The organism is Streptomyces sp. NPDC030296 (assembly GCF_055572815.1).
On the sequence record NZ_JBVICQ010000001.1, the window covers coordinates 92462 to 149412 of the forward strand.

Here is a 56951-nt window from a genome sequence, read left to right on the forward strand (position 1 = left end):
GGTGCGGGTCTTGCCGGTGCCGACATCCCACAGCCGTACGGTCGTGTCGTAACCGCCGGTGGCGAGGGTGCGACCGTCGGAACTGAACGCCACCGACAGCACCTCGCCGGTGTGCCCTTTCAGGGTGGTGCGGGTCTTGCCGGTGCCGACATCCCACAGCCGTACGGTCGTGTCGTAACCGCCGGTGGCGAGGGTGCGACCGTCGGAACTGAACGCCACCGAATACACCTCGCCGGCGTGCCCTCTCAGGGTGGTGCGGGCCTTGCCGGTCGCGATGTCCCACAACCGTATGGTCGCATCGGTGCTGGCGGTGGCGAGGGTGCGGCCGTCGGGGCTGAAGGCCACGGACCACACCTTGTCGGTGTGCCCTCTCAGGGTGGTGCGGGTCTTGCCGGTCGCGATGTCCCACAACCGTATGGTCGCGTCGTTGCCGGCGGTGGCGAGGGTGCGGCCGTCGGGGCTGAAGGCCAGCCAATTCACATCGTCGGTGTGTCCGGTCAGACGTCGGTGCAGGGGGAGGGCCGCTGCGTTCCGCAGGCTTTCGATGGACTCGGGGGTGTGACTGGTGCGGTAGGCCTGGACGGCCAGCAGCGAGGCGAGTTCAGGGTTTGTGCGGAGAAGCGTGTCGGACTGGGTGGCGAGTTGCCGGGACTGCGCTGATTGCCGTTGGGTGATTGCTGTCCGCCACTGCCAGAAGGCGCCCCCTGCGGCGAGGAGTGCGAGTACGAGCAGGCCGGCCAGGACCGTGTTGAGGCGCCTGCTACGTCGGATGACGGCTTGTTGGCGCTGTTTGCTGGCGGTGAGGAAGGCCGTGATGTCGCCTGGCAGGTGACGTCGCCGTGACCACTCGAGGCCTTCCGCGAGTGCTGTTCCCCCGAGAAGATCTCCCGTGTCGGTTGTGGCTGCCCAGCGGGCCTGTTGTCCGCGGGTGCGGTTGAGCCATTCCTGGAAATGGTGATCCTGGCTGATCCACTCGCGCAGTGTGCCCCAGTCACGGATGAGCGCGTCATGGATGAGTTCGGCCACCGGCTCGCCGGGAGGGGCGTCTGGGCGTTGTGGGTCTCGCAGCGTCTGGGTGGTGATGATGCGATGGCGTGTGAGGGCGGCCATGACGGTGTCGACGTCACCGTCGGGTGCGTCGTCCGGAGCCGCTGCCAGGTCTCGCAGTTCGTTGAGGGGGACATGCGCGCGGACGGCCGGTATGCGGTGGCTAGGGTCGGCGGGGTGCACCAGCGAGGTCAGGATGCGCCGTGCGGTGAGCTGTTGGCCGGGGGACAGCTCGTTGAGGGCGCTGTCGCACCAGGTGGTCAGGCTTCCGCTGACCGCTCCGATGCGGCGGTAGGCCTCGTGGGTGAGGTATCCGTCCTGACGACGGAGCCACAGCTGGCTGAGCGTCAGTTCCAGCAGGGGCAGCACGGTCACGGGTGCTTCTCCGGCTGTCGCTGCCTCCGGAGTGGTGGCCAGGACGTCGGTGATGATCTGTTCCGGCAGTCCCGGTTGGAAATGGAGTCCCACGTCCTGTGCGGGCAGGACGATGATGTCGTGCAAGTCCTGCCGGGTAAGGATGCCCGGTACGTTGAGGAGCCCGGGCATCGCCATTTCCAGCAACCTGGGTGCCAGAGCGGCCAGTTGGGGGTAGAAGTCGTCGCGCATGACCAGGATCACGCTGAGTTCGGCGGGCGAGTTGACTGCTGCAGCGATCTGGTCGGCGACGGCTGTGCGGTTCCGCCGGCGGCCATTGGCGGCTTGGGTGAAGAGTTCTTCGAACTGGTCGACGATCAGCAGGAGGCGCTCGTGGGTGGGGTCGGCTGCTAGGCGACGCGTGACCGCCTCGGCTATCCCTTCGGTGATGGCCCCGGGCAGCCCCGCCCGCTCGATCTCCGCCGACAAGTCCTGCCTCGGCCGGGCGAGCACCGGCAACCACCGGTCGCTGCCCGGCAGCTCCCCTGCGGCCAGCGCACGCAGCACACCGGCCTGGATCAGAGACGACTTGCCCGACCCGGAGGGCCCGAGCAGCAGCGTGAGGGGCCGCTGGCGGGCCAGGTTCGACACGACCTGTCGTACCGCGTCCCGCCGGCCTTGGAACCATCGGGCCTGGTTTTCGGTGAACGACTCCAGCCCCCGGTAGGGGCACAGCGCCTGCTCGGCAAGTTCCGGCAGGATCTCCCGCAAGACCTGCGTCGGCGTGACGTACGCGATGCCCTGACCTCGTACGTACTCGTCGGGAGCGGTGATCTCGGTGAGCATGCCGATGACCAGGCCGGTCACCTCGTCGAGGACCGGCCCGCCGCTGAACCCGGTGGTGAGGTCGTTGGCGGCCGTCAACTGCAGGTGCGGGCCCCTGCCGCCGACAGCTGGCAGCAGATCTCCGGCCACACCGAATCCGAAGTGTCCGTCGGGCGGGGCCTGAGCGGGAAACCCGAATGAGCGCACATGGTGGCCCCGACAGCCCGCCGCGGAGCCCAACAGCAACGATCTCATGCTTGCCGACGTACCGCTCAGGTGAAGGACGGCCACGTCCTCGTCCTCGGGAGCGCGCCACAGCCCCGTCACGACATGCCCCTCGGCCCGGAAGCTCTCCGCTATGTGGGGAAAGACCACTCCCACTCGTTGCCCGGGCCCGCCTCCCGCCGCCCGGACGACGTGCGCACAGGTGACCAGGACACCCTCGGCCACCAAGAAACCGGCTCCCGCCACTTTCCTTCCCGGCCCGAGGATCTGTGCCACGGCAGCGGGCAAATCCGATACTGCAGGGTCGTCCGACACGTTACCGACGTCTTCCACCGGATCAGCCCGGATTCTCGTGGGGGAGAGGCTGACCGAGTCCTTCCTTCACCCATGACAAGGTCACCTTCAGATGGCCACTGGCCTGGCTCTTGGTGATCACGGCCCCGGCCTCGGCCGCGAGGTCGACACCGAACTCGACCGAGATGTTGTCGGGGTGAGCCTTGCGCAGCTGGTCGAGTGTGGCGTGCGCCGCCTTGGCGACCGGCTCCAGAGCCACCTGCAGAGTCCCCGGTAGCTCATGAATGGCATCGCCGATACGACCGGCCTTCACCGGCCCTTCCAACGCACCCGCTGGCTCCTCGACCAGAACCCAGCCCCCGCCTTCCAACGGAATCCGAGTCAGAGGTGTCAAAACGCCTCCTCCGCCTATCGTGCTCACCTCAGGCGTCGACGAGCGGGGTGCCGTCGACGCCGATGCCGCTCCCCGTCGCCCCGTGGGTGAGGCCGCCGAGCGCCGTGAACGGAACTGCGGCGTTGTCTTAACGCCTGGAGCTTTGATCGATGGTCGTCGACGTCTCGCTTCGGCGTCCTGGCCAGGATCCCCGCACATGGCAGGGGCCGCATCTCGGAGCAGGCAGTTGAGGTGAGCTGCCAGCGCCCACGGGAGGGGAGCACCGCAGGCCCGGCTGCGCTACCTGATCAAGGGCTTCGTCACCCGTCTCGAGGTGATCCTCCGGCTCGAACTTCCTGATGCGGCCACGAACGGCAGGGGTGTCCCGGCGGCCGAGCACAACGCTCAGCCCGAGCAGGCCATGAAGCAGGAAGCACGCCCGCATCGAACTCGAGCAGGCCGTGAGCACCGCACAGCGGAAGATCATGCATGACGTCGTTGACGCCGACTGCGGTGGTGATGACTTTGAACACCACGACGGACCGTACAACTCGTCTCCACAAACCACGGCCGATTCCCCACGCCCCCCACGGAGCGGCGGAGTCGTCCTACTGGTCGCGCACGCCAAAACCCCTACTCCACCGGCCATAAGCTGCTGCCCGACATGGCAGCGGATGCGTATACGAACGGCCGGATGCATATGAGCGTCCCAGGGGGCTTCACGGTCACGCGCCGCGCAGGAGGATGTATGACGGCAGTGGCAGCCACAGGGCGTCCTGCGCTTTTTCAAGATCACCCCGAAGGGGCGACACCAGCCCCTTCGTCGCCCGTGCGGTGCGTTCTTCCGAAATCGCCCTCATGAGCGCTCACCTGCATAAATGATCAAAGGAGTGCGGCCACTGGGCCTGGCCGGATGGCCCATCTGTCCGTATGTGGGTTGCAGCCCTGACGGTCCGTCGGTTTCCTCATAAGCGGAGCACAACAAGACGCCGCGCACTCCGGCCGGCCACTGCTTCTCGGAGGAACTTCATGCGTATCAAGTGGGCAGGCGCCGGCATCGGCATCGGTTTCGTTCTCGGTATTGTCGGCCTCTCGAGCCCGGCCGCGGCAGCCGCGAACGGCCCCACCGGTGATCCGAGTATGCACATCAGCCCGCGCCACGCCGCCCCAGGCTCCACCGTCACAGTCAGCACCAGAGCCTGTGGCTCGGAGACCTACGGGAAGGGCGAGTCTGAGGCAGGAGGCAAGTTTCACCTCCTGCCAGGCGACCGGGAGGGTGTACTGACCGGCGAATTCAAGGTCCCGGGCGGCACCGAGACCGGCGGTTACACCGTCACCCTGAAGTGCCCGCCGCGCGTCAAGATCACGGGCACATACTGGGTCGGCCCCGGCAACCCCAGCGGCGCGATCGACGCTGGTTTCGGGGCGGCGAACGACAAGGGCACGCAACTTGCCCTCGGCGCGGTGCTGCTCGCCGGAGCCGCCGCCGGCGGCGTGATCAAGATGCGCCGCTCCCCGACCGGTGCCCGCGTTTGACGCTCTGCCCTGCCGGCCCAGCTCTCATGCCCGTGTCCGGGGGCTGGGGGGATCATCGCGAAGCGGAGGCTCCACAGCGATGGAATCGAGGTACGAGCCCTGCGGCCCTTCCCCCTCGTCCACCCCGTCCGCCAAATTTCTCGCCTACGTTCTACTGGCGGGCATGGTGCTGGTGATCACGGCGCTCCGGGGCGAACGGCCTCCGCAACCTTCGGCCGCGCAGTCCTTCTCCTCCTCCGCGCCACCCGGGAACAGCAGCACCGTCTCGACCCGGTATCCCTCTGTGCCGCCCCTGCCCCCGTCGGCTCCAGTCCGGCTGCGAATTCCCGCCATCGGCGTGAATGCCCCAATGACGGAACTGAGCCTCGACGACACAGGAGCACTGCGCCCACCATCGGCCAGTATGCCCGGCTTTGCCGGGTGGTATGGCGCCGGTACACCTCCTGGCTCAATCGGCACAGCCGTCACTACGGGACACGTGGACACGCCGCAAGGCCCCGGAGTCTTCCACCGCCTCGGAGAACTAGCCAAGGGCGACACCATCGAGATCATCAGGTCAGACCGGCGGACAGCCGTCTTCACGGTCGACGCTGTGGAGCTCTACGACAAGAAGGCGTTTCCGGATGAGAAGGTTTACGGCAGCTCCCACCGGCCCGAACTCCGCGTCATCACCTGTGGGGGTCCATACGCCGAAGAAACCGGCTACCAGGGAAATGTCGTGGTCTTTGCGACGCTGACCGCGGCGTAGAACGATGGCAGTGCCGCTGAGCAGGCCGAGATTCGTCCTCGCCTGCCTCCGACTCCGGGAACGCCTTCGCGTTGAGCTCGCGCATCGCGCGGGTCTGCCGCCGCACCGCGTGGGCGTGCTCGGTATCGCACGGGTGCAGGATGCGCAGGTCAGCGGTCATCATGCGGCGGCCGACCGGGCGGGTGCAGTCGTCGACACCGCCTGCAAGAGCTGTTCGTCCAGGCCGGGCCAGTGAGGTCGGCTGCGCAGGTCTAGGAGAGGTGGCGGCTTGTCAGGCGTGGTCGTGGAGAGTGACTTGGCAGCCCTCGGGGTCGGCAAAGGTGAATCCCGGTGGCTGCCGGCAAGAAGGTCAGCAAGGGCACCCGTCACAGGTGAAGGCCACATCCGCCACCGCCTTCACCCCCGCAGCGGACGCTCGGCCTCGACCGGCACCACGTCGCCGCCCTGTCGGAGATGTTCCATGCCATCACCGACGATTGGCGGGCGGCGGGATGTGGGGAGACCGACCAGGCCTTCCTCCAGTTCGTCCAGAGCGCGCCGGGCCGCGGCGATGCGCTCGCGCAGCTCCTGTTCGGGGGCGTGCTGTGTCCCCGTGTGCTCGTCTTGTTCACGTTGAGGACGGCGCGGCCGAGGGAGCCGAAGTGTTCGGGGTCGTGGTCGGCGAAGAAGACCCAGCCGACCATGGCGTAGACGTACAGGAGCCGGGCGCCGACGAGGAGGAAGCTGAAGGTGCCGGGGAGGCTGCGGCCCACGGCGACCATGAAGACGCGGAGTTGGGGCAGGAAGCGGGCCATGCGCAGCAGCCGCAGGACGGTGCGGTTCTCGCGGACGACGGGCAGGAACGCGGAGACCACGACGGCCGGGTCGAACAGGTTCCACGGGTCGCGGAAGAAGTCGCGGGGGCGGTCGGCGTGCGCGCAGGCCCGCAGGAGTATCTCGGCCGTGAAGGCGGCCAGGCAGATGTACTCGGCAAGGCGTAACCACGCGCCCCAACCCGTCACCAGCGCGCTGTACGTCTCCACGCCCAGCAGTGCCGCGTTGGCGAGGATCAGGGCGAACACGGTGACGCCGAACCAGCGGGCCTCCGTGACGGCGCGGGCCCGTTCGGCGAGCGCCCGGCGGAGGGGGCGGGGCGCCGGTCCGTGGTCGTACGGTCGTGCGGGTCGCTCGCGCAGCGCGACGTCCCGCCGCCCCGAGGTGGGGCGGCGGGTCCAGCACTGTCGATGTGCGTCGGTCGGGGGTCGGCCGCGCCGTACGAGGCTGGCCGTCGGCCATGGCCGCGACGCCATGGCACGTCAGTGGCGATCGGATGGGGACCGCCGAGTGGACGGGTGTTGCCCGTCCCCTCGTACAAGGTTGTGCCCCTCGTGGTCAGACCGCTCGCGGTTGCAGGTAACGGGCCAGCAGGTCGTCCAGGCTGACCAGGCCGGTGAGTCGACCGGTGTCGTCGCGGACGACGGCGAGTGAGGCGCACTGCCGGCGGAGTGCGTCGATCGCGTCGGCCACCGTGGCGTTGTCCGCCAGCTCCGGTACGGGCCGGGCGAGGGCGCGAGCCGTGACGGCACGGCCTCGGGTGCGGGCGACCAGGCGGTCGCGGGCGTGGACCGAACCGAGGATGACGCCGTCGGCGCGGACCAGGAGCCGCGTGCGGTCGTGGTCGGCGGCGGCGCGGAGGATGGCCTCGGCGTCGGCGTCCGCGTCGACCGCGGTGATCTCGGCGGCCGGAATCGCGAGGTAGCTCACCGGGGTCTCGGGTTCCGTCAGCGAGCGGGTGATCAGCTCGGAGTCGGCCTCGTTTGATCAGGCCGAGGCGCTGCGACTCCTCGACGAGATGCGTGAGCCGTTCCGGTTGTGGACGGAGGTCAGCTCGTCGCGCGGGGTGACCTGGCACAGCCGCACCAGCGCGTTGCTGATCCGGTTGAGCAGCCCGATCAGCGGTCGTACGGCCTTGACCACGGCCCGGAAGGGCGGGGACAGCGGCATCGCCGAGCGTTCGGGGTGGGCGATGGCCCAGGACTTGGGTGCCATCTCCCCCAGCACCATGTGCAGGAACACCACCACGATCATGGCCACGGCGAACGCGATGCCGTAGCCGACCGCGCTCGGCAGGCCCAGTTCGTGCAGCAGCGGGTCGAGTTCGTGCGAGATCGCGGGCTTGGACACCGAGCCCAGACCCAGCGTGCACACGGTGATACCGAGCTGGGCGCCCTCGCCCGCTCCGCAGGCAGTCCGCCCGCATCCTCAAAGCCGAGGCCCGTGCCATGAAGAACGACGAGACCCAGGCAGACCCGGCATCCCAGGTCGTCCAGGGCGAGACCACCGACGCAGCCGACAGCACTGCCTCCGGCACGGACCAGCGGTCCACCGGGGCTTCCGAACGCCCCGGTGGCACGGCGGGAACACCCGAGCAAGGCAGCAGGCCGTAGACCGACGCCGGGCTACTCTGGTCGCGCGCAGCATCCGGGCGAGACCAGCGGGGCCACCGCGGAGAACCCGGGCTCGGCCTGACCGGACGGGCCGGGGAACCTGCCGCGACCGTCCGGTGATCGCGGTGTGGAAGGACTAGAACCGCCGGTAACCGCGCCGGTCCGGCCCGCAGGCTCCTGACGGCCTCGGTCCGCTGCGGTCCGGGCCGACCCCGGTCGCGGAAGGCCACTCGGCGCATTTTTCTTGCCGCTCCGGCACCAGAAAACCAGCTGACCAAAGGGCCTGCCGTCCGAAGACGCAACGATCGCGAGGCCACCGGAGGGAAGCGTGGCTAACGTCTGGATCCTGAGGCAGGGCGAGAAGGTACGCAAGGGCGAGAGGACAGCCAGGCTGATCCGTGCGGACGCCATCACATGTGTCACCACGACCATCGGTACTATCCGTCAGCGCTCGTCGACCATGAGCTCGGTCGCCGGAACGGAGCAGCAAAGCAGAACCTGCTCGTCACGGGGTTCGACGAGCGGGTCGACAAGGTAGGCCGTGGGGCCGTGGACCGCCGCATGAACAGTGAGCGGACAGCTCAAGGACAGGAGACCACTGTGGACGGGATGGTCGATGTACCTGATGTCGGGGCGCCGATGTCGTCGATGACGTGCTCGTACTGGCCGTTGCCGCCGAGTGAGACGACCAGGAGGTGGTGGAATTTCACGCCTGGTGTGTTCGGGGCAAGGAAACCGTTGTGCTGGACGATGGTCGGGTCGACGTTGTAGTTGCAGTAGCTGCCGAGCCCCCATCCCTCGTGCGTGGTCACCGAGTCGGCCACTTTGTAGGCCGCGTAGCCGTTGACGGAGCCGTTCTGGATGGCCGCCTGGTTCGGGGCGTCGTACGCTTTCTCGTTCTGGTAGAAGATGGTGCGGCCGCGCTCTCCGTTCCATTGCGTGTCGTACTTGTTGAAGTGCTCGACGAACAGGCCGGTGGCGAGGACGTCGTCGCCGTTCACGACGATGCCGTAGTCGCCGCGGTTGGTCTCCCAGCCCACCCCGTCACCGTGGTCGGCGCGCCACAGCCAGGTGTGGTCGATGATGGTGTGACGGCTGTTGATCACCATGCTGGTGGTCGCCTTGCCGGGGCCGGTTCCACCGATGCGGATGAACACGTCCTGCACGGTGATCGGGTTGTCGCTGTGACCGGCTGAGCAGCCGCGTTCGCCCACTTCGAGCAGTGTGCGGGAGTTGACCGGCCCGGCGTCGATGAGGAAACCGGCCAGGCGCACCCCGTCGACGTCGGCGACCTTGAGGGCGGTGACGCCGTTGGTCGGGATCAGGGTGGCGTAGCCAAGTCCGAGCACCACCGTGTTGGGCCGCCTGACGCGGACCGTCTCGTCGAGGTGATAGATCCCCGGCGTCAGCAGCAGGTGGAGTCCCTGGGCGAGCGCCCGATTGATGGTGGCCGCGCTGACACCGGGTTTGGCCACGTAGAAGCGCGACAGGGGCAGGGAGGTGCCTCGCGGCGTGCCGTTGCCCCAGCTGACTCCGCGGGCGTTGGCGGGCCGCTGGTACGTGTGACCGTCCTCGGTCAGCTCTATCTCGCGGGGGAGCGTGAGCGTTCCGGCCCAGCCTTCGGCATCGAACCACTCCTTGCCGCGGGCTTCCCAGGACCAGCCCCACAGCAGCCATCTGCGGCCGGGTGCGCGGAGCAGGGCGGGGGCGTAGAAGTCCGGGCCGTGGTCGAGGAGTTGGGGCGGCCCTGCTTCGAAGACGTCGCCGTGGTCCCTACCGGCCAGGGCCAGCACGCCGTGCGGGCCGTCGCGTTCGTACCAGGCGGAGAGGATGAGGGCACCTCGCCCGTCGGCCGCCGGCATGTACTGGGGGCACTCCCAGCCTTCGCCGGTGAGCAGTGCGCTGTCGTCGAGGGGCTCTGGTTCGCGGGCGCAGAAGGGTCCCCGGTAGGTCCAGGTCTGCAGGTCGGGCGATTCGTACAGCAGGGCCGCGGCGCGGCCGTCGGCGAGTGCGGCGCCGACCAGCATTCGCCGAAGGTTCCCGTCCTGCCAGACGTAGGGGTCGCGGTACATGGTGGTGCCGTCGGGTGGCTCGGGTATGAGCAGGTCGCCGCGGGGGTGGAAGGTCAGGCCGCCGTCAGGGGATGTGGCGGTGGTGATCAGCTGATGCTGCGGGCGCTCCTGGCGGTGCGCGGAGTAGAAGGCGAGGAGCCGGTCACCGTCGGAGACGGCGTTGCCGGAGAAGCAGCCGTCGGCGTCCTCGCCCCCGGGAGTGGGGGTCAGGGCGATCGGCAGCGGTTCCCCTCTGATCAGGTCAGGGCTGCGGAAGTGGCCCCAGTGCATGTTGGCGTGGTCGGCTCCGTACGGGTTGTACTGGTAGCAGACGTGGTAGTGGCCGTCGTGGTGGACCACGCCCCCTGGGTGTCGAGGCCCCGCATCAGCGCCCTGCGTGCGGCCGCCGGATGCCGACGCCATCCGCTTGCGTCCCCGATCGATGCCGTGCGGTGTCCTCGTCCGCGGCTCCGGACAGCACGGGCACCCGCCCGCTCTCCGATGCGCGCTCGCCTGCCGCCACCGCAAACCTCCGGCGCGCAGGTCCACCCACGTCTGACCTGGTGAACGGCCAAGGTGAGCGCTGATCGACAAGGGTCGCCAAGACTTCAAAGGGGCTCTGGGGCCGCTCTCCGCGCGAGCGGTGGTGACCGACGACGGTGATCAGAGTACGAAAAGAGTCGGTGCCGTCACGTCCGCGATGGTCCCGTGACGCCGATCAATGCGCCTCCCCCAGACGCAGCACAAGGCGGGTGTCACCTCCCTTCCTCCCCAACACATCCACGGCAGCAGCAATATACAAACGATCTTGTATATTGATACACTCTAATTGATACATCCCAGCCGAGGAGGGCATCATGAGTCGCACGGTCATCGATCTCGACGACGAGGCGCTGGAAGAAGCAGCCAGAGAACTCGGCACCACCACCAAGCGCGACACCATCAACACCGCCCTGCGGGAAGTCACGGCCCGCTACCGGCGTCTGCGCGCTCTCGAAGAAGCCCGTGAACTGGCGGCCGACGGCGCTCTCGACATGAATCTGCTGTTGGACAAACGTGCGTACCGCCCCATGAGCACGGACTCGGCAACCGACGACCGTGCCACCGGAGCGGACGAGTGACCGTCGCCGACTACCTCATCGACACCTCCGCCCTCGCCCGCGTCCTGCTCCGCCAGAACACGGCCGAATGGGACGACAGGATCGGCGCCGGCCTCGTCGCGATCTGCGACCTCACCGAACTGGAAGTCCTCTACTCGGCTCGTTCGACCACAGACCGCGCCCGCTTGAAGGCGGCACTCGACGCCCACTACATCTGGTACCCCATGCCGGACGGCGTCTACCGCCGCTCCCGCACCGTCCAGGAACAACTGACCGCCAAGGGCGAGCACCGCAGCGCAGGCCCCGTCGACCTTCTGGTGGCCGCCGCCGCAGAAGAAGCGGGACTCACCCTGCTCCACTACGACCGCGACTTCGAGACCATCGCCCGTACAACAGGGCAGCCGGTCCGCACGATCGACCTCAGACAGTAGAACCCGCCCGCTCGCGCGGACGGGGACCAAGCCGCTCGTCGACCACTTGCCTGGTGACGGTGTCACGACGGCGCCCCGCCGACGAGCGGCCCTCATCCTATGCGCGTGCACCTGTCCCACGGATGGGCCGATTCCAGTACGGGCCACTTCCCGGCACCCGGCTCAGGCGTCGCAGCCCGCTCAGGCGGCTCAGCGTGCCCACGAGCTCCTGGCAGAGCCGCCTACTCGAAGGTCCCCGACAGCACTTCTGATTTCCTCGCGTCCTGCCAGCGTCCCGAATTGAGCACCCAAGGCCTCGTACACACCCCTACGGAGACCTACCTCAACGCGGGAACACCACATCTGCGCAGGTCAGAGCCGTTCGAACTAGCGCCGACAGCAACGGCGTTGAACTCACGAGCAGCGGATTCCGCCCGTTGGCCCAACAGACTGAATCCGCACCCTCGATGAGACGTTTCCGCAGGTCAGAGGCTTGTACGGCGGGGCGGGTGGACTCGCACCCACGGCCGACGGATTATGAGTAGGTCGGCGCCTGTTTGGCATCGTGCTCCTTCTCGGTCCTCGTCAGTCTTCTCCGATCCTTGTGTCCAACCTGCGTCCGGAACACGTCCCGGAAGTACAAGTTCGGCTCCCGCAGCAGCCGCCTGTCTCCCAGCTGGGAGACAGGCTCCAAACCCGAGAGCAGCGGATTCCCCTTCCAGCGTGCGAGGGCTCCACCCCGGCCGCCCGGCGAAATAGCTGCCACCATACGGTTTACCTCCGCGCGAGCGGAGGTGCTCCGCCCACCACGGGCTTGAGCACGACGCTCCAGCACCCCTCTGCTCAGGAATGCACCGCCGGACAGATCGTTCGTGAAAGTCCCCGGGCTTGTCCCTGGATCGGCGATGACTCCCAAGGCTCGGGGACGGCGTGTTCCCAGGCCTGTCGCGAAGTGCCCGACAGGTCGGTTCAGAAGGGGTAGTGCGCCTGCTGCGTGGCGATGGTCACCCAGCGCGTGTTGGAGAACGCTTCGATCCCCCAGCGGCCGCCGAAGCGCCCGTACCCGGAGGCCTTCGCCCCGCCGAACGGGGCCTGCGGCTCGTCGGCCACCGACTGGTCGTTGATGTGGACGATGCCGGTGCGGATGCGGCGCGCCACCGTCAGGCCGTGGGTGGCGTTCTCCGTGATGATGCCGCAGGTCAGGCCGTTGTCGGTGTCGTTGGCGAGGGTTACGGCGGTTTCGTCATCAGTGAAGGTCTCGATCACGCAGACCGGGCCGAACGCCTCCGTGTGGTACAGGTCCGCGTCCCTCGGGACGCCGGTGAGGACGGTCGCCGGGTGGACCGCGCCGTCCGGTTCACCGCCGCCGAGCAGGACCTTCGCGCCCTTGGCCACGGCGTCCGCGACCAGGTCGGCCACCCGCCGGGCGGCCCGCGCGCTCACCAGCGGGCCCACGACCGTGTACGGCTCCCCGGGGTCGCCGGCTGCCAGCGAACCCGCCTTCGCGGTGAACTTCCGGGTGAACTCCTCGGCCAGGGACTCGTGGACGAGGATCCGGTCCCCGGACATGCAGATCTGCCCGGCGTTCATGAACACGCTGAACGTCACGGCGTCCACGGCGTAGTCCACGTCCGCGTCGTCGAGGACGAGCACCGCGTTCTTGCCGCCCAACTCCAGTACGGCTGGCTTGAGGTGACGGGCCGCCAGCTCTCCGACGAGCCGTCCGACAGCGGTGGAGCCGGTGAAGTTCACCGCCCGTACCCGCTCGTCGGCGATCAGCGTCTCGGCGATCTCGGCCGCGTCCTCACGTTCGTTGGTGATGACGTTGAGCACGCCGTCCGGCAGCCCGGCCTCCCGCAGCACGTCGGCGACCAGCAGCCCACAGGCGATCGGCGCGTCCTCGCTCGCCTTGACGACGACCGTGTTGCCCGCGGCCAGCGGCGCGGCCACCGCCCGCACGCCCAGGATGACCGGCGCGTTCCAGGGCGCGAACGCCGCGACCACGCCCAGCGGTTCGCGTACCGCGAGGCCCAGCGCGCCCTGCTCCTGCGCGCTGAGCACCTCACCACGCGGGGCGGTGATCGCGGCTGCCGCCTCGCGCAGGATGTTCGCCGCCAGCATCACGTTGAAGAACGCCCACGGGCGGGTGCCGCCCGCCTCCTGTGCCATCAGGTCACCGACCTGTGCGCCGCGCCCGTCCAGCAGGTCGGCTGCCTTCAGGAAGATCGCCCGGCGGGCGAAGGGGGGCAGCGCGGCCCACTCCTCGAAGGCCGCGTCGGCCGCGTCCACGGCACGCACGACGTCCTCGGGGCCGGCGGCGGCCACGGTGGCGTACACCTCCCCGGTGAAGGGGTTGATGTCGTCGGTGGTCCGGCCGGACGCGGCGGGCACGTCTCTGCCGGCGATGTACAGCTCTCGAGTGATGGCCATGAGGTCGTTCTCCTTGCTACGTAGCGTCGTTGATACGCGATGAGCGGTGTGCGCGATGTGCGGTGTCAGGAAGGCTGGGCCACGGCCGCGTCGGTCAGTTCGGTGGCGCCCGCCTCGACACGGTCGGCGGCCCGGAGCATGCCGGCCGTTTCCTCGGCCGACAGGTCCCAGGCCGCGATGCGGCGTACGCCCTCGGGGCCGAGTTCGACGGGCACGGTGAGGCTGGTGCCTCGTACCCCGTACTCGCCGTCCAGCACGACGGAGGCGGGGACGAGCGTCCCGGAACCGGTGGCGATCGCCTCGATGAGACGGGCGGTGCCCAGGCCGGTGGTCCAGGTGGAGGTGCGCCCCGAGTCGAGAGCCACGTGCTTGGAGTACCAGGTGTCCACGTACTCCTCGGCGGTCGTGCGCTGCTCGTCGGTGAGTACGACGGGCTCCCCGCCGACCCTGACCCGGCTGTACAGCGGGACCTGGCCCTCGCCGTGCTCGCCGAGCATCCAGGCGTCGATGTCCTTCGGCGGCACGCCGAGCGCGAACGCGATGCCGGTGCGCAGCCGGAGGCTGTCGTTGAGGGTGTAGCCGATCAGTCGCTCGCGCGGCAGCCAGCCCTGCCGGTGCACCCAGGTCAGCAGCGGGTCGACGGGGTTGGTGAGCATGAGCACCAGCCCACCGAAGTCCGCCCCGGCCTCCCGCAGGGGACGCAGGCACTCGTTCACGATCCGCGCGTTGTCGGCGAGGAAGACGGAACGGGAGGAGTTCAGCCGCAGCGGGACGGCGGCGCTCAGCACGACCACGTCCGCGTCGAGCGCGTCCTCGGGGGTGCCGCCCCGGACGGTGTCGGCGGTGGCGCCGAGGCCGAGGGCGTTCTCCAGGTCCATGGTGTGGCTGGTGATCATGTTCGGCCGGGTGTCGACGAGCACGATCTCGTACGTCCCCTGCGCGGAGAGCAGATTGAACGCGGCGGAGGAGCCGATGCCGCCGGCGCCTCCGATGATGACGACCTTCACGGGTCTGTGCCTTCCGTTCAGCGGGTCAGGAGGAGTAGTGGGCGTCGGCCTCGACGGCGACCTCGAGCACGAGCGGCTCACGCCGGTCCGCCAGTGACGGCAGGACCCTGTCCAGGACGGACAGCAACGCGGTGTGGTCCTCGACCCGTTCGGCCGGGCAGCCCAGGCCCTCGGCCAGGGTCGACACGCTCAGTTCGGTGAACGCGGGCCAGGCCGGGGCGGCGGAGCCCTCGCGCTCGGAGAGGCGGTCCATGATCGCGTAGCGGCCGTTGGCGAGGACGACGAACAGGACGCCGATGCCGTAGTGGGCGGCGCTCCACAGGGCCTGGATCGAGTAGAGGGAGGAGCCGTCGCCGAGGACGGCCACCACCGGCCGGTCCGGGGCGCCGTGCCGGACGCCGATCGCGGCCGGCATGGCAAAGCCCAGTCCGCCCATGGCCGCGCTGAGGAAGCCGAGCGGCGCCCGGGCGGGCAGCAGCCGGTGCAGGTCAGGGCGGCTGGAGGGGGTCTCCTCGACCACCACGGCCTTCGGGTCGAGGCGCTCGGCGAGGGCGGCCAGTACGTGAGCGGCTCGCAGGGGTTCACCGGGTGCGGGCGGCTGGGGTGCGGTCGGCCGGTTCGGCGCCGAGGAACGCGGGACGGCGGGCACCAGCGGGACCAACCGGCTTACGGTGTCGGCCGGTTCGGCGAGCAGCACCAGCTCCGCCGGGCTGCGGTGGGCCTCTTCCGGGTCGTCCGTGATGACGGCGACCCGGGTGCCCGGCTCGGTGAAGTCGCCCGGGGCGTACGTGTATTGGCGGAACGCGGCGGTTCCGACGGTGAGGACCGTGTCGTACGGCGCGAGCGCGTCGCGCAGTGCGGGGCGCACCGCGGGCAGGTGGCCGGCGAAGAGACGGTGGTCCTGGGGGAAGCCGGCGCGGGCGCCGAACGGCTCCTGGTAGACCGGGCAGTCCAGGCGCTCGGCCAGCGTGGCGAGCGCCTCCCAGCCGTCCGCCGTGTCGTTGCCCGCGCCCGCCACCAGACAGGGCGAGTCGGCGGCCGTCAGCAGCGTGGCGAGGGCGGCCAGGGCGTCGTCGGAGGCCGTACGACCGCCTCGTACCGCGAGCGGTCCGCGCGGCGCGGCCTGGGCGACGGCCTCGTCGGCCTCGACGAACCAGTCGTCCATCGGGACGACGACGACCGCCGGACCACGGCCTTCCCGGGCCTCGTGCCAGGCGCGGGCGACGGCGCCGGGGACGTCCTGAGGACGGGCCGGCGTGTGCTGCCACACGGGGTACTCCCCCGCCAGTCCGTCCAACCGCCCGGCCAGGAACGGCTCGTGGGCCAGGTGCCGGCGGTCCTGCTGGCCCACGATGACCACCAGGGGCGCGCGGTTGGCGCGGGCGGTGGCCAGGGCGCTGACCGCGTTGCCGTATCCGGCGGTGGTGTGCAGCAGTACGAGCGCGGGGCGGCCGGTGGCCAGGGCGCTGCCGGAGGCCATCCCGACGACCGAGCCCTCGTGCAGGCCGAGCACGAAGGAGATGTCGGCGGGCAGGTCGGCGAGGAAGCCGACCTCGGTGGAGCCCGGGTTGCTGAAGAGGGTGGTGAGGTCGTACTGGCGCAGGACGTCGAAGGTCTGTTCCTTGACGGTCCTGGTGTGGGCGGCCGTGGTCATCGCGGGACCCCTTTCTGGCAGGACTGGACGCTAGGCCGCCCAACCCCGCGGGACCACGGGCACGTTCGCTATGCGAAACGCCGCCGTACGTGAGCCAGTGGACGACTCAGTCGACCCCGGGCAGGACCGCGCCGGTGGACAGCTCTCCGCGCAGCCGGCCGGTGATCAGGCGGGCGGTGTCGAGGACGGCCTCGATCTGTGGCGGGCCGGGCTGTTCGACGGTGAAGGCGATCGACACTGCGGCGACGGCGTGGCCGGGCGCCGACACGACCGGCGCCGAGATCGTCCCGAGGCCGCGCACGACCTCGTTGCGTGTGGTGGCGTATCCGCTGGCCCGGGCCCGGCTGATCTCCGGTCGCTCACCGAGCAGTTGCGGCTCGGCGGACAGCATGGCGATGCCCGGGGAGCCCAGGGTCAGCGGATGCCGGTCGCCGGGGCTGTAGACGGTACGCGAGCGGGTGCTCTCGACCTCGACGGAGACCAGCGTCACCGCTTCTTCGCCGTCCCGGACGACGAAGAAGGAGGTCAGGCCCACGCGCGCGGCCAGCTTGGCGATCTCCGGCTTGGCGATGCGCTGGAGCATGGGCAGGGTGCGCCGGCCCAGTGACTGGGCGCGGGTGCCGATGACGTACCCGTGGGTGGTGTGCGCGACCAGGTGGTGGTCCTGGAGGGTGCGCAGCAGCCGGTAGACGATCGAGCGGTGCAGCCCCATCTGCTGGCTGAGTTCGGCCAGCGTGAGCGGTACGTCCGACAGCGCGATCACCTCCAGCAGCCTGAGCCCCCGGTCCAGGGTCTGGACGGGGGGCCGGCCCGGCGGCGGGGGGTCTTCGGCAGGTCGGGTCATGGCTCGGGGATCTCGTCGTCCAGCGCCGGAAACGCCGGAAGCGCAGGGGACACCGTCTCGGCGGGGCTTCCCTCCCGGACCACGGGCCGACGGGCTTCGCGACGGTGAACGAGGTAGGTGGCGTCGGCGCGCGCGTAGTGCCCGGCCGGGTCGTAGGCGTTCTTCGCGAGGTCGATCTCGTCGAGGTCGATGTCGGCGTACACCAGTGCCTCCTCGCCCTCGTCGACGTCCTTGGTGAGGGTACGCCCGTCGGGGCCGAAGATCCGGGAGCAGCCGCCGCCGGCCGTGAGCAGGCGGCGCTGCTCGGGGGTGGACGCGAAGACGTCGATGCCGGCCGGGGAGATGACCTGGGTGGCCATCAGGACGAAGGTGCTGCCCTCGATGGCGTACACCTGGGTCGCGGCGATGTTGGCCTCGGCGCTGAGCTGGAAGGCGAGGTCGCGGTAGAGACCGAAGCACGGCCAACTCGCCACGTGGACCTGCTCGTTCTGCGCGTACAGCGCGTACTTGCTGAGCGGCTGGACGTGCTCGGCGCAGTTCAGGGCGCCGAGCCGGCCGAGCGCGCTGTCGACGACCTTGAGGTCGCTGCCGTCGCCCTCGCCGAACAGGCTGCGCTCGACATGGGTCGGCTTGAGCTTGCGGCGGTGCAGGAGCACGCTGCCGTCGGCGGCGATCACGGTCTGGGTGATGTAGAGGGTGCCGTGGTCCTTCTCGCTGTATCCGAGCGCGACGGTGATGCCGTGCTGCCGGGCGGCGCGGCGGATCGTGGTCAGGCCGTCGCCGTCGGGGGCGAGCGAGGCGGCGTGGTAGCGGCCGACGAAGGGGACCTGGTCGGCGACCGCGCCCAGCCACAGGAAGTGCGGGTAGCCGGGGATCCACACTTCGGGGAAGGCGATGAGCGAGGCCCCGTTGCGGGCCGCTTCCGCGATCAGGTCGACGGTCTTGGCGACCCCGGCCTCCGCGTCGAGCCAGGCGGGCTCGGCCTGGACGGCGGCGGCCTTGAAGCGGCGAGTGGTCTCTGTCATGTCCGATCGTCTCCTTCTCTTCATGCTCCCGCTTCCAGGAGCTTTTCGACCAGCAGGCCGAGGCCCAGGAGCCGTCGGTCGGTGTTCCAGGGCGCGTCGAGCGCCACACCCACCGGGAGTCCCGGACCCGCCGACCGGACGGGCACGGTGAGGCCGGGAAGAGCGGCGACGCTGCCGGGTCCCGTGTTGCGGATGTACGTGGGGAAGGCGGGACGCGGGTCACCGTCGAGCCGTACGCGCTCGGTGTCGGTGTCGATCCGTCCGGCGGGCAGAGGGGTGGTGGGGAAGAGCACGGCGTGGGCTCCGGTTTCCCGGAAGATCCTCCGGTAGCCGTCGACGAGGACACGGTCGCGGATTTCGAGGGCGGCCTTGTACGCCGTCTCGGTGATCGCGTGTGGGAACACGACCCGCTCCATCGTCGCGCGTACGTCGGGGTGGGTGATCCGGGCCAGGAGCGCCGCCGGATCGGTGCCGCCCGTCACCGTGCTCAGATAGCCGGGCAGCTGCTTGGCCGCCTCATAGAGGGTGATCGGGAATCCGGCCAGTTCCTCGGCCGTCTCGACCTCCGGCAGCCGTACGGGCATGAACCGGACCCCGGCGGTCCCCAGGATGTCCAGGCAGTGCTGCCACACCTCGGCGGTACGTGGATGCAGCGGCGCGGTGAAGTGGTGTTCGGGGACGGCCAGGACGACTTCGCGCGGGTCGGGTGCCTCGGCGGGGCCGTGGTCGGCGGCGAGGACGGTGTCCAGGAGGACCAGGTCCGCGACGGTCGGGGCCATGGGTCCGATGGTGTCGCGCGTCCACGACAACGGGGTCACTCCCCCGGCCGGGTAACGGCCCGTGGTGGGGCGGAGGCCGGCGAGGCCGGTAAGCGCGGCCGGAATTCGGACCGAGCCTCCGGTGTCGGTGCCCAGACCGGCCGGGGCCAGACCGGCGGCGACGGCTGTGGCGGTTCCGCCGCTGCTGCCGCCCGCGAAACGGTCGAGGTCGGCCGGGTTGCGGGCGGGTCCGTAGGGGCCGCCCGCGTTGGTGGCTCCCAGGGCCAGTTCGTGCATGTTGGTCTTGCCCAGCACGATCGCGCCGGCCGCGCGCAGCCGGGTGATCGCCTGCGCGTCCTGGTCCGGGACGAACCCGGCGAGCGCCTCGCAGCCCGCGGTGTTGGGGAGCCCGGCGACGTGGATGTTGTCCTTGACCGCGATCGGCAGCCCGTGCAGCGGGCCCCGCACGGGGCCCCGGTCCGCTGCCGCGGCCTCGGCGAGAGCGCGGTCGGCGTCGAGGGTGACGAAGGCTCCCAGGTCGCCGGCCCGCTCCGCGCGCGCGAGGAGTTCTTCGGTGAGCGAGACGCTGCTGAGCGTCCCTGCGGCGAGCCTGGAAAGGGCGGTCTGCATGGGCGGACACTAAGGGCCTCGCCGCTACCGGCGAACAGGACTGTTTCGCAATGCGAGACACCGGATATGGACGTGCCCTGTCTCCTCTAGGCCCCTCCGCGTACAGCTGATGTCTCAGTAGGGTCACCGACGGCCCACCCGTCTCGCATATCGAATCCATGCCCTGTCCAGGCAGGAACGGCGGCCCTACGTTCGCGGCCACTTCCACCACTCCGCCGCAGCCCGCGACCTGCGGCTCAAGGCCCTTTCGGAGCCCGCCATGGAAAACCGCGCGATCAAGCCCTCCCGCCGCACCGTCCTCAGAGGCCTCGGAGTCTCTGCTGTGGCGGCCTCCCCGATCCTTTCCGCCTGTTCCTCCGGCCTCAAGGGCTCGGGCGGCTCGACCGGCGACACCATCAAGATCGGTTACGTCAGCCCGCGCACCGGCGCCTACGCGGCCTTCGCCGAGTCCGACGCCTACATCCTCAAGCAGGTGCGTGCCTTCTTCGCCAAGGGGATCACCTACGACGGCAAGAAGTACGACGTCAAGATCCTGGACCGCGACACGGGCTCGGACCCGCAGCAGGCGGCCACCATCGCGGACGAGCTGATCTCCCAGCAGCAGGTCGACCTCGTCCTCGTCACCGCGACGCCGGACACGATCCACCCGGTGGCGGCCAAGTGCGAGAGCGAGGGCGTGCCCTGCGTCTCGACCATCGAGCCCTGGCAGGCCTGGTTCTTCGGGCGTGGCGCAACGCCGAAGAAGACCTTCAAGTACACGTTCCACTTCTTCGACGGCATCGAGCACCTGTCCAGGGTCGAGACCGACATGTGGCGGCAGCACGACACCAACAAGAAGGTCGGCGTGCTGTGGCCGAACGACTCAGACGGCAACGCCTTCCGGGACAAGACCACCGGTTACCGCTCGCAGCCCTCGACCAAGGGTTTCACGTTCGTCGACCCGGGTTCCTACGAGCCCGGCACCAAGGACTTCTCGTCGATCATCGCGAACTTCAAGAAGGAGGGCGTCGAGATCCTCGCCGGCGTGCCCTCGCCGCCCGACTTCGCGACGTTCTGGACGCAGGCCGCGCAGCAGAACTTCAAGCCCAAGGTCGCCACCATCTCCAAGGCCATCCTCTTCCAGTCGACGGTGGCCTCCCTGCCGAACAACCTCGGCAACGGGCTGTGCACGGCGAGCTGGTGGGTGCCGCAGTTCCCGTTCACCTCCACGATCACCGGTCAGACCGCCACCGCGCTCGCCGACGACTACGAGAAGTCCCCGCTGGCGAAGGGCCGGACGTGGAACCAGGGGCTCGGCCCCAACCACGCGCTGTTCGAGGTGGCCAACCACGTCCTGAGCAACGCGAACCCCAAGGACCGTGAGGCCGTCGCCGCCCAGATCGCGAAGACCAGCCTCGACACCGTCCTCGGCCACCTCTCCTGGACCGGCGGCGGTCCGGCCAACCCGGTCAAGAACGTCGCCACCATCCCCATGGTCGGCACCCAGTGGATCAAGGGGAGCGGTGACGCGTTCGAACTGAAGGTTGTCAGCAACAGCTTGCTGCCGATGGTCAAGCCCGACGCCAAGGCGGCGGAACTGTGACCGCTCCACTCCTCGAAGTGGACCATCTCGCCGTGCACTTCGGCGAGTTGCGGGTCCTGGAGGATGTCGAGCTGACCGTCCCCCGCGGGCAGGCCATCGGCATCGTCGGCCCGAACGGGGCGGGCAAGTCCACCCTGCTCAGCGCGATCTCGGGCGTCGAGCGCGCGAGTGCCGGTTCCGTGCGGCTCGCGGGCCGCGATGTCACCCGCACCTCCGCGGCGCAGCGATGTCGGCTCGGCGTCGGCCGCTCCTTCCAGATACCGCGCCCCTTCGGCGACCTGACCGTGTTCGAGAACGCCCTGGTCGGCGCCGAGCGGGGAGCCCGGCTGCGCGGCGGCCCCGCCCGCGAGCAGGCCCTGCGCGCGCTGGAGACCGCCGGGCTGCTCCCCCTCGCCAACAAGCCCGCCGGGTCCCTGCCCCTCCTCGGCCGCAAACGGCTGGAGCTGGCACGGGCGCTCGCCACCGGCCCCGCACTGCTCCTCCTCGACGAGATCGCGGGCGGGCTCACCGAGGCCGAGGCGGAGGAACTCGTCGCCACCGTGCTGTCCCTGAAGGAGTCCGGCGTGACGATCCTGTGGATCGAGCATGTCGTCAAGGCGCTGGTCCAGGTCGTCGACCGGCTGGTCTGCCTCGCCTACGGGCAGATCCGCGTGGACGGCGACCCGCACGAGGTACTGGCCAGCGCCGAGGTGGCGGAGGTCTATCTGGGAGGTACGGCGGCATGAGCACAAGCACAAGCCCGCTCCTGCGGGTCGCCTCCGTCGACGCCGGATACGGCGACTTCCAGGCCCTGTTCGGCATCGACCTCGAAGTGGCCGAGGGCGAGCTGCTCGCCCTTGTCGGCGCCAACGGGGCAGGAAAATCCACCCTGTTGAAGACGATCGCGGGAGCCCTGAAGCCCTTCCGCGGCACCATAACCCTGGCCGACGAGGACGTCACCGCCGAGCCCGACATCCGCCGGGCCCGCAGAGGCGTCTGTCTGGTCCCGGAGGGCCGCCGGCTCTTCCCGTCGCTCACCGTGGAGGAGAACCTCCAGGTGGGCGCCGCCACCGGGCGCAAGGGCCCCTGGAACCTGGCCAAGGTGTACGAGGCGATGCCGCTCGTCGCCGACCGCCGTACCCGCAAGGCGGCCCGGCTTTCCGGCGGTGAGCAGCAGGCCGTCGCCATCGGCCGCGCGCTGATGGGCAATCCGCGTCTACTGCTCCTCGACGAGGTCTCCCTGGGCCTGGCCCCGCTCGTCGTGGACCAGCTCTACACGGCGCTGCCCGGCATCCGTGCCGAGGGCGCGACCGTGATCCTGGTCGAACAGGACCTGGGCCGCACGTTCGCCGTGGCGGACACCATCGCCTGTGTCCTGGAGGGCCGGATCGTGCTGAGCGGCACGGCGGCCGAACTCACCCGCGACCAGGTGACCGCCGCGTACTTCGGCACGGGCGCCCTTCCGGAGGTGAACACCCCATGACCTGGCTCAACGCAATCCTGCAGGGCGTCCTGCTCGGCGGCATCTTCGCCATGGCCGCCGCGGGCCTGTCCCTCGTCTTCGGCGTGATGCGCATCGCCAACCTGGCCCACGGGGACCTGATGATCCTCGGCGGCTACGTGGCCTCGGTGACCGCGGCTCACTACGGCGTCCCGGTCCCCGTCACCATCGTCGTGTCGATGGTCGCGGTGGGCGGGCTCGGCTACGTGGTCCAACGCTCCATGCTGGACCGGGCGATGGGACTCGGCGAACTAGCCCCGATGCTGGTCACGTTCGGCATCTCGGTGATCATCCCGAACGTCCTGGTCCAGGTGTTCAGCAGCGACGCACAGCCCCTCCCCATCGGCTCGCTCGGCACCGTGAGCATCGACCTGGGCGGCGGCCTGGCCATCGGCTGGTTCCCGCTGATCACGGTGGCGGCGGCGGTGGCGGTCCTCGTCTCCCTCCACCTCTTCCTCTTCCGCACGCAGCCCGGCCGTATCGTCCGGGCCACGTCCGACGACCGCGCGGTGGTCCGCCTGATGGGCGTCGACAACCGCCGCGTGTACGCCTTGACCTCGGTCATCGCCTTCGCCACGGTGGCCCTGGCCGGTGTCCTGTACACGATGCGGCAGGGCGGGGTCACCCCCTACGAGGGGCAGCTCACCGTCCTGTTCGCCTTCGAGACGGTCATCATCGGCGGTCTCGGCTCACTGTGGGGCACGCTCGCCGGGGGCGTGGTGCTCGGTGTGGCCCAGTCCGTCGGTGCCCAGATCTCCCCGGACCTTCCCCTGCTCGCGGGGCACGTGGTCTTCCTCCTGGTCCTGGTGTTCCGCCCGCAGGGCCTGTTCGGCAGGAGTGTCCTCGCATGACCGTCCAGACAGCCCCCGCCGCCGAGGCGACCGCACTCCCGGCCATTCACCGGGGCGGCCGCGCCACCGCCCTCGGCATCACCGGAACGGCCGTCGTCCTGCTGGTGATGGCGACCCTTCCCTACCTCGTCGAATCAGGTGTCACCGCCCAACTCGTCAAGCTCTGCTACCTGGTGGCCCTCGCCTCCATGTGGAACCTGCTCGCGGGCTACGCGGGCATGATGTCGATGGGCCAGCAGGCGTTCATCGGCCTGGGCGCCTACCTCCTGTTCGTCGTCAACGACCACGGCGTGAACGTCTACGCCGGCACGCTCGTCGTCTCCGCTCTGGTGGCGCTGCTCGCCTGGCCGGTGTCGTACCTCGCCTTCCGACTGCGCGGCGGCTACTTCGCCGTCGGAACGTGGGTGATCGCCGAGGTCGTCCGCCTGATCGTGGTCCGCTTCGACTCCCTGGGCGCGGCGAGCGGACGCACCCTCTCGGACGTCACCGCCGATCCGGTGCTGCGGCGCGCCTTCAGCTACTGGCTGGCGCTCGCCGTCATGGCCGCGGCCGTGCTCGGCACCTACGCCGTCCTGCGCAGTCGACTCGGCCTGAGCCTCCAGGCCATCCGCGACGACGACACCGCCGCCGGTTCCCTCGGCGTGAGCGTCACGCGCGGCAAGCGGATCATCTACATCACCGCGGCTGCCGGATGTGCCGCCGCCGGTGCGGTGATCTGCGTCAACAGCCTGGGGGTGGCGTCGCCGACGCAGATCTTCGGGGTGCAGTACTCGGCCCTGATGGTCTTCATGGTGATCATCGGCGGCATCGGCACGATCGAGGGCCCCGTCGTCGGCGCGATCGCGTACTTCCTCCTCGACAAGTACTTCGCGCAGAGCGGTGTCTGGTACCTGATCGTGGTGGGCGCGGCGGCCATCGTGGTCTCGCTGTACCTGCCGCGGGGGCTGTGGGGAACGCTGGCGCACCGCACGGGCTTCGCCGTCTTCCCGGTGCGCCATACGGTCCGGTTGTAGGCCCGGCATCAGGAAGAGGCGGCCCGGCCGGTGGCTCCTCTCCCTGATGTGCGCGCCATCACCTCAAGCGATCCAGTAACCGATCACGATGTGGTTGTCCCACACCGTCATGCCATCTCCCTCCCTGGATTGTGGCTCCGGAGGAAGGAGCGGTCCTGCGTGGAGGGGCGGGGAGCAAACGCCACCACTACGCAGCCCTCCTCTGCCTTGCCTGCCGCCGCAGCGACGTCCTGCACGCCATGCTCAAACACTGGGCAATCCCCCCAAGGTCCTCACCTCCGAGGCCGACCAGGCGTCGGACTACAGCAGCACCATCGGAGACGGCGACGCCTGCGTGACTCGCATGACCGGCACCCACCAGAGCGACGGCAAAGCGGCCGCTCCTGCCACGCCTGTCGGTCCTCTCTGGGCCGTTTCCAGTACGGGCCGTTTCGCACCCCAACTCGGACCCCCACCCCCATTCGGGCCGCCCCCGTACCCACCCGCCGACCTGGCAGAGCCGCCGACCCGAAGGCACCCGGGCAGAACTTCCCGGTACTCGTGTCCAGCCAGCGTCCAGAACCCCGCGTTCAGGCCTCGTACACGCCACCTACGGAAACCTGCCCCATCGCCGAACCACGACATTTCGGCAGGTCAGAGCGATGTGAACCAACACCGACCGCAACGGGGCCGAACTCGCGAGCAGCGGATTCAGTCCGGCGAGCCCGAGTTGACGCTCCGACACCTCAAAAGAGACGTTTCCGCAGGTCACAGGCCTGCACAGGTGGGGCGGGTGGGACTCGAACCCACGGCCGACGGATTATGAGTCCGCTGCTCTAACCGGCTGAGCTACCGCCCCGTACGGCGTGTCGCGCACATTTGTGCGCGCCGTCTGCCGCAGCATAGCCGCTCATACGATCTCCTGCTTCGGATGGTCGGCTTCACGCGTGCGCTTCTTGACCATGGAGACCACGACGCGGCCCGCGCGGTTCCCCCGGACATGAAAAAGGACCCCGTGGGGTCCTCGTTCAGGCTGCTCCCCCGACTGGACTCGAACCAGTAACCTGCCGGTTAACAGCCGGCTGCTCTGCCAATTGAGCTACGGAGGACCGAGCTCCCCCGACTGGACTCGAACCAGTAACCTGCCGGTTAACAGCCGGCTGCTCTGCCAATTGAGCTACGGAGGAATGCCTCGTTGCATCGAACGTACCTACCTGGGTATTCGCCAGGGGGCGTGCGCTCGCTGCGACACATACATTAGCGCAAGCTGGGGGGTGCTCCGCCAATCGGTATCCCCCGCGCCCGCCGCCCGCGCAGGGCAACGCAAGGGACCGACGCAGACGTAAGGGAAGGGTGGCCGCCATGCGCTATCGGCTCACGTTCTTTGCCGGACTGGCCCTGGGGTACGTCCTGGGCACACGCGCCGGACGCGAGCGTTACGAACAGCTGAAGAAGTCGGCCCGGCAGGTCGCACAGAACCCGGCTGTGCGCAACACCGCGGAGTCGGCCGCCCAGCAGGGGCGCGTCTTCGCCGGCAAGGCGTACCACGCGGTCAGCGAGAAGGTCGGCGACCGCGTGCCGGAGTCCGTCGCCGGCCGGGTCCGCTCGCTGCGGGAACGCAACGCGAACGGCGCGGGGCCGGACGACTGGGGCACCAGCAACACGTAGCCCCAAGGGACCGCCGGGGAACGGGCACCACCGGCCTCGACCGGGCGGGCGGGGCGCCGGGTGACACCCGGCCCCGGCCTGACGGGCGGGGCGTCAGTGGCGCCCGGTCGCTCCGCCGGGACGCGAGAGATTCCGCTCGTACGTCGGCGATCGGCCCATCGTGGCCGGTCGCCGACGTGCGTGTCCCCCCGTGGGCCACGGCCCTCGTTCCACGGCACGCCACACCCCTCCCCGTGCGGCAGAATTTCTGCCATGGGGATAGTCGCCGGGCTGGATAGTTCGCCCGAATTTACGCGCATTGTCGTCTGTGACTCGGACACAGGGGCCGTGCTCAGGCAGGGGTATGCCCCACACCCGGTGGAGCCCGCGCCGAACGGGGGGCGTCCCGCCGACGTCGATCCGCAGGCGTGGCTGCTGTCCCTGGGGGAGGCGGCCGGCGGCGGGCTGCTGGAGGGCGTGCAGGCGATCGGTGTGTCGTCGCAGCAGAACGGGCTGATCGCGCTGGACGCGCAGGGCAACGCCGTGCGTCCGGCGATGGTCGGCGGTGACAGGCGCGCCCAGGTCGCCGCGGCCGACCTCATCGACGCGCTCGGGGGGCGCGGCGCGTGGGCGGAGGCCGTCGGGTGCGTGCCGGGGGCCGCGCAGCCGGTGACGAAGCTGCGCTGGATGAGCCGTACGGAGCCGGACGCGGCCATGCGGACGGCCGTGCTGCTCCAGGCGCACGACTGGCTGGTCTGGCAGCTGCTGGGGCGGCCCGTGCGGCGGACCACCGACCGGGGCGGCGCCTCGGGCACCGGGTACTGGAACGCGGCGACCGGCCAGTACCGGACCGACCTCGTCGAGATGGCGCTCGGCCACCAGGTGATGCTCCCCGAGGTGCTGGGCCCCTCGGACGCCGCCGGTACGACGCCGGAGGGGCTCCTCATCTCCGCCGGCACCGGCGAGACCATGGCCGCCGCGTTCGGGCTCGGCATCGGGCTCGGTGACGCGGTGGTGTCGCTGGGCGCCAGCGGGTCCGTGATGGCCGTGCACACCGAGGCGCTCGTCGACTCCTCGGGAATGATCACCTCGCTGGCCGACGCCACGGGGATGCACCTTCCGGTCGTCACCACCCTCAACGCCGTGCGGACTCTGCGCGGTGCCGCGGAGATGCTGGGGGTGCCCGATCTGGAGGGGCTGTCCGATCTGGCGCTGAAGTCGACGCCGGGGTCGCACGGGCTGGTGATGCTGCCGTACCTGGAGGGCGAGCGGACGCCGAACCTGCCGCACACGGCGGGGACGCTCGCCGGGCTGCGGCGGGAGTCGATGAAGCCGGAGCACTTCGCCCGGGCCGCGTTCGAGGGCATGTTGTGCGGGCTCGCGGACGCGCTGGACGTGCTGCGGGGGCGCGGCGTCGACGTCCGGCGGATCTTCATGCTGGGTGCGGCGGCCGAGCTGCCCGCGGTGCAGGCGGCGGCGCCGGCGCTGTTCGGGGTGCAGGTGGTCGTACCGCAGCCGGCGGACTACGCGGCGGTGGGCGCCGCGCGGCAGGCGGCGTGGGCGCTCGGGGTGTCGCAGGGCACGCTCGACCCGCGGACGCCGCCGATGTGGCCCGGGGCGGCCGCGCAGATCCTGGAGCCGGGCGAGGAACTGGCCGTGGGGCAGGCGGTACGGCAGCAGTACGTGGCGGTGCGCGAACAGACGCATCCGGGGGCGTTCCGGGCGTGACGGCCCCGGCCGGAGGCGCCCGTCGGCCGCGAGGGTTCGCCATCGGTCCTTCACCGTTGGGTTAATTCGGTTGAGGTAACGCGGGTGGAGTGTTCGACGATGGGGGGTGGTGCATCCCGTCCCATCGTCGACTCCGAGAGATCTCGCGTGCTCATACGACTGCTCAGAAGTCATCTACGTCCGTACAAGAAACCCATCGCCCTGCTGGTGCTGCTGCAGTTCACGCAGACGTGCGCCACGCTCTACCTGCCCACACTGAACGCGGACATCATCGACAACGGTGTCGTGCAGGGGGACACGGGCTACATCCTGGCCTTCGGCGCGCTGATGATCGGGATCTCGCTGGTCCAGGTCGTCTGCAACATCGGGGCCGTGTACTACGGCGCCCGTACGGCGGCTGCGGTCGGCCGGGACATCCGGGCGGCCGTGTTCGACCGGGTGCAGTCGTTCTCGGCGCGTGAGGTCGGTCACTTCGGGGCGCCGTCGCTGATCACGCGGACGACGAACGACGTCCAGCAGGTCCAGATGCTGGTGCTGATGACGTTCACCCTGGTGGTGTCCGCGCCGATCATGTGCGTGGGCGGCATCGTGCTGGCGCTCGGTCTGGACGTACCGCTGTCGGGCGTGCTGCTGGCCGTCGTGCCGGTGCTCGGTATCTCCGTCAGCCTCATCGTGCGCCGGTTGCGCCCCCTGTTCCGCACCATGCAGGAGCGGCTCGACATCGTGAACCGGGTGCTGCGCGAGCAGATCACCGGCAACCGGGTCATCCGGGCCTTCGTACGGGACGACTACGAGAAGGACCGCTTCCGCACCGCGAACACCGAGCTGACGGACGTGTCCTTGGGCACCGGCCGGATGCTGGCGCTGATGTTCCCGATCGTGATGACCGTCATCAACTTCTCGTCGATCGCGGTGGTCTGGTTCGGCGCCCACCGGATCGACAGCGGCGGGATGGAGATCGGCGCGCTCACCGCCTTCCTCGCCTATCTGATGCAGATCGTCATGGCGGTGATGATGGCCACCTTCATGTTCATGATGATGCCGCGCGCCGAGGTGTGCGCCGAGCGCATCCAGGAGGTCCTCGACACCGAGACGAGTGTCGTGCCTCCCCTCGCGCCCGTGCGGGAGCTGCGGCGGAGCGGGTTCCTGGAGATCCGGGGAGCCGGGTTCCGTTACCCCGGGGCCGAGGAGCCGGTGCTCAGGTCCATCGAGGTCGTGGCGCGGCCGGGTGAGACGACCGCCGTCATCGGGTCGACCGGCAGCGGGAAGTCGACGCTGCTGGGGCTGGTCCCCCGGCTGTTCGACGCGACCGAGGGCGAGGTGCTGGTGGACGGCGTCGACGTGCGGACCCTCGATCCGCGGCTGCTGGCCAGGACGGTGAGCCTGGTGCCGCAGAAGCCGTACCTGTTCTCGGGGACCGTGGCGACGAATCTGCGGTACGGCAATCCGGACGCCAGCGACGAGGAGCTGTGGCACGCGCTGGAGGTGGCGCAGGCCAAGGAGTTCGTCGAGCGGCTGGAGGGCGGGCTGAACGCCCCCATCGCGCAGGGCGGCACCAATGTGTCGGGCGGTCAGCGGCAGCGGCTGGCGATCGCGCGGACGCTGGTGCAGCGCCCGGAGATCTATCTGTTCGACGACTCGTTCTCCGCGCTCGACTACGCGACGGACGCGGCGCTGCGGGCGGCCCTGTCGCGGGAGACCGCCGAGGCGACCGTCGTCATCGTGGCCCAGCGGGTGGCGACCATCCGGGACGCCGACCGGATCGTGGTCCTGGACGAGGGCCGCGTCGTCGGGACGGGACGGCACCACGAGCTGATGGCCGGGAACGAGACGTACCGGGAGATCGTGCTCTCCCAGCTGACGGAAGCGGAGGCAGCCTGATGGCCGGGCCGTTGGGGCGCATGGCGGGAGCCGGGGGCGGTCCCGATCAGCAGTCCATGGACTTCAAGGGGTCCGGGAAACGACTGCTCGCGCAGTTCAAGCCCGAGCGGTTCACCATGTACGCGATGATCGTGTGCGCGGTGATCAGCGTCGGTCTGTCGGTGCTGGGCCCGTGGATCCTCGGCCGGGCGACCGACCTGGTCTTCGCGGGCGTGGTCGGACGGGAGATGCCGGCCGGCCGGACCAAGGCCGAGGTGCTCGAAGGGCTGCGCGAGCGCGGTGACGGCGGGGTCGCCGACATGCTGTCCGGCACGGACTTCACACCGGGCAAGGGCATCGATTTCGAGGCCGTCGGCGCCGTGCTGCTGGTTGCCCTCGGCATCTTCCTGGTCGCGGGCCTGCTGATGGCGGGGGCCACCCGGCTCTCCAACCGGGCCATCAACCGGACCATGTTCCACCTGCGGGCGGAGCTCCAGGCGAAGCTGTCGCGGCTGCCGCTGTCGTACTTCGACAAGCGGCAGCGCGGCGAGGTGCTCAGCCGGGCCACCAACGACATCGACAACATCGGCCAGACGCTCCAGCAGTCGATGGGGCAGCTCGTCAACTCGCTGCTGACGATCATCGGTGTGCTGGTGATGATGTTCTGGGTGTCGCCGCTGCTGGCGCTGGTCGCGCTGGTGACCGTGCCGCTGTCGTTCGTGGTGGCCACCCGCGTCGGCAAGCGGTCGCAGCCGCACTTCGTGGCGCAGTGGCGGACCACCGGGAAGCTCAACGCGCATATCGAGGAGATGTACACCGGGCACACCCTCGTGAAGGTGTTCGGCCGGCAGGAGGAGTCGGCGAAGCAGTTCGCCGAGGAGAACGAGCGGCTGTACGAGGCCGGGTTCAAGGCCCAGTTCAACAGCGGGATCATGCAGCCGCTGATGTTCTTCGTGTCGAACATCAACTATGTGCTGGTCGCCGTGGTCGGTGGACTGCGGGTGGCCACCGGCGCCCTGTCCATCGGTGACGTGCAGGCCTTCATCCAGTACTCGCGGCAGTTCTCGATGCCGCTGACCCAGGTCGCGTCCATGGCGAACCTGGTGCAGTCGGGTGTCGCCTCCGCCGAGCGGATCTTCGAACTGCTGGACGCGGAGGAGCAGGCCGCGGACGCCGTGCCCGGGGTGCGGCCGGAGGAGCTGCGCGGACGGGTGGCCCTGGAGCACGTCTCCTTCCGCTACGAGCCGGACAAGCCGCTGATCGAGGACCTGTCGCTGGTGGTCGAGCCCGGCCACACCGTGGCGATCGTCGGGCCCACGGGCGCCGGCAAGACCACCCTGGTGAACCTGCTGATGCGGTTCTACGAGGTCACCGGTGGGCGGATCACGCTGGACGGCGTGGACATCGCGTCCATGTCCCGTGACGAGCTGCGCGACGGGATAGGGATGGTCCTCCAGGACACCTGGCTGTTCGGCGGGACCATCGCGGACAACATCGCGTACGGGGCGTCCACCGCGCGCAAGGTGACGCGCGGGGAGATCGAGGAGGCGGCCCGCGCCGCGCACGCGGACCGGTTCATCCGGACGCTGCCGGACGGCTACGACACGGTGATCGACGACGAGGGCACCGGGGTGAGCGCGGGCGAGAAGCAGCTCATCACCATCGCCCGCGCGTTCCTGTCGGACCCGGTGATCCTGGTGCTGGACGAGGCGACGAGTTCCGTGGACACCCGGACCGAGGTGCTGATCCAGAAGGCGATGGCCAAACTGGCGCACGGGCGGACGTCGTTCGTCATCGCGCACCGGCTGTCGACGATCCGGGACGCCGACACGATCCTGGTGATGGAGAACGGCTCGATCGTCGAACAGGGCGCGCACGAGGAGCTGCTGGCGTCGGGCGGGGCGTACGCGCGGCTGTACCGGGCGCAGTTCGCGGAGGCGGTGGCCGAGGTGGACTGAGGCGCGGGCCCTCTGGGGGGCGCGTTGTCGGGTGCGGGTCGTGGGGGCTGGTCGCGCGGTTCCCCGCGCCCCTGGAAAAGCAGGGGCCTGCGGCCCCGTGCTTTTCCGATGAAGGCCGGGCCGCAGGCCCATGCCTTCAGGGGCGCGGGGAACTGCGCGAGAGATCACAACGGACCCGCACCCGCCCAGACCACGCGCACCCCCGAGCCACTAGGCGCCGCGCCCTCAGTCCAGATAACCCCGCAACTGATCCGCGAACGCGTGATCCCTCAGCTTGTTCAGCGTCTTCGACTCGATCTGCCGTATCCGCTCCCGGGTCACCCCGAAGATCCGGCCGATCTCCTCCAGCGTCCGCGGCCGCCCGTCCGCGAGCCCGTACCGCAGCTGCACCACCTTGCGTTCACGCTCCCCCAGCGTGGACAGCACCGCCTCCAGGTGTTCCCGCAGCAGCAGGAACGCCGCCGACTCCACCGGGCTCGCCGCGTCGCCGTCCTCGATGAGGTCGCCGAGCGCCACGTCGTCCTCCTCGCCCACGGGGGCGTGCAGGGACACCGGCTCCTGGGCGAGGCGGAGCACCTCGCTGACCCGCTCGGGCAGCAGGTCGAGGTGGGCGGCGACCTCCTCCGGCGTCGGCTCGTAGCCCCGTTCCTGGAGCATGCGACGCTGGACGCGCACGACCCGGTTGATGAGTTCCACGACGTGGACGGGGACGCGGATCGTGCGGGCCTGGTCCGCGAGCGCGCGGGACATGGCCTGGCGGATCCACCAGGTCGCGTACGTGGAGAACTTGTAGCCGCGGGCGTAGTCGAACTTCTCGACGGCCCGGATGAGGCCCAGGTTGCCCTCCTGGACGAGGTCCAGCATGGTCAGGCCGCGGCCGACGTACCGCTTGGCCACGGACACGACGAGCCGCAGGTTCGCCTCGATGAGGCGGCGCTTGGCCATGCGGCCGAGGACGACCAGCCGGTCGAGGTCGTGGGCGAGCCGGCTGTCGAGGTCGGGGGTGGTGCCGAGCTTCTCCTCGGCGAACAGGCCGGCCTCCACCCGGCGGGCCAGTTCCACCTCCTCGGCCGCCGTGAGCAGCGGGATGCGGCCGATCTCCCGCAGGTACTGGCGGAACAGGTCGGATGAGGGGCCGCTGGTGTCGGTGCGGCGCGGCAGTTCGACGGGCTCGGGCTCGGCCGTCTCGATGGCCTCCACGGCCGCCGCGGGCGGCTCGTCGGCGTCCGGCGGGGGCTCCGGCGCCGTCTCGGGGTGGTGCGCGGCGCGGCTCTGGGCCGGGACCGCGCGGATCACGTCGGTCTCGACGCCCGGCTGCGCGCCGTCGGTACTCAGGGCCGTACTGGTGTCGTTCTGTATGAGGGTCTGGGTCTGCACGGGGGCGACCTCCAGGGATGTCGCTGCTGACGCGTACGGCAGCGGTATGTCGGGGATGGCGCGGGCGGCCCGTCCGCCCTCCATCCCGTACTCATCGAGCGGAACCGCGGGGATCTCGGACCCGTGGGGGACGGGTCGGCCGCGCTCCGAGGACTCAGGCACCGGAACCCAGTGTGGAGTACGACACACAGCCGCCACGAGGGGCGTGCGGTGACTTTTTGCGTCCGGTCCGTGACCCCACGGTTACTCTCACGGACGAGTGGGCCGCTGACAGGCCGTGAAACAGCTTGAAGCGCGTACGGAACCAGGGCGACCTGCGGGGACCGGCGCCCGATTGGCAAGTGCGCCGGGGATGTTCCCCTCTTCTAGAGCGCTTCCGCGCCCCTCTCCCGCAGGGCCTGGTCGTACTGCTGGAGCACCCACAACTCGTTCTGCACGGCGGCCAGCTGGGCCGGGTCGCCGTGGGCGCCGAGGCGGGCGAGGCTGCTCTGGACGTCCCGTACGCGGCGCTCGACGGCGCGGCGGCGGACGGTGACCAGCTGGGCGCCGGCGTAGATCTCGTCGACCGTCTTGCGCATGATCGCCTCGACGGCGAGCTCGGTCACCATGGCGCGCACGGCGTCGTCCGGCGCGGCCTCCCGGACGCGGACCAGGTACTCCTGCGGGTCCTCGACGCCGAACTCGACGCCGCCCGCCTCGATGATCGCCTCGCGTACGGCCGCGTAGGGGGCGGCGGTGAACTCGTCGACCCCGTACGCGTCGAACGCGGGTGCGACCAACTCCGGCCGCTGGAGGGCGAGTTTGAGGAGCTCGCGCTCGGTGGCGTAGACGGGGTTGCGCAGGACCAGGGCGGGGCCCGAGGGGCGGCGGGCGGCGCTCTCGTACGGCTGCGCGGGCTGCTGGGGGGCGGGTGCGGGGCCCTTGCCGCCGCGGTCGCGGGCCCAGCGGGCCAGCTGGGCGACGCGCTTGACGACGAACTGGGTGTCGAGGATGCCGAGCATGCCGGCGAGCTGCACGGCGACCTCGTGCTGGGCGCCGCTGTTCTTGATGCGGGCCACGACGGGTGCCGCCTCGTCGAGGGCGGAGGCGCGCCCGGCGGCGGTCTCCAGGTCGTACCGGGCGACGATGTGCCGGAGGGCGAACTCGAAGAGCGGGGTACGGGGTTCCACCAGCTCGGCCACCGCGTCGTCGCCCTTGGCCAGGCGCAGCTCGCAGGGGTCCATGCCGTCGGGGGCGATGGCGATGTAGGTCTCGGCGGCGAACTTCTGGTCGTCCTCGAAGGCGCGCAGGGCGGCCTTCTGGCCGGCCGCGTCGCCGTCGAAGGTGAAGATCACCCGGGCCGAGCCGTTGTCCATGAGCAGCCGGCGGAGGATCTTGATGTGTTCGCCGCCGAAGGCCGTGCCGCAGGTGGCGATGGCGGTGGTGACGCCGGCGAGGTGGCAGGCCATGACGTCGGTGTAGCCCTCGACGACCACGGCCCGGCTGGCCTTGGCGATGTCCTTCTTGGCGAGGTCGATGCCGTAGAGCACCTGGGACTTGCGGTAGATCGGGGTGTCGGGGGTGTTGAGGTACTTGGGGCCGTTGTCCGCCTCGTACAGCTTGCGGGCGCCGAAGCCCACGACGTCGCCGCCGATGTCGCGGATCGGCCACATCAGCCGGCCCCGGAACCGGTCGATGGGGCCCCGGCGGCCCTCCTGCGCGAGCCCGGACAGGAGCAGTTCCTTGTCGGTGAAGCCCTTGCCGCGGAGGTAGCGGGTGAGGTGGTCCCAGCCCTGGGGGCTGTAGCCGACGCCGAAGTGGACGGCGGCGGCCTGGTCGAAGCCCCGCTCCGCGAGGAAGATCCGCCCGGTGTCGGCCTCGGGGCTGGTCGCGAGCTGCTCCGCGTACCACTCGGCGGCGATCTTGTGGGCCTCGACGAGACGGATGCGCTCCCCGCGCTGGTGCGAGGGGTTGTATCCGCCCTCCTCGTACCGCAGGGTGATGCCCGCCTGGGCGGCGAGCCGCTCGACGGCCTCCGAGAAGGAGAGGTGGTCGACCTTCATCACGAACGTGATGGTGTCGCCGCCCTCCTGGCAGCCGAAGCAGTGGAAGAGTCCCTTGCTCGGGCTGACCTGGAAGGACGGCGACTTCTCGTCGTGGAAGGGGCACAGCCCCTTCAGGTTCCCCCCGCCGGCGTTGCGCAGCTGGAGGTACTCGGACACCACGGCGTCGATCGGGACCGCGTCCCGTACCGCCTTCACGTCCTCGTCGTTGATCCGTCCTGCCACGCCGTGATTCTACGGGGGCGCACCGACAGCTAGGGTGCCGCGATCAGCCCGTCCAGGGGCACCTGGGGGCTGGAGAGCGCGTCCACGTCGACCCGGGCCCGTGACCTGATGAGCTTCTGGATCTGCTCCGTGACGTCCCACACATTCACGTTCATCCCGGCGAGGACCCGTCCCTCCTTGAGCCAGAAGGCGATGAACTCGCGTTTCCCGGCGTCCCCGCGGATCACCACCTGGTCGTACGAGCCGGGCGGCGCCCACCCCGAGTACTCCATGCCCATGTCGTACTGGTCGGAGAAGAAGTAGGGCACCCGGTCGTAGGTGACGTCCTTGCCGAGCATGGACCGGGCGGCGGCCGGGCCGCCGTTCAGCGCGTTGGCCCAGTGCTCGACCCGCAGCCGGGTGTCGAACAGGGGGTGCGGGAAGGAGACGACGTCACCGGCGGCGTAGATGGACGGGTCGGAGGTGCGCAGCCGCTCGTCGACCACCACGCCCGAGCCGTGCGCGCGGTCGGCGATCTCCAGTCCGGCGGCCTCGGCCAGGCCGACGCGGGGCGCCGCGCCGATCGCCGCGAGGACGTCGTGCGCCGGGTGCTCCTCGCCCGTGTCCGTCCGGGCGGCGAGGACCATGCCGTCCTGGCCGACGATCTCGGTGAGCTTCACGCCGAAGGCGAAGCGCACCCCGTGCTCGCGGTGCAGCTCGGCGAAGAGGTTGCCGAGCTCGGGGCCGAGGACGCCGTGCAGGGGCGTGGGCTCCGGCTCGACGACGGTGACCTCGGCGCCGTACTCGCGGGCCGCCGCCGCGACCTCCAGGCCGATCCAGCCGGCGCCCGCGACGACCAGGTGGCCGTTGTCCCGGCCGAGGGCGGCGAGGACGCCCTTGAGGCGTTCGGCGTGGGCGAGGCGGCGCAGATGGTGGACGCCCGCGAGGTCCGTGCCCGGGATGTCCAGGCGGCGGGGCTCGGCGCCGGTCGCCAGCAGCAGCTTGTCGTAGTGGACGAAGGTGCCGTCGTCCCCGAAGTGCACGGTCTTCGCCGCGCGGTCGATCTTGTCGACGGTCTGGCCGAGGTGCAGCTCGATGTCGTTGCGCGCGTACCAGGACGGCTCGTGGACGAAGACGCTGTCGCGCTCCTCCTTGCCCAGCAGATAGCCCTTGGACAGCGGCGGACGCTCGTACGGGTGGTCGCGTTCGTCGCAGATCAGTATCACGCGGCCGGTGAAACCCTCCGCTCGGAGCGTCTCGGCCGCCTTCGCGCCGGCGAGACCGCCTCCGACGATGACGAATGTCTGATCCGCGTCGACCACTTGATGCCTCCTCTTGAGGGTGCGTCCACATGCGAGCGTCCCGCACGGAGCGTGATGCGGGAAGAGGTAGTGACCCGATCAGGCCACGGAGGGTCACATGGATGCCCCATACGCCCCGTGGGTCACACGCCGCCGGTCGCGTTCGTCAGTCTCGCGTGCAGCGAGCGGGCCGACGCGTCGGTGAGGCAGGCGATCTGATCGATGATCACCCGCTTGCGGGCACGGTCGTCCGGCGCCGTGTCGAACAGCGCGCGGAACTGCGGGTCGAGCCCGTCCGGGGCGCGGGAGGTGAGGGCCTCGGCCAACTCCGCGACGACGACGCGCTGATCCGCGCGGAGCCGCTCCTGCTCGGCGCGCTGCATCACGTACCGGTCGGCGACGGCTTTGAGGACCGCGCACTCCAGGCGCGCGCCGCGCGGGACGACCAGTTCGGCGGCGTACCGGGTGAGGCGCCCCCCGCCGTACGTCTGCCGGGTCGCCCCCTCGGCGGCGAGGCAGAAGCGACCGATGAGCTGGCTGGTGGCGTCCTTCAGCCGGGCCTGCGCGACGGCCGTGCCGTCGTAGCCGTGCGGCCACCACTCCTGGTCGAGGAGCCGGTCGAGGGCCTCGGCCAGTTCGGCGGGGTCGGTGTCGGCGGGCACGTACCGGCCGCGCGCCACCTGGAACACCGCCTGCCGCTCGGGCTCCGCGTGCAGGCAGCCGGGGTCGATGTGCCCGGCGTGCAGGCCGTCCTCGATGTCGTGCACCGAGTACGCCACGTCGTCGGACCAGTCCATGACCTGCGCCTCGAACGTCGTACGGCCGTCAGGGGCGCCCTTTCTGACCCAGTCGAAGACGGGGCGGTCGTCCTCGTAGACACCGAACTTGGGGGACGCCGGGTCGGTGGGGTGGGCGCCCCGGGGCCAGGGGTACTTGGTGGCGGCGTCCAGGGTGGCGCGGGTCAGGTTCAGGCCGACGCTGACGGGGTCGCCGGACTCGGCGGACCGTACGAACCGCTTGGGTTCGAGCCGGGCCAGGAGGCGCAGGGACTGGGCGTTGCCCTCGAAGCCGCCGCAGTCCTCGGCGAATTCGTTCAGGGCCTGTTCGCCGTTGTGGCCGAACGGGGGGTGGCCGAGGTCGTGGGAGAGGCAGGCCGCCTCGACGAGGTCCGGGTCGCAGCCGAGGGCCGCGCCCAGCTCCCGGCCGACCTGGGCACACTCCAGGGAGTGGGTGAGGCGGGTGCGGGGGCTGGCGTCCCAGGCGGGGGTGCGGGTGCCGGGCGTGACCACCTGGGTCTTGCCGGCGAGTCTGCGCAGCGCCGCGGAGTGCAGGACGCGGGCGCGATCGCGCTGGAAGGCGGTGCGGCCGGGGCGTTTGTCGTGTTCCGGGGCGTAGCGCTCCGCGGAGGGCGGGTCGTAGCCGGCCGGGGCGTCGTGGCTCGTGGGGGTGTCGTGGTCGGGGGGTGCGGTGCCTTCCATGATTCGACAGTACGGGGAGGGTGTGACAAACGGGTGCCTACTCGTCTGCCGGGGCGGATTGTCGGGCGGGTGCGGGTGCGTCGTGGCTTGTCGCGCGGTTCGCCGCGCCCCTGACTGTCCGTCGGCCCGCCGTGCGGACGCCCTATGCCGTTGCCAGCTGTCGTTCCGCCACCGTCCGCGGGCTCGTCAGCGCCTCGTCGTAGCGGTGCAGGACCAGGCTCGCCATCGCCGGGTGGGTGCCCAGGGGGGCCGAGGCGATCCAGGGGGCCGCCTGCGCGCACTCAGTGGCGAAGCGGCCGGGAGCCGTGAAGCAGGAGGCGACCGCCACCCGGGTGCGGCCCCGGGCCGCGAGGGCGGCGACGGCGTCGGGGACCGTGGGCGCGGCGGTCGTGGCGTAGGCGGGGACGACGGGCACGCCGAGTCGTTCGGCGAGGAGGTGGGCGGTGCGGCCGGTGTCGACCCTCGACTCGGGGTCGCGGGAGCCGGCCGCGGCGAGGACGACGGCGCTGGTACGGCGGGTCTCGGCGTCCATGCGGGTGCGCCAGCCGGCTTCGACGAGGCGGGCGTGCAGGGCCTCCACGAGGAGCGGGTGCGGGCCGAGCGGAGCGGCGACACGCGCGCGTACCGCGCTGTCGGCGGCCATCTCGGGGATGTCCCGCTTGACGTGGTAGCCGCGGCTGAGGAGGAGCGGGACGAGGACGGCCTCCCGGTCGCCGAGAGCGGCGAGGGTGTCGGGGAGCAGGGGCTCGTTCAGCTCGATGTGGCCCAGGTGCACCGACAGGCCGGGGCGCTGCTCGCGCACGCGGTCCATGAGGGTGCGCACGGTGGCGAGGGCGCGGGGGTCGCGGCTGCCGTGCGCCACCAGGACGAGAGCGGGGGCGGGCGGGGCGGGGCACCGGGTCCCGTTGAGCGAGACGAGGCTGAGCTGACTGGCCAACTGGTCACCGATCCGGTTCATGAGGTGCGCCGTACTGGCGAGGTACGCGTTCGACTGGCTCGTCGTGTTGCTCGTCGTCGCCGTCATGTGTCGATGGTGTCGGGAGGAGGTTGCCTCCCCGTTGCACCGTGGTGACGGGTCTTTTCCAGGGGTTCACGGCGCGCCCTGCCGGGGTGTGAACCTCCTTGACCTGCGATTTCAACACCATCGAGTGAACTTGTCACGCTGCGCGGTGAACCGGATCACCGTCGATGACGTCTTCGTCGGTCGGAAGGACGGGCCGGGTCGGGTCCGTCGGACACGAGCACGACACCTGGGTGTGTGCCACGGACGGGGGCTTGCGGTGGGACGTGTGAGGCGGGTGCTCCGGCTGCCGCGAACCCGTGCGGGGCGGCGGCGGGCGGTGCAGGTGGCGATGGGGCTGTGCGTGCTGGCGCTGCTGCCCTCGACCTGGATGTTCACCGCCGCCGACGGCCGGCTGCGGACCACGGACGACGTCCCGCGCACACAGGTCGCGATGGTCTTCGGGGCGGGGCTGTGGCAGGGCGAGCCGTCGCCGTACCTGGCGCGGCGACTGGACGCGGCGGCCGAGCTGTACCGCTCGGGTCGCATAGAGGTCGTGCTCGTCACCGGCGACAACAGCCGCAAGGAGTACGACGAGCCGGACGCGATGCGGGCCTACCTCACCGACCACGGGGTGCCCGACCGGCACATCGTCAGCGACTACGCCGGGTTCGACACATGGGACTCCTGCGTCCGCGCCAAGAAGATCTTCGGTGTCGACCGCGCGGTCCTCATCAGTCAGGGCTTCCACATCCGCCGGGCGGTCGCGCTGTGTCAGGAGGCGGGTGTCACGTCGTACGGCGTCGGCGTGCAGGACCGGCACGACGAGACCTGGTACTACGGCGCCACCCGCGAACTGTTCGCCGCGGGCAAGGCGTCCCTCGACGCCCTGTTCGAGCCGGACCCGCGCTTCCTCGGACCGGAGGAGCCGGGGGTCGCGCGGGCGCTCGCGTCGGCGCGCGGACGCTGAGTCTAGGGCCTGTCGTCTGGATCACGCCTGGGCCGCGGGGCTGGCACGCACACCGGCAGCGTCAAGGCGCCGTATCCCGAAGCCGGCATGATCCAAACGACAGGCCCTAGTGGATCAGCGCGTTCGCGAGGATGATCGCCAGGCCGATCAGCATGTCCATGGCGCCCGCGCGGCACGCGGACGGCCACCGGTACCCGGCGGTGCGAGCGGCCACGACGCCCCAGCCGAACAGGGCGACGGTGTTGAACAGCAGGGCCACGTTCACCGCGACCGACTCGCCCCACCAGCCGACCGCCGCGCCGAGCAGGAGCGCCACCGTGGGCAGGACGGCGGCCACCAGCGGCCACTCGTGGAGCACCAGCCGCAGTCTGCTCGTGGTGACCGCCCCGTCGACGGACGCGCGCTGCGCGATGACGTGCGCGTAGCCATGGGCGGCGGCCGACGCCAGCGCGGTGAGCACGACCCACAGCGCGTCCGAGCCCGGGTCCGCCTCCTCGCCCGCCGGGTCGAGCGCGGCAGCCAGGGCGCTGGCCAGGACCAGCCCGTAGACGCCGTTGAACAGGGACTGCTCGGGCGGCCGGTGCCGAGAGATCCACCTCGGCGCGGCGCTCCCGGTGCGGACGTGGCCGGAGCGGTCGGGCATCGCATCGCCTCGGTACGGGAAGGGGGAGCTGGATCCGCCCATGCTCGGCCGTGCGCTCCCGGCGGGCGTGGCGCCACGCGGGGTCGGCCCGAGCGGTGCGCCCCAATGGTGGCGTGCGGCTTCGCCGGCGACGTGGTGCGGGACACCGACATGCGTCGGCCGGGGCCCCGTGTCGGGACCCCGGCCGATGTATGGAGGGCCTAGTTGTGGTCGATCGTGCCCCACCAGCCCTGGTCCACGGCGCAGTCCCAGCCCTTGCCGCGCACGGTGAGCTTGACCTCGTAGTCGCGGTTGACGTTGCCCATGCGGGTCTTGACGCGGAAGCCGGAGCTGCCCTTGGCCGCCAGCTTCTTGGTGGAGACGGTGACGGTCTTCGTCGTCCGCTTGGTGATCTTGCTGCCCTTGGTCGGCGTCGCATAACCGAACGTCAGGTTCTTGGGCTTGCTGATCGTGAGGCTGACGGCGGTGAAGCTCTTCGTCTTGCTGGTGTTCTTCAGGCCGAAGTACAGGCCGCCGTTGGTCACCCAGCCGTTGTGGTCGACGTAGAAGCGCTTCGGGGTGGAGATCTTGATCGGGCACCCGCCGGCCTGGGCGTCGGCGCCGGCCGCGGCGGCGGTGCCGGCGAGGCCGAGCTGGGCGGCGGTCAGGGCGCCCGCGGCACCCAGGACGGCGACGGTCGTGCGCATGCGGTTCACGGTGATGATCCTTCTTCCCCCTAAGGCCCTCCCGGGCCGCGTGACAGGACGTGCGCCGCACAGGACTCGTGCCACGACCCCCGTGTCGGTGCGCCCGTAGTTCTAGCACGCGGCACCGAACGCCTGGACGGTGAGCGCCCGGAGGGCCGCACACGGTGACAGAACTGCGACATCGCCCGAACCGTTCACGCACCCTCCGGCCGTCCGCACCTCACTCCCACCCGGAGCCCGCCGGGAGGTCCCCGTGCCGGTCGCGTAACGCCAGGGCGCCCCGGCGCGTAACACGCCCGACGCACGCTGAGTGGTATGCCGAACTCCGCGACGCCCACCCACTGCCCGTACTGCGCCCTGCAGTGCGGGATGAACCTGACGCCCGCTGCGGACGGGACCGACGGTGTCGTTGTGGTCTCGGAGCGCGCGGACTTCCCGGTGAACCGGGGCGCGCTGTGCGGCAAGGGCCGTACGGCGCCGGCGGTGCTCTCGTCCCGGGTGCGGCTGACCAGTCCTCTGGTCAGAAGGGCGGGCGTCCTGGAGCCCGCCTCCTGGGACGAGGCACTCGACCGGATCGCCGAGGAGCTCACCCGCACGCGTACGGAGCATGGCCCGGACGCGTGCGGTGTGTTCGGCGGCGGCGGACTCACCAACGAGAAGGCCTACGCGCTCGGCAAGTTCGCCCGGATCGTGCTCGGCACCTCGCAGATCGACTACAACGGGCGCTTCTGCATGTCCTCGGCCGCCGCCGCGGGCATCAAGGCGTTCGGGCTCGACCGGGGACTGCCGTTCCCGCTGGAGGACATCCCGAGGACCGGATGCGTCGTCCTCGTCGGCTCGAACCTCGCCGAGACCATGCCGCCGGCGCTGCGGTACTTCACGGAGCTGCGGGAGAACGGCGGCACACTCGTCGTCATCGACCCGCGCCGCACCCGCACCGCCGAACAGGCCGACCTGCATCTCGCGCCGCGGCCGGGCACCGATCTCGCGCTCGCCCTCGGGCTGCTGCATCTGATCGTCGCCGAGGGACGCACCGACGAGCAGTACATCCTCGAACGGACCAGCGGCTGGGAGGAGGCGCGGGCCGCGGCCATGGCGCACTGGCCGGAGTACGTGGAGCGGATCACCGGGGTGCCCGTTCCCCAACTCCGCGAGGCGGTACGGCTGTTCTGCGAGCCGGAGCACGCGATGGTGCTCACCGCGCGCGGGCCCGAGCAGCAGTCCAAGGGCACGGACACCGTCGGCGCGTGGATCAACCTGACACTGGCGACGGGACGCGCCGGGCGGCCGCTGTCCGGGTACGGGTGCCTCACCGGGCAGGGCAACGGGCAGGGCGGGCGGGAACACGGCCAGAAGGCCGACCAGTTGCCCGGCTACCGCAAGCTGGTCGCCCCCGAGGCGCGCCGGCACGTCGCCGAGGTGTGGGGCGTCGACCCCGACAGCCTGCCCGGCCCCGGGCGCAGCGCGTACGAGCTGCTGGACGCGCTCGGCACCGACATCCGGGCGCTGCTGCTGATGGGGTCCAACCCGGTGGTGTCCGCGCCGCGGGCCGCGCACATCGAGGAACGGATCAAGTCGCTGGAGTTCCTGGCGGTGTGCGATGTCGTGCTGTCGGAGACGGCGGCGCTCGCGGACGTCGTGCTGCCCGTGACGCAGTGGGCCGAGGAGACCGGTACGACGACCAATCTGGAGGGCCGGGTACTGCTGCGGCGGCGGGCGATCACACCGCCCGACGGTGTCCGCAGCGACCTGGAGGTCATGCACGAGCTGGCGGACCGGCTGGGCGTCGAGAAGGGGTTCCCGACCGACGCCGAGGAGGTCTTCGAGGAACTGCGGCGGGCCAGCGCGGGCGGGGTGGCCGACTACTCGGGGATCACGTACCGCAGGCTCGCCGAGGAGAACGGGGTGTTCTGGCCGTGCCCGGCGCCGGGGGGCGAGGCGGAGGGCGTGCCTGGTGGGGGTGTGCATCCTGGGACGCCGCGGCTCTTTCTCGAGCGGTTCGCCACGGAGGACGGGCGGGCTCGGTTCGTGCCCGTCTCGCATCGGGCGGCGGCGGAGGAGCCGGACGAGGAGTATCCGGTGCTGCTCACCACCGGGCGGGTCGTGGCCCAGTACCAGTCCGGGGCGCAGACGCGGCGCGTGGACGAGCTGAACGCGGCGGCGCCGGGGCCGTTCGTGGAGCTGCATCCGCGGCTGGCCGAACGTTTGGGCGCGGCGGAGGGTGACCCCGTGGCCGTGGTGTCGCGGCGGGGGCGGGCGGTGGCGCCGGCGCGGATCACCACGGCGATCCGGCCCGACACCGTGTTCATGCCGTTCCACTGGCCGGGGGAAGGGCGTGCCAACACGTTGACGAATCCGGCGCTCGACCCCACGTCCCGGATGCCGGAGTTCAAGGCGTGCGCGGTGCGGGTGGAGGCCGTGGGGAAGTAGGGGGCGGGCGAGTCCGTCGATCGGCCGGCCCACCGTCGGGGTGGCCGCTTGAGCATGCGGGCGTTGTTTCTCGTAGACCTCAAGTGGTGCTCACGGCGCGTGGCAGGGGCTGCCGTGTCCACCGGGAGCACCGTCGAGCCGGGGGGATCGGATGCCGCAGTCGGAGAGTGAGTGGGCCAACGCGTTCCCGTGGAGCCTGTCCTATCGGTGGGGGCATTCCGCGCTCGCCGTCGACTTCGATCTGAGCGGCGACACGGCGCGGTTGGTGCGCGTACGGCGTCCCGGTGATCCGGAGGAGGACCAGGCCGACGTCCTGCTGCCGTTGGTCGATGTCGTGCTGACCGGTGAGGGGAGCGGTGGGTCGCGGCCCCCGTTCACGGGTTCCGCGCTCGGTGGGCGGCTGCGCTACCGGGCGCATCGTTCGACGCTCGAAGCGGAGGGCGGTCCCGGTGACGTGCGCTGGCATCGGCTCGTCGTCGAGCTGCGGGACCCGGAGAGCGGAGTGGCCGCCTTCGGGGAGTACGCCTCTCCTGACGGGGTCTCCGTGCTGCGGTCCCGGGTGCGGCTGCGCAACGAGGGGGACGCGCCGGTCACCGTGCGGTCGGTGGGGAGTCTGCTGCTGGGCGGGCTGCCCTCCCCCGACGAGCTGACGGTGCTCCAGGGGCGCGACGAGTGGCTCGGGGAGTGCCGTTGGTCCGTGGACGGGCCTCTCACGATGGGGGCCCTGCAGTGCCGTACGGACGCGCGGACGTGGCTGTGGCAGATCGAGTCGGCGTCGCGTGCGGTGTGGGAGGCGGGCGAGGCCGCGGGGCGGACGTACCTGGCGCTCGGCGGGCCCGCCCCCGACGAACACCGGTGGAGTGAGGTGCTGGAACCGGGCGCGGAGTTCGCGAGCGGGTGGGTCGCGCTGGCGCTCGGTACGGGCTTCGACGGGGCGCTGGCCGAGCTGACGGCGTACCGCCGTGCGGTACGCCGACCTCGGCTGGGGGTGGGGCCGGGCGCGTCATAGCTCGGGGGTGCGGGTTCGTCGGCGACTGCGGCTGAGTGGGGGTTTCTCGCGCCCACGCGGCGGAGCCGCGTATGTCGCAGTCCCGCGCCCCTGAAAAGCGACGGGGGCCGCGCCCCCTGCTTTTCAGGATGAAGGGCGGGCCGCGGGCCCGTTCCCTTCAGGGGCGCGGGGAACTGCGCGAGAAACCACACACCACCCGCACCCGCCCACGGACGCGCGCCCCCGAGCTACTGGGCGCCCACACGCCCCTCCCCCGACCAGTCCCCACTCCCGATCCGCCTCCCCCGCGCCCGCAGCCGCGCAGCGACCGTCGGCGCGGCGACGTACACCCAGGCCTGCACCGGCGTGCCGTCGGCGAGGACGGCGGCGCGGCTGACCCGTTCGTACAGGTTGGTGGGGGCGCCCGGGCTGTACTCCTCCAGGTGGTCCAGGGACCGCAGCAGCGCCTCGTACGCCTCGGGGCGGGCCGTGATCAGGTCACCCTTCACCACAGCCGCTTCGCCGGGGGCCTCGACGGCGTACGGGTAGCCGGGGCCGTCGTAGAGCGCCAGGCCCCGCATCGTCGCCGGTTGCTCGGAACTCGTGCGGCCCCGCAGGAAGAGGTCGTGGTTGTGCTCGCCGGGGCGCAGCGTGCCGTAGACGAAGAAGGGGAGCACCGTTCTCCTCTCCAAGGTTGGATGCGGGCGGGGCGTCAGTCGGCCAGGGGCGGGAGGGCGTCGGTGTAGCCGTTCGTCGGGCGGGGGACCTTCTCGATCGTGCGGACGTCGAGGGCGACGTCGGCGGAGCTCGTGCCGAGGGTGCCGCCGGCGTGCCAGGTGCCGGTGACCGTGACCCAGGTGTCCGCGGGCGGGGCCGGGGTGCCGTGGGCGCGGACCTTCACGAACTGGGTGTCCGCCGCGCAGCAGCTGAAGATCGAACGGGTCAGGTACCAGCCGTCGCCACTCCCGTCGGGCGTCGCGAAACCGGTCATCCGGACCACTCGCCCCTCGATGGCCTTCGCCCGGTCCTGCTGCACACGGCTGGTGAAGTCCGTGAGGGTCATCGGCAGCGGTGACGTCGCGGGGAGGGGATCGAACTCGTCCTGGTCCTTCACCACCACGGCCTTCGGCGCCTCACGGGACGCGCTGTACGCGCCGATGGCCGGCGGCGCGTAGAAGAGCAGGCTCAGGGCGGGGAGCAGGAGGAGCCACGCTATGCGGGGCGGGGTGGAGTGGTCGTGACCGTGGTGCTGGTCGGGGGTGGCTTGAGCGGCGTTCGGCGTGGGGGCGGTCGGTTTGCGGAGCGACCACGCTTCCGCCGCGCCCAGCAGGAGCAGCACGGCTCCCGAGGCGATGAGCAGGGGGCGCATGCCCTCCTTCACGTACCTGAGGTAGAGGTCCGTGAACACCGTCGCGTGGAGCAGGCCGAGACCGCTGACGAGGAGCAGGAGGGCCTGGAGGGGTCGTTTCACAGCAGGACGCCTCCGATCAGGGCGCTGGCGAGGATCGCCACGACGACGGTCGCGGCGGAGAAGCGGAGCGCGAAGGCCCGGCCGAACGTGCCCGTCTGCAGGGCGATCAGCTTCAGGTCGACCATCGGTCCGACCACCATGAACGTCAGCCGCGCGAGGGGCGAGAAGCCGGAGAGGGAGGCGGCGACGAAGGCGTCGGCCTCGGAGCAGACCGACAGGAGGATGGCGAGCCCGGCGAGGAACAGCACCGAGAGCCACGGCGAGTCGGCGAAGGTGTCGAGCACGGAACGGGGGACCACGACGTTGAAGGTGGCCGCCGCCATCGCGCCGACGACCAGGAAGCCGCCCGCGTGCAGGAAGTCGTGCTGGAAGCCGAGCCGGAACTCCGTCCAGCGGCTGCCCCCCACGTGGTGACCCGTGTGGCGTGCGACCGGCTTCAGCCACTCGGCGCGGCCCAGCCACAGCCAGAGCCAGCCCATCGCGGCGGCGGTGAGGAGCGAGGCGAGCAGCCGGGCCAGCACCATCTCGGGGCTGCCGGGGAAGGCGACGGCGGTGGCGACCAGGACGATCGGGTTGACGGCGGGGGCCGACAGCAGGAAGGCGAACGCGGCTGCCGGGTCGACCCCCCGGCGTATGAGGCTGTTCGCGACCGGCACGGACGCGCACTCGCAGCCGGGCAGGACGACTCCGGCGGCGCCCGCCACCGGGACCGCCAGGGCGGGGTTGCGGGGCAGCAGCCGGTTGAACACCTTCGCCGGTACGAACGCGTTGATGGCCCCCGACAGGGCCGTACCGAGGAGCAGGAACGGCAGCGCCTGCACGGCGATGGACAGACACACCGTCCGCCACGCCTGGACGGCCGGTTCCTCCAGCCCCCGCCCGACGAGGAACAGCACGGCACCGGGGACGACGGCCGCGCCGAGCAGCAGGAGGAGCCAGTGGCGGGGCCAGGAGTGCTCGGCCGCGTCCTCGGGCGTGTTCGCGTCGATCGCGTTCGAGTCGGTCGCCTTCGAGTCGGTCGCCTTCGCTTGGGCCGCTCTCACCGCCGCCGTCCCCTCGGCCGGTTCGTCTGTCTTCTGCATGCCAGCTCCGAGTGTCGGATGAACGGCTCGAACATAGCGGGCGGGTCGGGTGACGGGGGTGGTGGGTGGCCCCCGCCGGCCCTCCCCGTGAGTGATGTGCGGTTGCTCGCGCAGTTCCCCGCGCCCCTCATCTTTTTTGTTATCGCCCGTCCCGTACCACGTCTCCCCTGGGCAGACACCGCCCCCACGAGAGCCCTAGGAACGACGCAGTGACACATCGGATCAGCCGACGCAGCATGCTCAAGGCCGCGGGAGCGGCGACCGGCGCGATCGGTATCGGTATCGGCACAGGCGTGGGCGCCTCCCCCGCGACGGCGGCGGGCACGTCCTTCGCGCATCCCGGGATGCTCCACACCAGGGCCGATCTCGAGCGCATGGCCGCCAAGGTGAAGGCGGGCGCCGCCCCCTACACGGCGGGTTTCGCCAAGCTCACCCTCACCACCGGCCGCCACTCGCAGGCCGCATGGCGGCCCAACCCGCAGGTGACCCCGATCCGGGGAGGGGGTGGCGTCCAGAACTACGGGGCCCTCTACCGCGACATCCACGCCGCCTACCAGAGGGCGCTGCGCTGGAAGATCACCGGCGACACCGCATACGCCGACACCGCGCGGGACATCTGCAACGCCTGGTCGGGGACGCTGAAGGGCATCGGCGGAGGCTCCGAAGTCGTGCTCCTGGCGGGCATCTACGGGTACCAGTTCGCCAACGTCGGCGAGCTCTTGCGCGGCTACCCCGGCTTCGACCTGGCCCGTTTCCAGGACATGCTGGTCAAGCACTTCTATCCGATGAACCGCCACATGATGTACCGCGAGACCAATTGCATCGGCCACTACTGGGCGAACTGGGACCTGTGTACCATGGCCTCGATCATGGCCATCGGGATCCTCTGCGACGACCGGGCCAAGTTCGACGAGACGGTGGACTACTTCCACAACGGCGAAGGCAACGGCTCGCTGGCCAAGGCGATCCCCTACGTCTACGACGACGTGGACCTGGCCCAGTGGCAGGAGAGCGGGCGCGACCAGGCCCACAGCCTGATGGGCATCGGCCTGATGGGCACCATCTGCGAGATGGCCTGGAACCAGGGCGTCGACCTCTACGGCGCGGACGACTCCAGGTTCCGCAAGGCGTGCGAGTACGTCGCCCGGTACAACCTGGGCCATGACGTGCCGTACACCACGTACACCTGGAGAAACGGCGCGCACTGCGTGGAAACGGCGCAGACCGTCATCTCCGAACACGGCCGTGGCCAGGTGCGCCCGGTCTGGGCGCGGGTCTACAACCACTACGCCAACAGGCGCCGTATGGCCATGCCGAACACGCGCGAGATGCTGGCCCGCAGCGGGCCCGAGGGAGGCGGCGGCCACTACGGTCCGAACAGCGGCGGATTCGACGAACTCGGCTTCGGCACACTGGCGTACACCCGGGACAAGGCCACCGCGGCCGAGGCGGCGGCCTCACCGTCCCCGTCGAAGTCCACGGCCGCCAGATCCGGAACATCCGGTTCATCGAAGTCCTCGGCCGGGCAGTCCTCCGGGGACGTCAGCACCCGGGGCGGAAAGAGCGACAAGGACCTGGCCGCCACCGGTACCTCGGACCTCGCTCTGTGGACGGCCGCGACCGGCGTCACCGCGGTCGCCGGCGGTCTCCTGCTGCTCCGCCGCCGCGGTCAGGCCCGCCGCGACGCGGAGTGACACCCGCGGTGACATGACACGCGACCGCGCCCCGCATCGGCCCGCGGGGCCGTTCAGGGGCGCGGGGCCGTTCAGGGGCGCGGGGAACTGCGCGAACAGCCCCCACTCAGCCGTACCCGACCACGCACCCCGCGCCGCCCCTCACCCGTACGGGCGCCTCTCCTTCGCCTCCCTCAGGGCCCTCCCCCACCACGCCAGCTGGTCCAGCATCACCTTCGCCGCGGCGTCGGGGCCGGTCGGGTCCTTCAGACGGCCGGTGTCGTCGAAGGAGCCGTGCGCGTTGTGGAAGGAGACGGTGTCCCGGACCGTCGTGGCGTGCAGCTCGGCGAAGACCTGGCGGAGGTGCTCCGTCGCGCGGAGGCCGCCGGAGACCCCGCCGTACGAGACGAGGGCGACCGGCTTGGCCCGCCACTCGTGGAAGTGCCAGTCGATGAGGTTCTTCAGGGCCGCCGGGTAGGAGTGGTTGTACTCGGGCGTCAGCACCACGAACGCCTCGGCGGCCGCCAGCTTCGGCGTGACCCCCGCCAGCTGCGCCGTCACCTCGGGAGTCGGCGCGAACGTCGTCGGAAGGTCGATCTCGGCGACGTCCACGACCTCCACCTCGAAGTCGTCGTGTTCCTGCACCCGGTCCACGAGCCACTGGGCCACGACCGGCCCGAACCGGCCCGTGCGGTTGCTCCCGACGACCACCGTCACCCGTACCGGGGCGGAGGAGGCGGAGGCGGAGGAAGGGGTCGCGGTGCGGGCAGCGGCTTGCTCACCTGTCGAGGTCGTCATGGCGACCACCCTCTTACCTCAACTCAACTTGAGGTCAAGTCGCAGCCGCAGCCGCTATCCGTCCTCCTCAACCTCCTCCCCCTCACTCTCGGTCCCTCCCCCGCGTCACCCATTCGCACGTCCCCCGCCCCCTCCACTCCGCCCCCTCCCCCACCGCACCGATGACCTGCCCAAACACCGTCCACCCCCACCCGTGTCCGCCCTCCCCCGGCCCCCGTCACCCCCCTTTCTGACGAGCCCTCAACGAGCGCCGCGCTCCATGTGCCCCTTACCTCGAAAGAGCAAGGTGGACTCACGGGAGGAGCAGGCTCGATGCGATGTATCGCCCGCCCGCTGACCGGCACCGCGCTCGCCCTCCTCACCGCGGCCCTCACCGCGGCTCTCCTCCTCCCCTCCGCCCCGGCGTACGGCGGGGAGGATCGCGGGCGGCTGGAGCTGACCCCCGCCGATGCCGTCCCCGGTGACGAGGTGACCGCCCGCACGGCGGCCTGCGGTGCGGGCGGTAGGGGTGCGGGCGACGCCAGCGCGGTCGGGGCCGGCTCCTTCCCTCTCGCGCCCGGCGCCGGGCGGCCCTGGCCCAGCGGGCGGTTCGAGGTGCCGCCGAGCGCCCAGCTGGGGACGTACGAGATCGTCGCGACCTGCGTGAAGGGCGGGCGGCGGGTCGCCGGGGACCTCGTGGTCTCGTTGACCGGCGGCCACAGCGCGCCACCGGCGCATCCGAGGGGGATCGTGAAGGCGGGGGTCGGCGGCGCACTCGGCACCGACCCCGTGCAGACCGCGGCCGGCGTGACGGCTCTCGTCGTCGCCGCCGCGGGCGGTACCTGGCTCCTGCATCGCCGGGCGAGAGGCGACAGGATCTGACGGACGCCCTCCGCAGCCCGTCCGTCGGTACCGCCGTCCCCCTCCCCTCCGGGCCTTACGCCCCTTCGGCCCGGAGGGGAGGAACAAGACGAACGAGATGACGACCGGCCGCCAAGCCCCGAGGAGACCCCGTGCGATGCCTGGAGGAGACCCCGTGCGGCGGTTCGTCGACGTCTTCCTGACCGGTGTCACCGTGGTCGCCCTCTGCTGCGGTGCGTGGCTGGTGCGCAGCGGTACCGCCTCCCACGCGCCCCCGCAGCCGTCAGCCGCGCAGGGGCTTGGTCGGGGGCAGAGTCGTTCCGGGCCCGAGGAGCCGGTCGTGGCCGCCCTGGCGCCCTCTGCGCCGGAGAGGATCCGGATTCCCTCGATCCGTGTGGACGCCTCGCTGACCGGGCTCGGCCTCACCCCCGCCGGGGGCCTCGACGTGCCGCCCGCCGAGAAGGAGAACCTCGCCGGCTGGTACGCGGCCGGCACCAGCCCGGGCGAGCGGGGCACCGCGATCGTCGCCGGGCACGTCGACAACGCGGACGGACCCGCCGTCTTCTACGACCTCGGCGCGGTACGGCGGGGCGCCACGATCGAGGTGGACCGGCGGGACGGCGGCACCGCCGTGTTCACGGTGGACGCGGTCGAGGCGTACACCGCGCGGGACTTCCCCGACGAGAAGGTGTACGGGGCGGCCGCGCGACCGGAGTTGCGGGTCATCACCTGCGGCGGCCCGTACTCCCGCTCGACCGGCTACGAGGGGAACGTCGTCGTCTTCGCCCACCTCACCGGCAGCCGTCTCCGCTGAGGGGAGCCCTCATGCCAGCCACTGTTCGTACGCCATCTTCGCCACCAGCGTGAACACCACCGTCAGCAGCACGACCCGGACGAAGCCGCTGCCCTTCTTCAGTGCCGTGTGGGCGCCGACCGTGCCCCCGACGAGGTTGAACACGGCCATCAGCGCGGCCAGCTGCCAGTACACCGTGCCCTTCCAGGCGAACGTGGCGAGGGCGCCGGCGTTGGTGCAGCAGTTGACGATCTTCGCGGTGGCGGAGGCGGTGACGAGGTCGAGGTGGAGGATCGCGGTGAGGGTGAGGACGAGGAACGTGCCGGTGCCGGGGCCGATGAGACCGTCGTAGAAGCCGATGCCGACGCCCGCGAGGCCGATCGCGGCCAGGACGCGGCGGGGCGGGACCGGGCCGGTGGCGGGTGCCGTGCCGAAGGAGGGGCGCAGGATCACGAACGCGCCGACGCCCAGGAGGACGACCATGACGACCGGTTTCAGGATGTCCGTGCTCATCCCGGCGGCGACGAACGCGCCGGCCGTCGAGCCGGCGAGCGCGGCGAGGCCGATGCGGACGGCGATCCGTACGTCGACCGGGGTGCGGCGGGCGTAGGTCACCGCCGCGCCGGTGGTGCCGACGATCGCGACCGCCTTGTTGGTGCCGAGGGCGTACTGGGCGGCCGAGGAGCCGTTCGGCAGACCGAGGAGCAGGGCGGGCAGGAGCAGCAGCCCGCCGCCGCCCACCACGGCGTCGATCCAGCCGGCCGCGAGGGCCGCGAGGCACAGGACGACGACCATGGTCAGCGATATGTCGGGCATGATCGGACCCTACGGGGCGGCATAGGTGTGCCGTCCATCGACCTGAGGGTTTTCTGAGCTTCCCCGTCGGGCCCCTCGCGGCGGGGGCGGTCGCTTTCGCCGTCCTCCCGTATACGCCCGTGTCACGGCCGTCTCTCCTGGTCAGGGGCGGTCCGGGCGTTGTTCTCACACCCCACCCCGGCCCTTGGGAAACCCCTCACACTCCCGTGCCGGCCGTGGGGAGGGCAGCGTTCCTCGCGGGAAACAGAGGTGATGCGGTCGGGTAACACCGGCACCGCACGCTCAAGGACATGACCTCGAATGAGCGTGTGGTGGTGATCGGCTCCGGCCTCGCGGGCGTACGTCTCGCCCGGCGGCTGGGAGAGCTCGGTGTGCCCGCCACCCTGGTGGGCGAGGAGGAGCACACACCGTACAACCGGGTGCTGCTCGCCGACGTCCTGGCGGGGCGGTACGCGCCCGAGGTCATCGCGCTGCCCGCGCCCCCTCGGCTGACCCGGGGCCGGGTCGCCCGCATCGACCGCGAGATGAGAGCCGTACATCTCGCGGACGGTACGGACATCGCCTACGACACCCTCGTCCTCGCGACCGGTTCGAACCCCGTGCTGCCGCCGCTGCGCGGCCTGTGGGACCCCGAGCGGCACGAGTTCCCCGAGGGTGTGCACGCCTTCCGGACCATGGACGACTGCCTGGGACTGTCGAAGGCGGTGCGGCCGGGCGTACGGGCCGTCGTCATCGGCGGCGGGCTCCTCGGTGTCTCCGCGTCGCGGGCCCTCGCCCAGCGCGGCGCCCAGGTCGTCCTCGCCCAGCAGGGCGAGCGGCTGATGGAGCGCCAGCTCGACCCGTCGGCGTCGAAGCTGGTCCGTCGGCATCTCGCCGAACTGGGTGTCGAGGTGCACACCGAGACCCGGGTGCGTGCCGTGCGCAGCGTCGGCGGGAGCGTGCGGTCGGTGTCGCTGGCCGACGGGTACGCGCTCGACGCGGACCTCGTCGTCATCGCCTGCGGAGTCCACCCCCGCGTGGGTCTCGCGCAGGACGCCGGACTCGCGGTGCACAAGGGCGTCATCGTCGACGAGGAGCTGCGCACCTCCGACCCGCGCATCCACGCGATCGGCGACTGCGCCCAGTTCGAGGGCACGGTCTACGGCCTCGCCACCCCGGCGCTCGAACAGGCCGATGTGCTCGCCGAGTTGCTGGCGGGGGACACGGGCTCCCGCTACACCGGCACCCGCGCCCTGACCCGGCTGACGCTCGCCGGGCAGGACTTCCTCGATCTCGCCGCGTTCGGCGAGCCCGACGCCCGGCCCGGTGACGACGTCATCCAGCTCGCGGACGCCACCCGCGGCACCTACCGCAAGGTCGTCGTCCGTGACGACCGCCTGGTCGGCGGGGTGCTCGTCGGCGAACTCGGCACCGTCGGCGCGCTCGCCCGCGCCTGGGAGGGAGCAGAGCCGCTCCCCGACAACGGCCCTCTGCTCCACCTGCTCACCAACGATGGAGGCTCCTGATGACCGCCACTGGGGCGAACCCCACGATCGTGCTCGTCGGCCATGGCATGGTCGGCCAGCGCTTCCTCGAAGCGCTCGCCGAGCGCGGCCTGACCGCCACGCACCGCGTGGTCGTGCTCTGCGAGGAGCCGCGCCCCGCCTATGACCGTGTGGCACTGACCTCGTACTTCTCGGGCAAGACGCCCGAGGAGCTGTCGATGACGGACATGGCGTTCATCGAGAGCCACGGCATCGAGCTGTACGTCGGCGACCCGGCCGAGACCGTGGACCGCGAGACCCGCAAGGTCACCGCGAAGTCCGGGCAGGTCTTCGAATACGACGTCCTCGTCCTCGCCACCGGCTCGTACCCCTTCGTGCCGCCCGTCCCGAACAAGGACGCCGAGGGCTGCTTCGTCTACCGCACCATCGAGGACCTCCTCGCGATCGAGGAGTACGCGGGGAGCCGGGCGCGGGTGGGTGCCGTGGTCGGCGGCGGTCTGCTCGGTCTGGAGGCCGCGGGTGCGCTCAAGGGGCTCGGGATCGAGTCGCACATCGTGGAGTTCGCGCCGCGGCTGATGCCGGTGCAGGTCGACGAGGGCGGTGGCGCGGCGCTGCTGCGGACCATCGAGGAGATGGGCCTGTCCGTGCACACCGGGGTGGGCACCCAGGAGATCGTCGTCGGCGAGGACGGCGCGGTCACCGGGATGAAGCTGTCCGACGGCTCCGAACTCGCCACCGACATGGTGGTGTTCTCCGCCGGTGTCCGCCCCCGCGACCAGCTCGCCCGCGACTGCGGTCTGACGGTCGGCGAGCGCGGCGGCATCACCGTCGACGAGCAGTGCCGTACGGTCTGTGACCCGCATGTCTTCGCGATCGGCGAGTGCGCGCTGGCCGCCGACGGCCGGGTGTACGGCCTGGTGGCCCCCGGGTACGAGCAGGCGGAGACGGCCGCCGCGGCCATCGCCGCCGACGACGCTGAGCAGTTGTCGTTCACGGGTGCCGACCTGTCCACCAAGCTGAAGCTCCTCGGGGTGGACGTGGCGTCCTTCGGTGACGCGCACGGCACCACCGAGGACTGCCTGGACGTCGTCTACTCCGACTCCCGCTCGGGCCTGTACAAGAAGCTGGTCATCGGCCGGGACGGCACGCTCCTCGGCGGCATCCTGGTCGGCGACGCGGAGGCGTACGGCACGCTGAAGGCGTTCACCGGGTCGGTCCCGCCGGTCTCCCCCGAGTCGCTGGTGCTGCCCGCGGGCGCCGGGGAGTCCGCCCAGCTCGGCCCGACCGCGCTGCCGGACGACGCGATCATCTGCTCCTGCAACAACGTCCGCAAGGGCACGATCCGCGAGGCCGTCACCGAGCACAAGTGCACCACCGTGCCCGAGGTGAAGAAGTGCACCAAGGCCGGTACGACCTGCGGCTCCTGCGTCAAGGTCCTCGGCCAGCTGGTCAACGCCGAGCTGGAGGCCGGCGGCGTCGTCGTCGACAAGGGCCTGTGCGCCTGCTTCTCGCAGACCCGCGAGGAGCTGTACGAGATCGTCCTGGCGCTGCGCATCAACACGTACCAGGACCTGCTGGACCGTTACGGCCGCGAGGAGGCCCGGGGCGGCGACGGCTGCGAGATCTGCAAGCCGGCCGTCGGCTCGATCATCGCCTCCCTGGCCCCGACGATCGGCGCCGACGTCTACGTCCTGGACGGCGAGCAGGCGGCCCTCCAGGACACCAACGACCACTTCCTCGCCAACCTCCAGAAGAACGGCTCGTACTCGGTCGTCCCCCGCATCCCCGGCGGTGAGATCACCCCCGAGGGCCTGATCGTCATCGGGGAGATCGCCCGCGACTTCGGCCTCTACACCAAGATCACCGGCGGCCAGCGGATCGACATGTTCGGCGCCCGAGTCGAGCAACTCCCGCTGATCTGGACCCGGTTGGTGGACGCCGGCTTCGAGTCGGGCCACGCGTACGGCAAGTCCCTGCGCACGGTGAAGTCCTGCGTCGGGCAGACCTGGTGCCGCTACGGCGTCCAGGACTCCGTCCGCATGGCGATCGACCTGGAGCTGCGCTACCGGGGTCTGCGCTCCCCGCACAAGCTCAAGTCGGCGGTCTCCGGGTGCGCCCGCGAGTGCGCCGAGGCCCAGTCGAAGGACTTCGGCGTCATCGCCACCACCAACGGCTGGAACCTGTACGTCGGCGGCAACGGCGGCGCCACCCCGCGCCACGCGGACCTCCTGGCGCAGGACCTCTCCGACGCCGAGCTGATCCGGCTGATCGACCGCTTCCTGATGTTCTACATCCGCACGGCGGACCGCCTGGAGCGTACGTCGACCTGGCTGGAGCGGATCCCGGGCGGACTGGACCACGTACGGGACGTGGTGGTGGAGGACTCCCTCGGTATCTGCGAGGAGCTGGAGTCGCTGATGGCCGCGCACGTCGCCCACTACCGCGACGAGTGGGCCGACACCATCAACGACCCCGAGAAGCTCGCCCGTTTCGTGTCCTTCGTGAACGCGCCGGACACCCCGGACCCGGTCGTGGGCTTCGTGCCCGAGCGCGACCAGATCAAGCCCGACCTGCCGCTCCTGTCCATCGGCCTGCGCCCCGCCGAAGACGTCCTGGAAGGAACCGCCCAGCGATGACCCTGGCACCCGAGACGACCGACCTGAAGGTCCAACTGCGGCTCACCGACGGCTGGCTCACGGTCTGCGACCTGAGCGCCCTGCTGCCGGGCCGCGGTGTGGCTGCCCTGCTGCCCGACGGCGAGCAGGTGGCCCTGTTCCGCGACCGCGCGGGCACCCTGTACGCCATCGACAACCGCGACCCGTTCGGCGGCGCGGCGGTCCTCTCCCGCGGCCTCACCGGCTCGCACCAGGGCCGGCCGTTCGTCGCCTCCCCCCTGCTGAAGCAGCGCTTCGACCTGAGGACCGGGCAGTGCCTCGACGACGAGGCCGTACGCATCAGGACGTACGAGGTGCGGGCGTCGTAGCCCCTCCCCCGTCGTGCGTGGGCGCCGGAACGGGCACGGACCGTTCCGGCGCCGCCG

The 56951-nt window shown here is 70.9% G+C and carries 45 protein-coding genes, 3 tRNA genes and 1 pseudogene; 23 read left to right on the forward strand and 26 right to left on the reverse strand.

Annotated features, from left to right (window positions below; genetic code table 11):
• Together ACZ4Z3_RS00375 and ACZ4Z3_RS00380 are read right to left on the reverse strand one after the other, a co-directional pair.
• Positions 1 to 2784 (reverse strand): nSTAND1 domain-containing NTPase (locus ACZ4Z3_RS00375; RefSeq protein ID WP_468498943.1); only part of this gene is annotated, 2784 nt, incomplete at its 3' end.
• 4 nt (positions 2785 to 2788) lie between these two features.
• On the reverse strand, positions 2789 to 3139 hold the full coding sequence (locus tag ACZ4Z3_RS00380) for a CU044_2847 family protein (RefSeq protein ID WP_468498944.1): 351 nt from the start codon (positions 3137 to 3139) through the stop codon (positions 2789 to 2791).
• A 1008-nt stretch (positions 3140 to 4147) separates the two neighbouring features.
• Between ACZ4Z3_RS00380 and ACZ4Z3_RS00385 the strand changes: the two genes are divergently transcribed.
• Entirely contained in the window at positions 4148 to 4654 is a 507-nt protein-coding gene (locus ACZ4Z3_RS00385; RefSeq protein WP_468498945.1) for a sortase, read from the forward strand.
• Positions 4655 to 4817: 163 nt separating this feature from the next.
• Positions 4818 to 5402: a class F sortase gene (locus tag ACZ4Z3_RS00390; RefSeq protein WP_468498946.1), complete on the forward strand. Its 585-nt coding sequence runs from the start codon at positions 4818 to 4820 to the stop codon at positions 5400 to 5402.
• Between the two features lie 365 nt (positions 5403 to 5767).
• Here ACZ4Z3_RS00390 and ACZ4Z3_RS00395 read toward each other — a convergent pair whose 3' ends face one another.
• Both ACZ4Z3_RS00395 and ACZ4Z3_RS00400 read right to left on the reverse strand, forming a co-directional pair.
• Entirely contained in the window at positions 5768 to 6691 is a 924-nt protein-coding gene (locus tag ACZ4Z3_RS00395) for an ion transporter (protein WP_468498947.1), read from the reverse strand.
• A gap of 82 nt (positions 6692 to 6773) precedes the next feature.
• Positions 6774 to 7610 (reverse strand): annotated as a pseudogene (locus ACZ4Z3_RS00400) (CNNM domain-containing protein); the annotation flags it as partial.
• Positions 7611 to 7663: 53 nt separating this feature from the next.
• Here ACZ4Z3_RS00400 and ACZ4Z3_RS00405 point away from each other — a divergent pair.
• On the forward strand, positions 7664 to 7828 hold the full coding sequence (locus ACZ4Z3_RS00405; RefSeq protein WP_468498948.1) for a hypothetical protein: 165 nt from the start codon (positions 7664 to 7666) through the stop codon (positions 7826 to 7828).
• A gap of 581 nt (positions 7829 to 8409) precedes the next feature.
• Here ACZ4Z3_RS00405 and ACZ4Z3_RS00410 read toward each other — a convergent pair.
• Positions 8410 to 10239, reverse strand: a complete 1830-nt coding sequence (locus ACZ4Z3_RS00410) for a hypothetical protein (protein ID WP_468498949.1) — start codon at positions 10237 to 10239, stop codon at positions 8410 to 8412.
• A gap of 497 nt (positions 10240 to 10736) precedes the next feature.
• Between ACZ4Z3_RS00410 and ACZ4Z3_RS00415 the strand changes: the two genes are divergently transcribed.
• Both ACZ4Z3_RS00415 and ACZ4Z3_RS00420 read left to right on the forward strand, forming a co-directional pair.
• A complete protein-coding gene (locus tag ACZ4Z3_RS00415; protein ID WP_468498950.1) occupies positions 10737 to 11000 on the forward strand; it encodes a type II toxin-antitoxin system VapB family antitoxin in 264 nt (87 codons plus the stop codon).
• Positions 10997 to 11410 (forward strand): PIN domain-containing protein, encoded by a 414-nt coding sequence (locus ACZ4Z3_RS00420; RefSeq protein ID WP_468498951.1) that lies wholly within the window; start codon positions 10997 to 10999, stop codon positions 11408 to 11410. Before ACZ4Z3_RS00415 ends, ACZ4Z3_RS00420 begins: the two co-directional genes overlap by 4 nt.
• 948 nt (positions 11411 to 12358) lie before the next feature.
• Here the strand turns inward: ACZ4Z3_RS00420 and ACZ4Z3_RS00425 are convergent.
• The 6 genes from ACZ4Z3_RS00425 to ACZ4Z3_RS00450 form a co-directional block, all read right to left on the reverse strand.
• Positions 12359 to 13819, reverse strand: a complete 1461-nt coding sequence (locus ACZ4Z3_RS00425) for an aldehyde dehydrogenase family protein (RefSeq protein ID WP_468498952.1) — start codon at positions 13817 to 13819, stop codon at positions 12359 to 12361.
• A 65-nt stretch (positions 13820 to 13884) separates the two neighbouring features.
• A complete protein-coding gene (locus ACZ4Z3_RS00430) occupies positions 13885 to 14826 on the reverse strand; it encodes a malate dehydrogenase (RefSeq protein ID WP_468498953.1) in 942 nt (313 codons plus the stop codon).
• Between the two features lie 25 nt (positions 14827 to 14851).
• The gene (locus tag ACZ4Z3_RS00435) at positions 14852 to 16480 is read right to left on the reverse strand and encodes a thiamine pyrophosphate-dependent enzyme (protein WP_468498954.1); all 1629 of its coding nucleotides are present in this window, start codon (positions 16478 to 16480) and stop codon (positions 14852 to 14854) included.
• A 106-nt stretch (positions 16481 to 16586) separates the two neighbouring features.
• A complete protein-coding gene (locus tag ACZ4Z3_RS00440) occupies positions 16587 to 17324 on the reverse strand; it encodes an IclR family transcriptional regulator (protein WP_468498955.1) in 738 nt (245 codons plus the stop codon).
• Entirely contained in the window at positions 17321 to 18349 is a 1029-nt protein-coding gene (locus ACZ4Z3_RS00445; RefSeq protein WP_468498956.1) for a carbon-nitrogen hydrolase family protein, read from the reverse strand. Before ACZ4Z3_RS00445 ends, ACZ4Z3_RS00440 begins: the two co-directional genes overlap by 4 nt.
• A 20-nt stretch (positions 18350 to 18369) precedes the next feature.
• The gene (locus tag ACZ4Z3_RS00450; protein ID WP_468498957.1) at positions 18370 to 19737 is read right to left on the reverse strand and encodes an amidase family protein; all 1368 of its coding nucleotides are present in this window, start codon (positions 19735 to 19737) and stop codon (positions 18370 to 18372) included.
• 259 nt (positions 19738 to 19996) lie between these two features.
• Here ACZ4Z3_RS00450 and ACZ4Z3_RS00455 point away from each other — a divergent pair, with 259 nt between their 5' ends.
• The 5 genes from ACZ4Z3_RS00455 to ACZ4Z3_RS00475 are packed head-to-tail and all read left to right on the forward strand — an operon-like array spanning position 19997 to position 24663.
• The gene (locus tag ACZ4Z3_RS00455) at positions 19997 to 21319 is read left to right on the forward strand and encodes an ABC transporter substrate-binding protein (protein ID WP_468498958.1); all 1323 of its coding nucleotides are present in this window, start codon (positions 19997 to 19999) and stop codon (positions 21317 to 21319) included.
• Complete coding sequence (locus ACZ4Z3_RS00460) at positions 21316 to 22044, forward strand: ABC transporter ATP-binding protein (protein WP_468498959.1); 729 nt, start codon at positions 21316 to 21318, stop codon at positions 22042 to 22044. The genes ACZ4Z3_RS00455 and ACZ4Z3_RS00460 overlap by 4 nt, the downstream gene beginning before the upstream one ends.
• Positions 22041 to 22781, forward strand: a complete 741-nt coding sequence (locus ACZ4Z3_RS00465) for an ABC transporter ATP-binding protein (protein WP_468498960.1) — start codon at positions 22041 to 22043, stop codon at positions 22779 to 22781. Before ACZ4Z3_RS00460 ends, ACZ4Z3_RS00465 begins: the two co-directional genes overlap by 4 nt.
• Positions 22778 to 23650: a branched-chain amino acid ABC transporter permease gene (locus tag ACZ4Z3_RS00470; protein ID WP_468498961.1), complete on the forward strand. Its 873-nt coding sequence runs from the start codon at positions 22778 to 22780 to the stop codon at positions 23648 to 23650. The genes ACZ4Z3_RS00465 and ACZ4Z3_RS00470 overlap by 4 nt, the downstream gene beginning before the upstream one ends.
• Complete coding sequence (locus tag ACZ4Z3_RS00475; protein WP_468498962.1) at positions 23647 to 24663, forward strand: branched-chain amino acid ABC transporter permease; 1017 nt, start codon at positions 23647 to 23649, stop codon at positions 24661 to 24663. Before ACZ4Z3_RS00470 ends, ACZ4Z3_RS00475 begins: the two co-directional genes overlap by 4 nt.
• A 764-nt stretch (positions 24664 to 25427) precedes the next feature.
• On the opposite strand, the gene ACZ4Z3_RS00480 is transcribed toward ACZ4Z3_RS00475, so the two are convergent.
• From ACZ4Z3_RS00480 to ACZ4Z3_RS00490, 3 genes are all read right to left on the reverse strand, one after another.
• Positions 25428 to 25501 (reverse strand) — tRNA-Ile (locus tag ACZ4Z3_RS00480).
• A 177-nt stretch (positions 25502 to 25678) separates the two neighbouring features.
• Positions 25679 to 25751, reverse strand: a tRNA-Asn gene (locus ACZ4Z3_RS00485).
• A gap of 5 nt (positions 25752 to 25756) precedes the next feature.
• Positions 25757 to 25829, reverse strand: a tRNA-Asn gene (locus ACZ4Z3_RS00490).
• 175 nt (positions 25830 to 26004) lie between these two features.
• Here ACZ4Z3_RS00490 and ACZ4Z3_RS00495 point away from each other — a divergent pair.
• The 4 genes from ACZ4Z3_RS00495 to ACZ4Z3_RS00510 all read left to right on the forward strand — a co-directional run bounded on the left by ACZ4Z3_RS00495 (position 26005) and on the right by ACZ4Z3_RS00510 (position 31835).
• A complete protein-coding gene (locus ACZ4Z3_RS00495; protein ID WP_468498963.1) occupies positions 26005 to 26310 on the forward strand; it encodes a YtxH domain-containing protein in 306 nt (101 codons plus the stop codon).
• 252 nt (positions 26311 to 26562) lie between these two features.
• Entirely contained in the window at positions 26563 to 28017 is a 1455-nt protein-coding gene (locus tag ACZ4Z3_RS00500) for an FGGY family carbohydrate kinase (protein ID WP_468498964.1), read from the forward strand.
• Positions 28018 to 28164: 147 nt separating this feature from the next.
• Positions 28165 to 29898 (forward strand): ABC transporter ATP-binding protein, encoded by a 1734-nt coding sequence (locus ACZ4Z3_RS00505; RefSeq protein ID WP_468498965.1) that lies wholly within the window; start codon positions 28165 to 28167, stop codon positions 29896 to 29898.
• Positions 29898 to 31835, forward strand: a complete 1938-nt coding sequence (locus ACZ4Z3_RS00510; RefSeq protein ID WP_468498966.1) for an ABC transporter ATP-binding protein — start codon at positions 29898 to 29900, stop codon at positions 31833 to 31835. The genes ACZ4Z3_RS00505 and ACZ4Z3_RS00510 overlap by 1 nt, the downstream gene beginning before the upstream one ends.
• 225 nt (positions 31836 to 32060) lie before the next feature.
• Here ACZ4Z3_RS00510 and ACZ4Z3_RS00515 read toward each other — a convergent pair whose 3' ends face one another.
• The 5 genes from ACZ4Z3_RS00515 to ACZ4Z3_RS00535 form a co-directional block, all read right to left on the reverse strand.
• Complete coding sequence (locus ACZ4Z3_RS00515) at positions 32061 to 33374, reverse strand: RNA polymerase sigma factor (RefSeq protein ID WP_468498967.1); 1314 nt, start codon at positions 33372 to 33374, stop codon at positions 32061 to 32063.
• 203 nt (positions 33375 to 33577) lie between these two features.
• The gene (gene dnaG / locus ACZ4Z3_RS00520) at positions 33578 to 35479 is read right to left on the reverse strand and encodes a DNA primase (protein ID WP_468498968.1); all 1902 of its coding nucleotides are present in this window, start codon (positions 35477 to 35479) and stop codon (positions 33578 to 33580) included.
• A 29-nt stretch (positions 35480 to 35508) separates the two neighbouring features.
• Positions 35509 to 36780: an NAD(P)/FAD-dependent oxidoreductase gene (locus ACZ4Z3_RS00525; RefSeq protein ID WP_468498969.1), complete on the reverse strand. Its 1272-nt coding sequence runs from the start codon at positions 36778 to 36780 to the stop codon at positions 35509 to 35511.
• A 122-nt stretch (positions 36781 to 36902) separates the two neighbouring features.
• On the reverse strand, positions 36903 to 38237 hold the full coding sequence (locus tag ACZ4Z3_RS00530) for a deoxyguanosinetriphosphate triphosphohydrolase (protein WP_468498970.1): 1335 nt from the start codon (positions 38235 to 38237) through the stop codon (positions 36903 to 36905).
• Positions 38238 to 38379: 142 nt separating this feature from the next.
• A complete protein-coding gene (locus ACZ4Z3_RS00535) occupies positions 38380 to 39261 on the reverse strand; it encodes a sirohydrochlorin chelatase (RefSeq protein ID WP_468498971.1) in 882 nt (293 codons plus the stop codon).
• A 274-nt stretch (positions 39262 to 39535) separates the two neighbouring features.
• Between ACZ4Z3_RS00535 and ACZ4Z3_RS00540 the strand changes: the two genes are divergently transcribed.
• Positions 39536 to 40207, forward strand: a complete 672-nt coding sequence (locus ACZ4Z3_RS00540; protein WP_468499506.1) for a SanA/YdcF family protein — start codon at positions 39536 to 39538, stop codon at positions 40205 to 40207.
• Between the two features lie 106 nt (positions 40208 to 40313).
• On the opposite strand, the gene ACZ4Z3_RS00545 is transcribed toward ACZ4Z3_RS00540, so the two are convergent.
• Both ACZ4Z3_RS00545 and ACZ4Z3_RS00550 read right to left on the reverse strand, forming a co-directional pair.
• Positions 40314 to 40850, reverse strand: a complete 537-nt coding sequence (locus tag ACZ4Z3_RS00545; protein ID WP_468498972.1) for a hypothetical protein — start codon at positions 40848 to 40850, stop codon at positions 40314 to 40316.
• A 200-nt stretch (positions 40851 to 41050) separates the two neighbouring features.
• Complete coding sequence (locus tag ACZ4Z3_RS00550) at positions 41051 to 41536, reverse strand: hypothetical protein (RefSeq protein ID WP_468498973.1); 486 nt, start codon at positions 41534 to 41536, stop codon at positions 41051 to 41053.
• Positions 41537 to 41851: 315 nt separating this feature from the next.
• On the opposite strand from ACZ4Z3_RS00550, the gene ACZ4Z3_RS00555 reads away from it, so the two are divergent.
• Positions 41852 to 43966 (forward strand): molybdopterin oxidoreductase family protein, encoded by a 2115-nt coding sequence (locus ACZ4Z3_RS00555; protein ID WP_468498974.1) that lies wholly within the window; start codon positions 41852 to 41854, stop codon positions 43964 to 43966.
• Positions 43967 to 44117: 151 nt separating this feature from the next.
• On the forward strand, positions 44118 to 44975 hold the full coding sequence (locus tag ACZ4Z3_RS00560; protein ID WP_468498975.1) for a hypothetical protein: 858 nt from the start codon (positions 44118 to 44120) through the stop codon (positions 44973 to 44975).
• A 227-nt stretch (positions 44976 to 45202) separates the two neighbouring features.
• Here the strand turns inward: ACZ4Z3_RS00560 and ACZ4Z3_RS00565 are convergent, their stop codons facing one another.
• From ACZ4Z3_RS00565 to ACZ4Z3_RS00575, 3 genes are read right to left on the reverse strand one after another with little or no spacing between them, the layout of a single operon-like run.
• Positions 45203 to 45631 (reverse strand): gamma-glutamylcyclotransferase family protein, encoded by a 429-nt coding sequence (locus tag ACZ4Z3_RS00565; protein WP_468498976.1) that lies wholly within the window; start codon positions 45629 to 45631, stop codon positions 45203 to 45205.
• A gap of 35 nt (positions 45632 to 45666) precedes the next feature.
• On the reverse strand, positions 45667 to 46425 hold the full coding sequence (locus ACZ4Z3_RS00570; RefSeq protein WP_468498977.1) for a TIGR03943 family putative permease subunit: 759 nt from the start codon (positions 46423 to 46425) through the stop codon (positions 45667 to 45669).
• Positions 46422 to 47507 (reverse strand): permease, encoded by a 1086-nt coding sequence (locus tag ACZ4Z3_RS00575; protein ID WP_468498978.1) that lies wholly within the window; start codon positions 47505 to 47507, stop codon positions 46422 to 46424. Before ACZ4Z3_RS00575 ends, ACZ4Z3_RS00570 begins: the two co-directional genes overlap by 4 nt.
• Positions 47508 to 47716: 209 nt before the next feature.
• On the opposite strand from ACZ4Z3_RS00575, the gene ACZ4Z3_RS00580 reads away from it, so the two are divergent.
• Positions 47717 to 49201 (forward strand): alginate lyase family protein, encoded by a 1485-nt coding sequence (locus ACZ4Z3_RS00580; RefSeq protein WP_468498979.1) that lies wholly within the window; start codon positions 47717 to 47719, stop codon positions 49199 to 49201.
• A 141-nt stretch (positions 49202 to 49342) separates the two neighbouring features.
• Here the strand turns inward: ACZ4Z3_RS00580 and ACZ4Z3_RS00585 are convergent, their stop codons facing one another.
• Complete coding sequence (locus tag ACZ4Z3_RS00585; protein WP_468498980.1) at positions 49343 to 49978, reverse strand: NADPH-dependent FMN reductase; 636 nt, start codon at positions 49976 to 49978, stop codon at positions 49343 to 49345.
• Between the two features lie 312 nt (positions 49979 to 50290).
• On the opposite strand from ACZ4Z3_RS00585, the gene ACZ4Z3_RS00590 reads away from it, so the two are divergent.
• Both ACZ4Z3_RS00590 and ACZ4Z3_RS00595 read left to right on the forward strand, forming a co-directional pair.
• Positions 50291 to 50839, forward strand: coding sequence for a hypothetical protein (locus ACZ4Z3_RS00590; RefSeq protein WP_468498981.1), 549 nt, complete (start codon positions 50291 to 50293; stop codon positions 50837 to 50839).
• A 136-nt stretch (positions 50840 to 50975) separates the two neighbouring features.
• Positions 50976 to 51632: a class F sortase gene (locus ACZ4Z3_RS00595; RefSeq protein ID WP_468498982.1), complete on the forward strand. Its 657-nt coding sequence runs from the start codon at positions 50976 to 50978 to the stop codon at positions 51630 to 51632.
• A 9-nt stretch (positions 51633 to 51641) separates the two neighbouring features.
• Here the strand turns inward: ACZ4Z3_RS00595 and ACZ4Z3_RS00600 are convergent, their stop codons facing one another.
• Entirely contained in the window at positions 51642 to 52427 is a 786-nt protein-coding gene (locus ACZ4Z3_RS00600) for a sulfite exporter TauE/SafE family protein (RefSeq protein ID WP_468498983.1), read from the reverse strand.
• A 290-nt stretch (positions 52428 to 52717) separates the two neighbouring features.
• Between ACZ4Z3_RS00600 and ACZ4Z3_RS00605 the strand changes: the two genes are divergently transcribed.
• The 3 genes from ACZ4Z3_RS00605 to nirD are packed head-to-tail and all read left to right on the forward strand — an operon-like array spanning position 52718 to position 56894.
• The gene (locus tag ACZ4Z3_RS00605; RefSeq protein ID WP_468498984.1) at positions 52718 to 53932 is read left to right on the forward strand and encodes an NAD(P)/FAD-dependent oxidoreductase; all 1215 of its coding nucleotides are present in this window, start codon (positions 52718 to 52720) and stop codon (positions 53930 to 53932) included.
• The gene (nirB, locus tag ACZ4Z3_RS00610) at positions 53932 to 56547 is read left to right on the forward strand and encodes a nitrite reductase large subunit NirB (protein WP_468498985.1); all 2616 of its coding nucleotides are present in this window, start codon (positions 53932 to 53934) and stop codon (positions 56545 to 56547) included. Before ACZ4Z3_RS00605 ends, nirB begins: the two co-directional genes overlap by 1 nt.
• Positions 56544 to 56894 carry a nitrite reductase small subunit NirD gene (nirD, locus tag ACZ4Z3_RS00615; protein WP_468498986.1) on the forward strand — a complete coding sequence of 117 codons (351 nt, stop codon included), beginning with the start codon at positions 56544 to 56546 and terminating at the stop codon, positions 56892 to 56894. The genes nirB and nirD overlap by 4 nt, the downstream gene beginning before the upstream one ends.
• Positions 56895 to 56951: the final 57 nt, after the last annotated feature.

What these genes read in the sequence shown, in the direction of transcription:
- ACZ4Z3_RS00530 (WP_468498970.1), bottom strand. Translation starts at nt 38,237, where the DNA reads ATGGAAGGCACCGCACCCCCCGACCACGACACCCCCACGAGCCACGAC.
- ACZ4Z3_RS00385 (WP_468498945.1), top strand. Translation starts at nt 4,148, where the DNA reads ATGCGTATCAAGTGGGCAGGCGCCGGCATCGGCATCGGTTTCGTTCTC.
- nirD (WP_468498986.1), top strand. Translation starts at nt 56,544, where the DNA reads ATGACCCTGGCACCCGAGACGACCGACCTGAAGGTCCAACTGCGGCTC.
- ACZ4Z3_RS00590 (WP_468498981.1), top strand. Translation starts at nt 50,291, where the DNA reads ATGCGATGTATCGCCCGCCCGCTGACCGGCACCGCGCTCGCCCTCCTC.
- ACZ4Z3_RS00595 (WP_468498982.1), top strand. Translation starts at nt 50,976, where the DNA reads ATGCCTGGAGGAGACCCCGTGCGGCGGTTCGTCGACGTCTTCCTGACC.
- ACZ4Z3_RS00415 (WP_468498950.1), top strand. Translation starts at nt 10,737, where the DNA reads ATGAGTCGCACGGTCATCGATCTCGACGACGAGGCGCTGGAAGAAGCA.
- ACZ4Z3_RS00425 (WP_468498952.1), bottom strand. Translation starts at nt 13,819, where the DNA reads ATGGCCATCACTCGAGAGCTGTACATCGCCGGCAGAGACGTGCCCGCC.
- ACZ4Z3_RS00465 (WP_468498960.1), top strand. Translation starts at nt 22,041, where the DNA reads ATGAGCACAAGCACAAGCCCGCTCCTGCGGGTCGCCTCCGTCGACGCC.
- ACZ4Z3_RS00405 (WP_468498948.1), top strand. Translation starts at nt 7,664, where the DNA reads ATGAAGAACGACGAGACCCAGGCAGACCCGGCATCCCAGGTCGTCCAG.
- ACZ4Z3_RS00495 (WP_468498963.1), top strand. Translation starts at nt 26,005, where the DNA reads ATGCGCTATCGGCTCACGTTCTTTGCCGGACTGGCCCTGGGGTACGTC.
- ACZ4Z3_RS00455 (WP_468498958.1), top strand. Translation starts at nt 19,997, where the DNA reads ATGGAAAACCGCGCGATCAAGCCCTCCCGCCGCACCGTCCTCAGAGGC.
- ACZ4Z3_RS00475 (WP_468498962.1), top strand. Translation starts at nt 23,647, where the DNA reads ATGACCGTCCAGACAGCCCCCGCCGCCGAGGCGACCGCACTCCCGGCC.
- ACZ4Z3_RS00435 (WP_468498954.1), bottom strand. Translation starts at nt 16,480, where the DNA reads ATGACCACGGCCGCCCACACCAGGACCGTCAAGGAACAGACCTTCGAC.
- ACZ4Z3_RS00450 (WP_468498957.1), bottom strand. Translation starts at nt 19,737, where the DNA reads ATGCAGACCGCCCTTTCCAGGCTCGCCGCAGGGACGCTCAGCAGCGTC.
- ACZ4Z3_RS00445 (WP_468498956.1), bottom strand. Translation starts at nt 18,349, where the DNA reads ATGACAGAGACCACTCGCCGCTTCAAGGCCGCCGCCGTCCAGGCCGAG.
- ACZ4Z3_RS00440 (WP_468498955.1), bottom strand. Translation starts at nt 17,324, where the DNA reads ATGACCCGACCTGCCGAAGACCCCCCGCCGCCGGGCCGGCCCCCCGTC.
- ACZ4Z3_RS00600 (WP_468498983.1), bottom strand. Translation starts at nt 52,427, where the DNA reads ATGCCCGACATATCGCTGACCATGGTCGTCGTCCTGTGCCTCGCGGCC.
- ACZ4Z3_RS00535 (WP_468498971.1), bottom strand. Translation starts at nt 39,261, where the DNA reads ATGACGGCGACGACGAGCAACACGACGAGCCAGTCGAACGCGTACCTC.
- ACZ4Z3_RS00395 (WP_468498947.1), bottom strand. Translation starts at nt 6,691, where the DNA reads ATGGCGTCGCGGCCATGGCCGACGGCCAGCCTCGTACGGCGCGGCCGA.
- ACZ4Z3_RS00510 (WP_468498966.1), top strand. Translation starts at nt 29,898, where the DNA reads ATGGCCGGGCCGTTGGGGCGCATGGCGGGAGCCGGGGGCGGTCCCGAT.
- ACZ4Z3_RS00585 (WP_468498980.1), bottom strand. Translation starts at nt 49,978, where the DNA reads ATGACGACCTCGACAGGTGAGCAAGCCGCTGCCCGCACCGCGACCCCT.
- ACZ4Z3_RS00500 (WP_468498964.1), top strand. Translation starts at nt 26,563, where the DNA reads ATGGGGATAGTCGCCGGGCTGGATAGTTCGCCCGAATTTACGCGCATT.
- ACZ4Z3_RS00560 (WP_468498975.1), top strand. Translation starts at nt 44,118, where the DNA reads ATGCCGCAGTCGGAGAGTGAGTGGGCCAACGCGTTCCCGTGGAGCCTG.
- ACZ4Z3_RS00575 (WP_468498978.1), bottom strand. Translation starts at nt 47,507, where the DNA reads ATGCAGAAGACAGACGAACCGGCCGAGGGGACGGCGGCGGTGAGAGCG.
- ACZ4Z3_RS00555 (WP_468498974.1), top strand. Translation starts at nt 41,852, where the DNA reads ATGCCGAACTCCGCGACGCCCACCCACTGCCCGTACTGCGCCCTGCAG.
- ACZ4Z3_RS00390 (WP_468498946.1), top strand. Translation starts at nt 4,818, where the DNA reads ATGGTGCTGGTGATCACGGCGCTCCGGGGCGAACGGCCTCCGCAACCT.
- ACZ4Z3_RS00550 (WP_468498973.1), bottom strand. Translation starts at nt 41,536, where the DNA reads ATGCGCACGACCGTCGCCGTCCTGGGTGCCGCGGGCGCCCTGACCGCC.
- ACZ4Z3_RS00545 (WP_468498972.1), bottom strand. Translation starts at nt 40,850, where the DNA reads ATGCCCGACCGCTCCGGCCACGTCCGCACCGGGAGCGCCGCGCCGAGG.
- ACZ4Z3_RS00605 (WP_468498984.1), top strand. Translation starts at nt 52,718, where the DNA reads ATGACCTCGAATGAGCGTGTGGTGGTGATCGGCTCCGGCCTCGCGGGC.
- nirB (WP_468498985.1), top strand. Translation starts at nt 53,932, where the DNA reads ATGACCGCCACTGGGGCGAACCCCACGATCGTGCTCGTCGGCCATGGC.
- ACZ4Z3_RS00470 (WP_468498961.1), top strand. Translation starts at nt 22,778, where the DNA reads ATGACCTGGCTCAACGCAATCCTGCAGGGCGTCCTGCTCGGCGGCATC.